The following is a 57,671-nucleotide window of genomic DNA, read 5'->3' as shown; positions in this document are numbered from 1 at the left end:
CCATATTTACCTTTACGGGCCCCCAGCAGAAGCACACCCGCTAAGGCTGCTGAAGCACCAGCCATATGTACGATACCTGAACCAGCAAAGTCACTGAAACCGGCTTCTGATAGAAAACCACCGCCCCAAGTCCAGTAACCTTCCATTGGGTAGATGAATGCTGTTAGCACGACAGAGAAGATAAGGAATGACCAAAGTTTCATTCGCTCAGCAACCGCGCCAGATACCACAGACATTGCTGTTGCAACGAAAACGACTTGGAAGAAGAAGTCTGATTCTAATGAGTGGTCTGCACCTTCGCCTTGAGTACCAATCAGAGTACCAAATGACGGTAACCAGCCACCTTCGCCGTTATCGACATACATAATGTTGTAACCAACGACTAAGAAAGTCGTACAAGCAATCGCGTACAAACAAATGTTCTTAGTTAAAATTTCGGTGGTGTTCTTCGAACGAACTAGACCAGCTTCAAGCATTGCGAAGCCTGCAGCCATCCACATGACCAACGCACCTGAGATGAGGAAGAAAAAAGTGTCTAGTGCGTAACGTAGTTCCGTTACTGTTGTTGTAAGTTCCATATTAAAGTCTCCAGTCCTTGTAATTCTTTAAAGTGCTTCAGCATCCATTTCACCAGTACGAATTCGTACGGCTTGGCTTAGGTCATACACAAAAATTTTGCCATCGCCGATTTTTCCGGTGTGCGCCGCTTGGCTAATCGCTTCAACAACTCGGTCAACATTTTCAGCTTGGGTTGCAATCTCTAGCTTTACCTTGGGTAGGAAGTCCACCTGGTACTCTGCACCACGATACAATTCAGTGTGCCCCTTCTGACGACCAAAGCCTTTCACTTCAGAAACCGTCATACCTTCAATACCCACATCAGAGAGCGCTTCGCGTACATCGTCTAATTTGAATGGCTTTACAATGGCATTTATTAATTTCATATTCTTTCCTTAAATTCTTCACTTAATCCGTTAATACTCTTATTACAATCCAAGTAGCGTGCCAGAAATTTAACTTGTTGATTTTAAATAAAATAGAAACAATACCGTTTTAGAAACGAAAAAGGCCGCACCAATGTGGTGCGGCCTTTTCATTATCTTAATGCGTTGCACTGTCGTTGCTCTAGTTTTGGGCAACGAAACTTTCACGATGCAAAATCATTAGCAACTAGTAACCTAAAAAATCAATCCAACGTTCGATGAGCAACTCGAAATCGTCAATTCCACAGCTTGCTTCGCTTTCACAATTATAGAAATCGAACTCACTGCCCTCTTCCATCTCTTGTTCGTGCCCTAGCACATTTTCTTGAATCGTTACGTCGTCTTCGTTGATCGCTAGGCTGATCTCTTTGCCTAGTAGCGTCACTTCATTGCTCAGATCTTGTCGAGATTGCTCAATCAACGCCATCACATGATCCAGTTTCTGCTTATCTTTCCCGATCTCTTCTTGAAGCCAGCGGCCAACAATTTCATGACCCATGCTGCACTTTACATAGTACTCGCCCATTAAAGTGTTTCGTGTAAATTCAAATTCCATAAAGGCTCCGCGCACTAATGACAGATAGGGTAAAAAATGAGGCGAGAGTATATAGCGAAGTCTATTGGAGATCGAGCTTGATTCATTCAACATCAAACGAACTATTAGAACGCAGAAACAAAAACGCCTTCTCACAAAGAGAAGGCGTTGTATTAGCAGCGAGTATTTTACTGCAACGCAGTAAGCACTTTATCGCACTCCATTAACCGCTTATGCTGGCTCTTGGAAGATAACCGTGTCTGCTTTGTCCGTGTACTGACCCATTTTATGGAAATTCAGGTAACGGTATGTATCAGCAGCGGTTGCATTGATCTTCTCAGCGTACGCTAAGTACTCTTCTTTAGTTGGGATACGACCAAGAATCGCACCAACAGCAGAAAGTTCAGCAGAAGCTAGATAAACGTTCGCACCATTACCTAAACGGTTCGGGAAGTTACGAGTAGACGTAGACATAACCGTCGAAGCATCAGCAACACGAGCTTGGTTACCCATACATAATGAACAACCCGGAGTTTCAATACGAACCCCAGCACGACCGAAGATGCCGTAGTAGCCTTCTTCTGTCAGTTGGTCTTTATCCATCTTAGTTGGCGGAGCAACCCATAGGCGAGTATTTAAAGAGCCATTAAACTCTTCTAGCATCTTACCTGCAGCACGGAAGTGACCGATGTTGGTCATACAAGAACCGATGAACACTTCTTGAATCTCAGTGCCTTGAACGTCAGAAAGAAGACGAGCATCATCTGGATCGTTTGGTGCACATAGGATTGGTTGATCGATGTCAGCAAGATCAATCTCGATAACGTGTGCGTATTCCGCATCTGAATCAGCAGATAGCAACTCAGGGTTCGCTAACCACTCTTCCATTGCGGTAATACGACGCTCAATCGTACGAACATCACCGTAACCTTCAGCGATCATCCACTTAAGCATAACGATATTCGAGTTCAGGTACTCATCGATAGACTCTTGAGATAGCTTAACCGTACAACCTGCCGCAGAACGCTCTGCTGATGCATCTGAAAGTTCAAATGCTTGCTCAACAGATAGGTGCTCAACACCTTCGATTTCTAGTACACGACCAGAGAACTCATTGATCTTTCCTGCTTTCTCTACCGTTAGTAGACCTTGCTTGATACCGTAAAGCGGAATTGCATGTACTAGGTCACGTAGCGTGATACCTGGCTGCATTTCACCTTTAAAGCGAACCAAGATTGATTCAGGCATATCAAGAGGCATAACACCTGTTGCTGCAGCAAATGCTACTAAGCCAGAACCCGCAGGGAATGAAATACCTAGAGGGAAACGAGTATGCGAGTCACCACCTGTACCTACAGTATCAGGAAGAAGCATACGGTTTAACCATGAGTGGATAACACCATCACCCGGACGAAGTGAAACACCTGCACGGTTCATGATGAAATCAGGCAGTGTATGGTGAGTGTTTACATCAACTGGTTTCGGGTATGCAGATGTGTGACAGAAAGACTGCATCACAAGATCCGCAGAGAAACCAAGGCAAGCCAGATCTTTCAGCTCATCACGCGTCATAGGACCCGTAGTATCTTGAGAACCCACTGTCGTCATTTTAGGTTCGCAGTACTGACCCGCACGCACACCTTCAACGCCACACGCTTTACCTACCATCTTCTGAGCTAATGTGTAGCCTTTATCAGAAGCAGAAGGATCGATTGGTTTAGCAAACAGATCGGTTTCAGCTAGGCCTAGAGCATCACGAGCACGACCCGTTAGGCCACGACCAATGATCAGTGGAATACGGCCACCAGCACGCACTTCATCAAGAAGTACTTTGCTTAGCTCAAAGTTTGAAATCACAGAACCGTTCTTCTGAACAACACCTTCGTACGGGTAGATATCAATGACATCGCCCATGTTCATGTCTTGTACGTTCAGTTCAATGGGTAGTGCGCCTGAATCTTCCATTGTGTTGTAGAAGATTGGTGCAATTTTACCACCCAGACAAACACCGCCAGTACGCTTGTTTGGTACGAATGGGATATCTTCACCCATGAACCAAAGTACAGAGTTTGTTGCCGATTTACGTGAAGAACCTGTACCAACAACATCACCAACGTAAGCCAGTGGAATGCCGTCTTTTTGCATTTCTTCAATTTGATTGATTGGACCAACGCTACCCTGTTCATCAGGAGTAATGCCATCACGTTCCATCTTCAGCATCGCTTTCGCGTGCACTGGGATATCAGGACGTGACCATGCATCAGGCGCTGGTGATAAGTCATCAGTGTTAGTTTCACCGGTAACTTTAAATACTTTAACGGTGATCTTTTCCGCTACTTTGTTTTTCGCTGTAAACCATTCAGCATCAGCCCAAGATTGAAGTACTTGTTGTGCTGAAGCATTACCTGCTTTCGCTTTATCTTCTACATCGTAAAACGCATCGAACATCAGTAGAGTATGAGACAGGGCTTTAACTGCGATTGGAGCAAGCTCAGCATCGTCTAACAGAGACACTAGAGACTCGATGTTGTAACCACCTTGCATAGTACCAAGCAGTTGTGCAGCTTTTGCTTTGCTTACTAGTGGAGAAGCTACTTCACCTTTGGTGATAGCCGTAAGGAAGCCAGCTTTTACGTAAGCAGCTTCATCTACACCCGGTGGAATGCGATTTTCTAGTAGGTCAAGAATGATTTCTTCTTCACCTTGAGGTGGATTCTTTAGAAGTTCAACTAGGCCAGCGACTTGCTCAGCATCTAGTGGTCTTGGGACAACTCCCTCGGCAGCACGTTCTTCGACGTGTTTACGGTAGGCTTCAAGCACGACTTTTTTCCTCTCATTGCGGTTCACTTCTTACCTTCATAATTATTAGTAAAATAAAGAAGCGAACATCCTTGGAAACTTGGCTCTCCATTGCCATTTTTGTCATTCAATTTGTATTGATGAGCGGCATCATAGAGGCCAAACTGTGGGCGGTAGAATAGCAAATTTAACGTTAAATTAAAATCTTATCATTTTGACCAACATAGCAAGTTAAGACGAAAGTCCCACTATTTTTGCCTATTTACACAGTTAAACGGTGACTCTACGCATGATTATTTGTAGGAAGTACCGACAATCAGATACACCGAATCAAAGTTATCTTCGGTTCGACCATAAGCTAATATGATCGGCCCGATGGGTGAGTCGACACCCGCAAAAACAGAGCCTGCTGTATACATTGGAGCTTCATCCAGTTTTAAGTCATTGTTCGACCAAACACCACCATGTTCAATAGAGGCACCCACGTAGAACAGTGATTCAAAGAGGCCGAAGTCATTTTCAAACCACTTATAACGGTAGATCAAACTGGTGTAAGCTAAGTTCTGACCGATCAAACTATTTCTTGGAATACCGGATAGATTGAGGAACCCTCCTAACTCTTTCGGATCAATCGGAAAGACTGAGTTTTTACTTTCTACGATGCCGTAATCAACCTTTGCGACTAAAGTATGCTTTTCAATGCTTTGTGCTGCCATAAAATTGGCCGAAAGTTCAAAGACTGTATCACTCTCAGAAGAGAAATCTGAACCACCATTAGAGCTCTCATTCTCAAAATCGTCATGAGAGATAAGGTATTCTAAATCGACAAAATAACCTTCGGTAGGAAGACTGAAGTTATCCAAAGTATCCAATCTATAACTGGCAAAGGCACCAATACGTTTATAGCCACCACTTCCTAGTGAAGGTAATGATGCCACCTCAATACTGCCATCGGTATAACGTGCACCAAATTTCAGCTCTTGCCACAATGTCGGTTGATAGCCCAATGCAAATTCACTCAGATACTCTTGATAAGACATTGGTAAGTAGTCTTTGGTTGCATCCAGTGTAGGTTCTCCAATCTCGCCGATTCCTGCTGGCAGGTTTCGATTCTGGTTGCTGTAAGCAATAGACACAGATGTGAACAACTTTTGACTCGAAAAGAATGGTGAGAAGAGTTCCGCCTCAATGCGTTTGTCCGTTCCCATCTCGATATTAGTTCTTAGCTCTGCACCATGCTTATTAATATCGGTAAAGTTGGCAGAGACACCGAGCGAGTACTGGCTGGTTGTAGAGAAATCATCTTCAAGAAAGAATCGAAAATTGAGGTAGTTTGGACCCCAAGATTTTTCGTTCACATCGACCAGCAGTTGATCCTCACCATCAACATTTTCAAATTCATAAGTAACCAACTCGAACCGATCTAAGGCATAAAGATCTTTCACTTTAGATTCGATTTCACTGGTTTTAATAACCTGACCAGAATCGAGGTTTAAACGATTTTCGATCAACTTATCTGAATAGTGGGTGTTGTTGTTAATAACAACTCTATCAACGACAGTCTGGTCGCCATGTTTTAGCTGCTTTCGAGCTTGCTGTTTCTGATCGATATACTTTTGATAGTCTGCGTTAGAGAGCGCCAACTTAGAAAGCTGATCCGTATACTGCCTTGTTGCTTCGTATCCAGCATGATAAGCCGTCGGCATTTTATCGAACTCGGTGGTCTCCATTTGCCCAACATCAGGACGTAGGAAAAAATCATCGTCTGTTAACGTCGCGGCTTGCTCTTGAGTGCTGCGTTGAACAAGGTAATTAGAGAGTTGGTCTGCTGCGGCTAAAAAGTTAGTGAAGTCTTCTTTGCTTTTGTAGTTAGTACTGATATCAATCGCAATAACTATGTCAGCACCCATCGCTCTAGCAACATCAACAGGCATGTTATTGGTGACACCACCATCGACCAACATTCGCCCATCAACTTCATAAGGAGGAAGTGCTCCAGGTACTGACATACTCGCCATCATCGCATCAACAAGGTGACCATGGTCGATCACGACTTCTTCAAGGTCGATAATATCGGTTGCGACAGAGCGATATGGAATAGCGAGGCTGTCGAAAGAATCGAGGGGAGATAAATTACCAGTGGTCTCGCGCAGAATACGCAACATATTCTGACCTTGAACCACACCTTTTCTGGCTTTGATTTCGCCCCAACCTAAACCGAGATCGGTATTCAGTTGATAACGGTCTTCATATTCTTTGTCTCGCACACGGCGATCACTACGGTTAACGCGATCGCGATAACCACGATTCCAATCAACCGTATAAATAAAGCTCTCGATCTCATCGGCGCTCATCCCTGTCGCATAAAGACCACCAACGTATGCGCCCATGCTGGTACCGGTAATGTAATCAACCGGAATTTGCATCTCTTCTAGGGCTTTAAGCACACCGATGTGAGCTGCACCTTTTGCCCCACCACCAGCAAGAACGACAGCAACGGTTGGCCTTTTATGAGCTTCTTTAAGTTCAACATGTTCTGATGAATCAACCTGTGCTGCAGTAGCGGAAAACAGTTGAAAACTGACCACAGTACCGACAATACCCAAGCTACTCACTAACCAACGAGAAATCATTATCTAAACTATCCTTGTCATTCTTTTCTGTTATGACTTTACCACTGAAAAAGCTTCTTTAGCCACTGTTTTGGTTGACTTTCACAGCCCTTTTTAATGCTGCCACTTTCATCCCAGACCGGCAATTTGACTGTACCACCACAGTCAAACTCTAACGCCCCTTCAGAAGTTCGAGTAAAGCTAGCGGTCGCAATTCCTGTTGGCCAAGGCAGTAATAGTTGTTCAGGCGTTCTTTGCTTCAGATAATCGGCATAGACACGCAACGCACCGCTAGAACCGGTTAGCTTAGTCGGTTTATTATCATCTCGGCCTAACCAAATCGTCGTGACTTCACGACCATCAACACCAACAAACCAACTGTCTCGACTGTCATTACTTGTGCCCGTTTTACCAGCTAACCCAGCCCATGCAAACTGACCTTGTAAGAAACGACCTGTACCTTCCGATACACCCCGCTTCATCGCATAGGTTGTTAACCAAGCTGCCTGCTGGTCAACGCTTTGCGATACACGAGGAATCGATTGATACAGAACTTCGCCATCATTATCAACAACAGAACGAAGTGCAGACAAAGGCGCAATGCGACCAGAGTTGGTAATGGTTTGGTACATCTGAGCAACTTGGAACGGAGTCAGTGAGAACGAACCCAAAAACATCGACGGTACTGGGCGAATCTCATTTTTATCGACACCCAGCTTTCCAATGGTATCCGAGACGCTATCAATGCCTAACTGCATCCCTAAACGAACGGTAGGTACGTTGTAAGACTTAGAAAGCGCAACATACAAGGGTACATCGCCACGGAACTTACGATCGAAGTTTCTTGGGCTCCATACGCTGCCCTTACTGCCTTTCAAGCTCAGTGGGGTGTCCTTCAATGTTGTCGCCAACGTATACTTCTGAGGTTGTTCCAATGCGGTTAAGTAGATGGCAGGCTTAACCAAAGAACCAATAGGGCGACTCGCATTCAAAGCACGGTTAAAACCATCGTAACCGGTACGTTTACCACCAACCATCGCTCGGATTTCACCAGTATTGCGATCCACGGCAATCGCTGCGGCTTCCAGTTTGTTACCTGCCGTTTTCGATAAATCAGGCACTTTACGAGCAATCGACTTTTCTAACTTGTCTTGGGAAACGGGATCCAGAGAGGTAAAGACTCGAATCCCTTTTTTCGCTTCAAATCGATCGCCTACATACTTCTTAAGCTCAATGTTTACTTGCTGGAAGTAAGCTGGCTGACGACTAGCAATACGTGGATTGTCTTGAATATCCAAATCACGACTCGCCGCTTCTTCGTATTGTCGCGGAGTTAATATGTCTTGCTGCATCAATAAGCGAAGAACCAGATCGCGTCGAGTCTTAGCACGCTCAGGGTAACGAACCGGATTGTAATACGACGGTCCTTTCACCATACCCACCAGCAATGCTAGTTGATCGATGCGGAGCTCTTGAATAGGTTGACCGAAATACAAACGAGACGCTAAACCGAAGCCATGAATCGCTTGCCCACCATTTTGCCCAAGGTAAACCTCGTTTAAGTAAGCCTCTAGAATACGGTCTTTGCTGTAACGATGGTCCAAGATAAGCGCAATGTAGGCTTCACGAACCTTACGCCACAATGTACGCTCACTGGACAGGAATAGGTTTTTTGCCAACTGTTGTGTCAGCGTGCTACCGCCCTGTACCGTTCGCCCAGCTTTGACGTTAACGACCATTGCACGAGCGATTGCTAATGGCGATACCCCATCGTGTTGATAGAAGCTTCGGTCTTCAGTTGCTAATAAGGCATCAACCATCACTTCTGGGAACTGATTACGTTTTAAGAACAGGCGTTGCTCATCGTTACTTTTTTCAAGCATACCCAACATTTTCGGCTCAACACGTAGATAGCCCATGTCGCCTTTCTTCTCTAGCGACTGTATACGAGTTAACTCGTTACCGTTGAAATGCAGCATTACATGACGATCCGCTTCCGGTCCATCGACAAACTCAAACGGACGACGAATCATTTCAATCTTGGTTGAAGAAGAAGAGTACTCACCTGGGTGACGAGGAGAGTTCACTTTACGGTAATTAAGTACATCCAGTTCATTCTTAACCTGTACCAAACTCACCGCAGTCCCCGGAGACAGATCCAACACACGAGCATAAACAACGGTTGGCAGATCAAAAAGCTGACCTTCAAAACGCTGCTTAACCACTGAATCCAGATAAATACCGACGAACAACAGCAATGCGGCAAGTGCTAAGCCAGCTTTCCAAGAAATGCCCCACAGAATCTTCAACCAACCTCTCTTACCAGACGGCTTAGCCTTAGGTTTAGTCTTTTTCGCTGCTGCTCTTGGCTTTCTAGGCTTACCTTTCGTCGCTGGTGACTTCTTTGCTGGCGCTTTTTTAGGTGGTGCCTTTTTTGGCGTTAACATTTTGGTCATCATCGGTTCAACTGTCGTTTAGTTTTAGTGGTTGCTACATGATTAGCAGGGTCATCCGGCCAAGGATGTTTTGGGTAACGGCCTTTCATCTCTTTTTGTACTTCTTTGTACGCGCCAGCCCAAAAGCCGGCTAAATCCTGAGTAATTTGCAGTGGTCGTTGCGCAGGAGAAAGCAACTCAAGCACCACCTTTTTACGCCCTTGGGCAATCAAGGGTGAATCTTGCTCACCAAAGACTTCCTGCATTCGAACAGAGATCATTGGCTCAGATTGATATTGGTATCGAATCGACTTCTTACTGCCCGTTGGCATCAGGTAATTAGTCGGTAGCCATTGATCTATTTCTTTATTCAGAGGCCAGCCAAGATAAGCCGACAGTGCTTGTTCAATCGATACATTCGACAGCCCTTTGGCTGACTTAATACCATTCAGATAGGGTGATAGCCACTCATCAAGATGCTCAATCAAACTCGCGTCATCCATCGCTGGCCAATCATGCTCTGGCATCCAAAGCTGTGCGCAGCGTACACGCTCAACGAGCTGTTTAGCTGAAGACGTCCAATGTAAACGCTCCAGTCCGCAGCGAGCGATATAATTCAGTAGCGCTTGGCTCGCCTGATTCGCATCGGGTTCTGGTAAAGCTTTGGTGCTGATAATCAACTTCCCCAAAGACACTCGCTGCTCTGCCACTAAGCGACCACGTTTCTCATCCCAATCGGCGTAATCGGAACACAAAAACAGTTTTGGAAATTCAACTTCTAGCTGCGCAATATCAACCGCGGTAGCTAAGAAAACTTGACTGGCTCGCCCTGTGCTGCGCATCAAATCAATCACGACGATATAGTCATTATTCGCCAATGGATCATCATCACGAACCTCGGCTCCATGGCCATTGGCAAGACGAAATGCACAGCCAGTCGCACTTCTCGATTGGGCAATTCGGTCTGGAAAGGCCAAGCAAAGCACTAATGGTAGCAATGATTCATCGAGTTGTGACAAATCCAGGTGATGATTGAGTTTGCTGGCGAGACTTTTCGCTCGCTGCATCACACCACTGTTTTTCGAGTGCTTTCTTTGCTTAAGTCGATGTAGCGAGTGTTGAATATCCGTCACGTTACGTTCAGGTTCTTCGAGTAAAGCGGCGGCGACAATTGCGACATTCAACAAGGCTTGGCTGTTTTGTTGCGCTTTGATCAGCATACTGGCGTTCCGTGGCTCAATACCTAAGCGCTGGGCTTGCTTTCCGACTGGAGTAAATTGCCCATTACTATCTAATAAATCAAGCTCTTGTAACAGTTCTGTCGCTTGCTCAATCGATGCCTGTGGCGGAACATCTAACCAATGAAGCTCATCGGCACTACTTGCTCCCCATTGCGTCAATTCAGCCACCAGCGAAGAGAGATCAGAATGAAGTATTTCAGGATCAGGAACGGATGGTTGTTGCATCAACTGTGTTTCACTGTACAAGCGAACACATAAGCCTTCTTCGATTCGCCCAGCACGACCCGCTCTTTGTTCTGCTGAGGATTGTGATATTTTTACTTGCTCAAGTTTGGTGATTCCAGTTTTCAAATCGAACTTTGCTACTCGCTCCAATCCCGAATCAACCACTAAACGAATCCCCTCAATCGTCAAAGAAGTTTCCGCAATGTTAGTGGCTAATACCACTTTTCGACGCCCTTTCACCGATGGCGCGATCGCTCTCTGCTGCTGTTCAAAACTCAATTGGCCATACAACGGACACACGTCAATATCACAGACAAGTTGCCCAAGTTGTGATTCCACTTGTTTTATCGCCGAGACACCCGGTAAGAAAGCCAAAAGTGAACCCGATTCTTTCTCCATCAGAGAACGAATCACGTTGGCCATCTTAGGTGCTAAATATTCATTCGAGCCTAATGGCTGATAGCGGAAGTCGACAGGGAAAGTTCGGCCTTGCGATTCAACATACTTGGCATCAGGTAACAAAGATTGCAGAGCGTGTTGATCTAAGGTTGCCGACATCACCACCACTTTTAGATCGTCACGCAGCGCATCTTGGATCTCCAAGCTAAACGCCAATGCAGTATCTGCGTGAATGCTGCGTTCATGAAATTCATCAAAGATCACCATATCAACCCCTGTCAATTCAGGGTCGGTTTGGATCATTCTCGTCATGATCCCTTCAGTCACGATTTCCAAGCGAGTCGCACTACTGGTTTTAGATTCACCACGAACCCTAAAACCTATGCTCTCTCCCACTTTCTCTCCTAGTTGTCTCGCTAAGTAAGTAGCAATATTCCTTGCAGCCAAACGCCTTGGTTCAAGCATAATGATTTTGCCTTGAACGGCATTAGTCTTAACCAACTGTAAAGGGAAGAATGTTGACTTACCGGCACCGGGAGCGGCCTTTAGAATAAGTTGAGTGTGTGTTTGTACGCCAGCGAGCAGATCTGGCATCACAGCTTCTATGGGCAGTTGTGGCAATGGGTGAACCTTGTGGTGTAATGTTGGCAACATTGTACATAAAAACCTACCTCTCTAAATAAGTAATATGCACTTCAATCCTCCATTAGAGCCAGCGACTCTTATTAAACGCTATAAACGCTTTCTCACTGACATCCAACTTCCAGACGGCAGCGAGCGTACGATCCACTGCGCTAACACCGGAGCGATGACAGGATGTGCGGCTCCTGGCAATACGGTGTGGTACTCAACGTCAGACAATGCAAAAAGAAAGTACCCAAACAGCTGGGAGATCTCAGAAACAGACAAAGGTCACCGTATTTGTGTAAATACTGCGCGGGCAAACCAGCTAGCGGTGGAAGCAATTGAAAATGGGACTATAGTTGAACTCTTAGGTTATAACGCGTTACGAACCGAAGTGAAATATGGCAGTGAGAATAGTCGCATTGATATTCTGCTTGAAGATAACGAAAAGCCGCCTTGCTATATCGAAGTAAAAAGCGTCACTTTGCTCGACGAAGAAGTGTCAACTAAGCAACAAATATCAACTAAACAACAAGTGTCGACCGAAGGGCAAGGTTTTTTCCCTGATGCAGTGACAACTAGAGGCCAAAAACATCTGCGAGAACTCACAGAAATGGTCGAATCTGGAAGTAGAGCCGTACTTTTATTCACTGTTTTACATTCAGGCATTGAAAAAGTGTCTGCGGCACACCATATAGACGCCAAATATTCGTTATTACTAAAACAAGCACAAGACGCTGGAGTTGAAGTGCTTTGCTATAAAGCAGAGCTCAGCAGTACTCAAATACAACTAAAACAAGCCGTTGAATTTATCAATAGCTAAGCAAAAATGCTGAACTATTCACATTGATTGCAAGTTTTAACAAGAGTATTTGCCACCATTCGTTCTTTCTGCTATAGATACCCGCCTTAAAATTAGCTGCTTTGCAGTTGACTAGGTGTAAATAGGAGATGCTGTATGCCAGAATCTAAGAAAAAAGCGCTAGGCATCCTAGCCATCGCAGGTGTTGAACCGTACCAAGCAAAGACAGGTGAAGAGTACATGTCACCTGAGCAAACGGAACATTTTACAAAAATTTTATCAGCTTGGCGCAACCAGCTCAGGGAAGAAGTTGATCGTACTGTGCACCACATGCAGGACGAAGCAGCGAATTTTCCAGATCCTGTTGACCGAGCTTCTCAAGAAGAAGAATTCAGCCTAGAGTTACGTAACCGTGACCGTGAGCGCCGTCTTATCAAGAAAATTGAGAAGACACTAGATAAGATCGAAGAAGACGATTTCGGCTTCTGCGACTCTTGCGGTGTCGAGATTGGTATTCGTCGTCTTGAAGCTCGTCCAACTGCTGACCTTTGTATTGACTGTAAAACACTTGCAGAGATCAAAGAGAAACAGATGCAAGGTTAATTCTTGCGGATGTAAAGAAAGGGAGCTTTGGCTCCCTTTTTTGTTTGTTCTAAAAAGCGGTTTATATCGTTGTTGATAGCGATAAACTAATCGCCAAACGTCTTAAGAATCGGCTACTGCGGTACCATCAAGATTAGGTTTTCACTTATGAATTATATCGGACGCTTTGCACCATCACCGTCAGGTCCTCTTCATTTTGGCTCACTGGTTGCTGCTCTTGGTAGCTACTTTCAAGCGAAATCTAACCAAGGACAATGGTTAGTTCGTATGGAAGACCTCGATCCACCAAGAGAAATGGCTGGCGCTGCAGACCTCATTCTTAAGACGCTTGAGGCTTACCACCTGTATTGGGACGGTGAAGTCGTTTATCAAAGCCAGCGTCATGACCTATATCAAGCTCAAATTGATCAATGGGTCACTGACAATCAGGCCTACTACTGTCAATGTACCCGTAAGCAGATAAAGTCCTTGGGTGGGTTTTATAGTGGCCACTGCCGAGACAAAGGTTTGGTTGATTCAGGCGAACAGGCGGTGCGCTTGTGTATGGACTTTCCCATCGAGTCCTTTGACGATGTTCGTCACGGCACGATTCAAATTCCCAAAGCATTGGCTGAAGAAGATTTTATTATCAAACGCAGAGATGGGTTGTTTGCCTATAACTTGGCAGTTGTCCTTGATGACATCGAACAAGGGGTAACAGAAGTCGTTAGAGGTGCAGATCTGATAGAACCAACAGGTCGACAAATCAGTTTGTATAAGACGCTCAAGCAAAAAAACGTGAGCTACTTGCACTTACCATTGGCAACCGATGGCTTGGGGAATAAACTGTCAAAACAAAATCATGCCACCGCGATAGATCTCGACAACCCAAAACCGACGTTAATCAATGCGATGCGATTCTTAGGTTTTGATATCCCGAATGCTCTTTGCGAGGCGTCAATGGATGAAGTTTTATTGTGGGGCTGCCAGCAATGGAACGTCAATCAGTTACCTGATAGTTTACAAAAAGAGCACTGCAATGAGTCCGAAACTAACGGCAAATCGCAATAACGATACATAAAAATACCGTAACAAATACCTGTGACTAAGCAGACGATGTTCTCAAATGGCTCGCGCTAAGCTATTATTAGCCGCAATTAAACTCTGCACTACCACTTTGGACTAAGAGAAAAACAAAGCTGGCGATACCTACTTTGTTATAAACTAATGAATACAAACGACAATACCCCAAGCGAACAACGCGGATTCCACGAATTAGCTCTGAATATTTATACTCGTCAAGAGCACAATATTTCACGCAAGCAGATCAGCGACAATGCACTTAAAGTGTTATATCGCCTGAATGGTGCGGGTTTTGACGCATTTCTAGTCGGTGGTGGTGTACGCGACATCTTATTGGGCTCTCAGCCAAAAGATTTTGATATCGCGACCAACGCAACGCCAGAGCAAATCAAGCACCTATTCAGAAACTGTCGCCTTATCGGTCGACGTTTTCGCTTGGCACATATCATGTTTGGTCGTGACATCATTGAAGTAGCAACTTTCCGTGGCCACCACCAAGAGCCATCGAAAAACGTTTCTGCGCAATCTGAAGAAGGTATGTTGCTACGCGATAACGTGTACGGCAATGTTGATGAAGATGCAGAACGTCGTGACTTCACAATCAATGCGATGTACTACAACATTGCAGACTATAGCATCCACGATTACGCGGGTGGTGTAGAAGATTTAGAAGATAAGCTGATCCGCCTGATTGGCGATCCAGAAACGCGTTACCGCGAAGACCCAGTACGCATGCTACGTGCAATGCGCTTCGCCGCTAAACTGGATTTTGATATTGAGGAAGATACAGCCGACCCAATTGAAGAGTTAGCACACCTTCTAAAAGATATCCCAGCAGCGCGCCTTTACGAAGAGTCTCTAAAATTACTGCAATCAGGTCACGGTTTAGAAACCTACCACTTGATGCGTGAGTACAACCTGTTCCAGCAGATGTTCCCTTCAGTAGCGGAACACTTCACAGAAGGCTACGACTCACATACCGAGCAGATGCTTGATTTGGTACTCGACTCGACTGACCTTCGCATCGAAGATGGCAAGCGAGTAAACCCCGCGTTTATGTTTGCTGCAATGCTTTGGTACCCAATGAACAAGTTGGCAGACAAGCTTGTCGCTGAACAGGGTATGGCGCACTACGATGCGATCATGGAAGCAAGTAACATCATTCTTGATCGACAAGTAAAATCAATTGCGATTCCTCGTCGCCATACCGCAACCATTCGCGAAGTTTGGCAACTGCAACTACGACTGCCTCGCCGCAACGGTAAACGTGCCGTTCGCCTGATGGAACTCAATAAGTTCCGTGCTGGCTACGATTTCCTAGAAATGCGTGGCGAAATTGAAGGTGGCGAAACCAAAGAACTAGCAAAATGGTGGGAGCGTTATCAGACAGCAGGACGCAATATGCGTCAAGCGATGGCTAATGACGTAGCAGCACCATCAAAGTCGGGTCATCGCCGCCGTAAGACTTACAGGAACAAAAAGAGTAAGCAATCAGAATGATAACGGCTTACATTGCGGTCGGCAGTAATCTTGCCGACCCTGTTAGCCAAGCAAACTTGGCTATCGAAACGCTAAAGAATCTTCCGCGAACAACGTTTGTTGCGACCTCACAGCTATATAGTAGCACTCCAATGGGGCCGCAAAACCAACCCGACTACATCAACGCGGTAGTAGCAATTAAAACAGAATTAACGCCAATTGAACTGCTTGATTGCACTCAAAAGATCGAGCAAGAGCAAGGGCGCGTCCGTAAAGACGAGCGTTGGGGTCCAAGAACCTTGGATCTCGATATCGTGTTATACGGCAATGAGGTGATCGATTCAGAGCGCTTAACCGTTCCTCATTACGGAATGAAAGAAAGAGAGTTTGTGCTCTACCCGCTTGCTGAAATCGCACCAAGTTTACAACTCCCTGATGGGACTGAGCTGACAGAACTACTAAAAATAGTAGATAAGAACGGGCTCAATGTTTGGCAGCAATAGCCAAGCGCATTAAGGAAAATCAATGAAAAAAGTAACCATTAACGACCTAATCAAGTGCAAACAAGAAGGCCGTAAATTCGCGACGTCGACAGCTTATGATGCGAGTTTTGCTCAATTATTCGAAAGCCAAGATATGCCAGTTCTACTTGTCGGTGACTCACTTGGCATGGTTCTACAAGGTCGTAACGATACATTACCAGTAACCGTTGAAGATATTGCTTACCATACTCGCTCAGTGCGTGCCGGTAGCCCAAACTGTCTTCTTATGGCTGACATGCCATTCATGAGTTACGCCACACCAGAGCAAGCCTGTGAGAACGCAGCAACCTTAATGCGCGCTGGTGCGAATATGGTGAAAATCGAAGGCGGAAGCTGGTTGATTGAAACTGTGAAGATGCTAACAGAACGTGCTGTACCAGTATGTGCACACTTAGGCTTAACGCCTCAATCGGTAAACATTTTTGGTGGTTACAAAGTTCAAGGTCGTGACAACGAGCAAGCCGATAAAATGGTTGCTGATGCGCTAGCACTACAAAATGCAGGTGCTCAAATCGTTCTTCTTGAATGTGTACCAGCTTCATTAGCAAAAAGAATTACAGAAGCTTGTGACGTACCGGTTATCGGCATCGGCGCAGGTAATGTTACCGATGGTCAGATCTTGGTTATGCATGACATGTTCGGTATTTCTGCGAACTACATGCCGAAATTCTCTAAGAATTTCCTAGCTGAAACAGGTGATATGCGTAAAGCCGTCGCTCTATACAAAGAAGAAGTAGAGAGCGCACGTTTCCCTGATGATGCTCATACAATCGCTTAGGAGTAACTATGCAAACTTTTGCTGAAATAGCGGCTCTTCGTGAGCAGATTAAACAGTTTAAGCGTGATGGACGTACGGTTGCTTTTGTCCCAACAATGGGAAACCTACATGAAGGTCACCTAACTCTGGTCAAGAAAGCTCGTGAACTGGCTGACATTGTTGTTGTAAGCATTTTTGTTAACCCAATGCAGTTTGATCGCGCCGACGACCTAAATAACTACCCTCGTACGTTAGAAGCCGATTTAAACAAACTAACAGGCGAAGGTGTTGAGTTAGTCTTTACGCCAACACCAGAGGTTATGTACCCAGATGGATTGGACAAACAGACGTTTGTTGAAGTCCCTGGTATATCTCATATGCTTGAAGGTGCCTCTCGCCCAGGTCATTTCCGCGGTGTATCAACAATTGTCACGAAACTGTTTAATATCGTTCAGCCAGACTTTGCATGCTTCGGTGAGAAAGATTTCCAACAACTTGCTGTGATTCGCCAGATGACAACTGACTTAGCGCTAGACATTGAAGTTGTGGGCGTAGCGACTGTTCGTGAAATGGATGGTTTAGCCATGAGCTCTCGCAATAGCAACCTAACGATTGATGAACGTCAGCGAGCTCCAGTTCTAGCGCGCACTATGCGTTGGATCAGCAGTGCTATTCGTGGTGGTCGTGATGATTACGCGTCTGTCATTGAAGATGCAACAGACCAACTGCGCGCAGCAGACCTACAACCGGATGAAATATTCATTTGTGATGTGAAAACGTTACAAGCAATCACTTCAGAATCGACTCAAGCAGTGATTCTAATGTCGGCTTTCCTAGGTAAGACTCGCCTTATCGACAACCAAGTTTTAGATTTGGTCTCGGAAACGAAAGAAGAAGTGAAAGAAGAAACTGCTGAGTAATCGCTTTCTTCTCTTTACGTAAACCAGGTTCTACCGCAAAGCACAAATGAAAAACATAAAAAAGGTCGATGTAATATCGACCTTTTTCTTTGCCTGCGATTCAGGATAATTAATAGCTCCTAGATAACTAATAGATCCTGGATAACTAATAGCTCTTGGATAACTAAAAGTTAGCTACGTAAGCCGATCCCCTTTGTAACTAAGTAATGTGCAATGCCATACAGCACGACAATAAACACACCTAGTACGCCAAACGACGTCACAATACCCACATCAGACACACCCAAAAAACCATATCTAAACGCGTTTACCATATACACGATAGGGTTCAACTTCGATACACCTTGCCAGAATTCAGGCAATAGACTGATCGAGTAGAACACACCACCGAGATACGTCAGCGGCGTTAAAATGAAGGTTGGGATAATAGAAATATCATCAAACGTGCGTGCGAATACCGCGTTGATCAAGCCACCCAGAGCAAACACAACCGACGTGAGAAATACCGTCGCAATGATCACGCCCCAGTGGTCGACTTGAAGGTCAACAAAGAACAGCGATACAAAGGTGACGATAGTGCCCACTAACAAGCCACGCACCACGCCGCCCATTACGAAGCCGGCGATAATCACGTAGTTAGGAACAGGTGCTACAAGCAGCTCTTCAATGTTCTTCTGGAATTTGGCACTAAAGAACGATGAAGCAACGTTGGAATATGAGTTGGTGATCACCGACATCATGATCAGACCGGGCACAATGTATTCCATGTAGCTAAAGCCATTCATTTCACCAATACGCGCACCAATCAGGTTACCGAAGATGATGAAGTAAAGCGTCATGGTAATCGCTGGCGGCACCAGAGTTTGCACCCAGATACGCGTGAAGCGATTGATCTCTTTGGTCAACAAGCTGCAGAAAGCGGTCCAATATAGGCTGTACATATTATTTATTCCCCTCACGGACGATACTCACAAATAGCTCTTCTAGGCGGTTTGCTTTGTTACGCATAGAGAGAACTTTTACCTGCTGCTCACTCAATTGATCAAAGATGGTATTCAAACCTCGATTCTTGTCGATTTCGATTTCTAGCGAGCCATTAACCATCACTTGGCTATTCACACCTTCAAGTTTAGGTTCAGTCGCACCCTCTTCAAGATCAAGAATAAAGGTCTCGGCACTCAACTTACCCAAAAGCGACTTCATTGTGGTGTTCTCAATCAACTCACCACGATTGATGATACCAATGTTACGACACAGCATTTCCGCTTCTTCTAGATAGTGCGTAGTTAAAATAATGGTGATGCCCTGCTTCTCGTTGATCTCCTTGAGGAATTCCCACATTGAACGACGCAATTCAATATCAACACCCGCCGTTGGTTCATCAAGAATTAACAAATGAGGCTCATGCATCAGTGCACGCGCGATCATCAAACGACGCTTCATACCACCAGATAAGTTACGCGCACGTTCGCCACGCTTTTCCCACAAATCGAGTTGAGATAAGTACTTTTTAGCGCGTTCTTTAGCAAAAGCTTTCGGTACACCGTAGTAACCTGCTTGTTGTAGCACGATCTGCTCAACCGTTTCGAACGGGTTAAAGTTAAACTCTTGCGGGACTAAACCTAAGTTCAACTTCGCTAGCTCCAGATCGGTATCAATGTCGTAGCCAAACACTTTCACCTTGCCTGACGTTTTATTAACCAGTGAAGAGATAACACCAATGGTGGTGGATTTACCCGCACCATTTGGGCCAAGTAGTGCGTAAAAGTCGCCTTTTTCTACTTGTAAACTCACGCCCTTAAGAGCCTCAAAGCCCCCTGCATAAGTTTTTCTTAGTTGCTCAATTTCTAATGCATACATAGAGATAGACTGCCATTTGCTATAGATAAGATGTTGATGACCGAGCTTGAGGAAGAGAGTAATGCTTAAAACGAGCTAGCAGAAAACTAACTCAAACTTGTTTACTCGGCCATTTTGCAAACAAGTTTATCGTTGATTAACGATTAATACAAATACCGAGTGAGGCTTTCTTTCGAAAGCGAACAAGAATATTAAGTACGTAAAGAGCAATTCAGTGTTCAGTAAACATAAAAATGCCGTTAAGTTATTAACTTAACGGCATTAATCACCAATACTATATTTGGCGTCTATAACTGACTCATGTGAAATTATTGCTGAAGATTAAACCGAGTCAAATTGATGTTCATCTCTATCAACATAGCTTGTTGCAGCTGTCAGGGCTTCATATCTGAATCGATAAGTATTGGATTCCGGCACAAGGTCAATCACATGGAATTTTTCTAATTGCTGACGAGTATTCTCATTAGGACACAATAAGTACACCTCACACTGCGCATCTAGGGCATCTTTAATCGCATTTTCTAGCGCTAAACCAACGGTAACATCAATCATAGGCACATCAGTTAGATCTAAGATCATCGCTTCATAATCAGAAATACTCGAGTGTTGACGTGAAATCGCTTTTGAAACACTAAATATCATCGGCCCAGAAAGGTAGAAGAACAGCACTTTACCATTGGCACTATCCAGTAACTGACGTTCACTGTCAGTTAATGGGATATCGTCTTCATCATCGCCATCACTGATCGCCTTAACTTGTCTAGCTTGCTCTCGACTCAGCCTTTCAATGATCAGAATGTTTGAGATAAAAACGCCCAGCCCGACCGCAATAATTAAATCAACGAATACGGTTAATAACATCACACCGTACATGACACCCATGCCGGCATAACTCACCTTGTGTGCGCGCTGAATAAAACTCCAATCAAGGATGTTGAAACCGACATACATCGCGATACCAGCCAACACCGCCATAGGGATCGGTTCTGTTAAGCCTCCCGCAACCAATACCACTAGCGCAAGCACCAAAGCACGAATAACACCAGAAAGCGGAGAACGAGCCCCTACCTGAATGTTGGTCACGGTGCCCATGGTTGCGCCCGCACCGGGTAGCGCACCAAACAGACCAGAAATCATATTCGCAATGCCTTGGCCACGAAGTTCTTTGTCTGAATCATGCTCTTTACGAGTCAATGAATCTCCGATAACCGCAGTCAAAAGCGTATCAATACAACCAAGAGTACCTAGCACCAAAGCATCGATAACCATTGTGGTGAATTGCTCAGAGCTGATAGTCGGAATAACAAGAGAAGGTAAGCCTGCGGGAATTTCACCAATACGGCGAATAGAATCGGTATCAAAGATAATAACGGATAAGAGCGTTACAGCCACTAAAGCGACCAATTGAGCGGGCACATACTTACGATATTTAGCTGGAAAACCGAAAAGGATACCAAGCGTTAATACCCCTAAAAACAGCTCGCTGACTTTCAGATTAGCTAGCGTATCAGGAAGTGCCGAAAGTGTGCCCATCACTCCGCCAGAAGGGGCTGCGTGCCCTAGCAAAGGAGAAAGTTGCAGAATGACAAGAATCACGCCGATACCGGACATAAAGCCAGATATCACGCTATATGGCATCAAAGTGACGTACTTTCCTAGCTTTAATGTACCGAGTAATATCTGAAAAGCACCCGCCATCATTACCACGGTAAAGGTCATTGCCATCCCGGTTTCAGGGTACTTGGCCACCATGCTGGTCATTACTGCCGTCATGATCACTGTCATCGGCCCGGTAGGCTCTGATATCAAGCTGCTTGAGCCACCAAACAATGCCGCAAATAGGCCCACCATGATGGCGCCCCAAAGGCCAGCTTCCGCGCCCGCACCAGAAGCGACACCAAATGCCAACGCTAAAGGCAATGAGATGATGGCTGTAGTTACACCGCCAAACATATCTCCTTTGAGATTGATATCCGTAAAACGACTTCCAAACAAAACACACCTTCCTGATGATGAAATGACAAACCTTATCACTTTAACAAATGTATCAACGGTTCAGAAAGTGTTAATTTAATCACACTATTCGTCTCTTATATTCGGATTATGCCTTTTACGCTAAGTTAATGATTTTAACGACGAGTACACGTCAGATGAGTACTATTTGACACAGTTTTTACAAGATTGAATTTGTAACATTGTGTATAGTTAGAGTTCTTAATTAAGGGATGTAAGACGCAAAATGCCAGAGATTAAACAGCTTTTTGAAAACAACTCTAAATGGTCAGAAGAAATTCGCTCTCAACGACCAGAGTATTTTACAACGCTTGAAGAGGGTCAAAGCCCTGGTTTTCTATGGATAGGCTGCTCAGATAGCCGCGTTCCAGCCGAGCGTCTCACTGGTTTGTATTCTGGCGAACTGTTTGTTCACCGAAATGTCGCTAATCAAGTAGTTCATACCGACCTAAACTGCTTATCAGTAGTGCAATACGCTGTCGATGTACTCAAAGTGAAACACGTTATTGTTTGTGGTCACTACGGCTGTGGCGGTGTTAACGCAGCGATTGATAACCCTAAACTGGGTCTTATCAACAACTGGCTACTCCACATACGCGATAACTATCTTAAGTACCGTAAGCAAATTGAATCTCTGCCTCGTGAACAATGGGGTGACAAGTTATGCGAAATTAACGTTGCAGAACAAGTCTACAATCTTGGTAACTCGACCATCATGCAAAGCGCATGGGAACGTGGACAAGATATTGAAATCCACGGTGTGGTTTATGGTATTGGTAATGGCAAGCTGCAAGATCTTGGTGTTCGTTGCTCAAGTAATGACACCTTAGAAAACAGCCACTTAGCGGCGCTTGATAAAATCCTATCGTCTCCAATCCTAGGTTAATTCTTAACGTCTAACCAATAGATATAAGAAAGAATAGATATAAGAAAGGCTCGCGTTTTGCGAGCCTTTTTTGTTTGTGTTCAACAGAGTCGTTATTACTCTTGAGGTACAACTTTACCGATGTACGGTAGGTGACGATATTTTTGTGCGTAGTCGATACCCACACCAACAACGAATTCATCTGGGATTTCAAAACCAATCCACTTTGTGTCTACAATGACTTCACGACGAGAAGGCTTGTCTAATAACGTACAAATTTCGATAGATTTAGGACCACGCAGGCTCAGAATTTCTTTTACTTTAGTCAGCGTGTTACCAGTATCGATAATATCTTCTACAAGTAGAACATCTTTACCTTGGATGTCATCATCAAGGTCTTTCAAAATACGAACATCACGTGTGCTTTCCATGCCGTTGCCGTAGCTAGACGCAGTCATGAAATCCACTTGGTGAGTTAAATTGATAGCACGAGCAAGATCCGCCATAAAGACAAAAGATCCGCGCAATAAGCCAACTAAAACTAGATCTTCGCTACCTTGGTAGTGCTCCGTGATCTGCTTGCCTAGTTCGTTCACTCGATCCTGAACTTCTTGCTCAGAGATCATGACTTCAACTGTATGCTTCATACTGCTCTCATTTTATTTGGTGATTACGACGAATGTTGACACTTTCGTCAGTTGTGTCGCTCAATTTTGTGCGTAAGTCTAGCACTGCTCAAATACCCACACCACCTTATGGTTCGAATTTACTGTTAGATTCTCAATGAAATGTGCATTGGTGCGTTATCCAATACTCGCATCCTTTCACATCAACACTGATCACGCTTTATGTATCAAGTTTGATGTAACTGTCTATAAAACAAGCACAAGGGATTGACCATTCACATATGCACCATTACACTCATCTTGGCTTAAATAATAATAAAATCATTAATATAAAAATTCGTTGGCAAGGAAAAACAAAATGGACTCAATAACGAAGAGACCTAGAACTAGGCTTTCACCCTTAAAAAGAAAACTTCAATTGATGGAAATCGCACTTGAAGTATTCTCTCGCCGTGGCATTGGCCGCGGTGGACACGCTGATATTGCCGACATCGCTCAGGTGTCAGTAGCAACAGTATTTAACTACTTCCCTACCCGTGAAGATCTGGTTGATGAAGTACTTAACCACGTTGTTCGTCAATTCTCGAACTTCCTTTCAGACAACATTGACCTAGATATTCACGCAAAAGAAAATCTACATAATATTGCGACTGAAATGGTGACGTTAGTGGCTCAAGATAGCAATTGGTTAAATGTATGGTTCGAATGGAGTGCATCAACTCGCGATGAAGTGTGGCCTCTGTTTGTAACCACTAACCGCACTAACCAGATGTTAGTACAAAACATGTTTAGCAAGGCGATTGAACGCGGCGAAGTCTGTGACGATCACGATCCTAAACATCTAGCAAATCTATTCCACGGCATTTGCTACTCGCTATTCATCCAAGCGAAACGTGTAGATACGCAAGAAGAACTTTCGACCTTGACGGATAGCTACTTGAACATGCTGTGCATTTATAAGTAGATTCGATCTTCGAACAAAACTAAAGGGTTGGCTTTTACGCTAACCCTTTTTTATTTCCTCTCACCTAATCAGATTCCCTATTCCTTCCTTCGTCACTCTAGAGAATGACGGATATAAAGAACTACTACGCTTAACTTCATCGTCATCGTAAACGACAGACGGAAAAATTAATTAGACACTAAAGCATGAGCTTCAACACTTTACTTCATCACCCTCAAGAGCGAGGGACGAGCGAGTTGGGGATCTCTTACAGGCAGGCAGGCAGCCATCTTTCTTCAGACATAAAAAAGCCACTGACGAATCAGCGGCTTTTATAATCTAGATATACTCAAAATAATTGGAGTTGCAGCTAGGCAACAAGTAAGTTCAGCCCTATGAGCATAGATTTACTATGTGATTAGGGTGAACTTACGCAGTTAACAACGCTGCGGCTTCAAGTATGAAGAGTATTTACTTTTTCTTTTTCACTGCTTTCTTATTTGGAAGGTCAGTGATTGAACCTTCGAATACTTCCGCAGCAAGACCAACAGACTCGTGTAGAGTTGGGTGAGCGTGGATAGTCAGTGCGATATCTTCTGCATCACAACCCATTTCGATTGCTAGGCCGATTTCGCCAAGAAGTTCACCACCGTTAGTACCAACAACAGCACCACCGATTACGCGATGAGTCTCTTTATCGAAGATCATCTTAGTCATACCGTCAGCACAGTCAGAAGCGATTGCACGACCAGAAGCAGCCCAAGGGAAAGTAGCAACTTCGTAGTTCAGGCCTTCCGCTTTCGCTTCTTTCTCAGTCTTACCTACCCAAGCTACTTCTGGCTCAGTGTACGCAATTGATGGGATTACTTTAGGATCGAAGTAGTGCTTCTTACCAGAGATAACTTCAGCAGCTACGTGACCTTCATGCACACCTTTGTGAGCAAGCATTGGTTGACCAACAACATCACCGATCGCGTGGATGTGAGGAACGTTAGTACGCATTTGCTTATCAACATTGATGAAACCGCGCTCATCAACTTCGATACCTGCTTTTTCAGCGTCGATAAGTGCACCGTTTGGAACACGACCGATAGCAACAAGAACTGCATCGTAGCGCTCAGCTTCTGCTGGTGCTTTCTTGCCTTCCATTGAAACGTAGATACCGTCTTCTTTCGCTTCAACCGCTGTCACTTTAGTTTCAAGCATTAGCTTGAACTTATCTTTAATGCGCTTAGTGAAGACTTTAACGATGTCTTTATCCGCAGCAGGGATAACTTGATCGAACATCTCAACAACTTCAACTTTAGAACCTAGAGAGTGGTAAACCGTACCCATCTCAAGACCGATGATACCACCGCCCATGATAAGCAGTTTTTCTGGTACTTCGTTTAATTCTAGTGCATCCGTAGAATCCCAAATACGTGGGTCTTCATGTGGGATGAAAGGAAGTTTGATTGGGCGAGAACCCGCAGCAATGATTGCGTTGTCGAAGTTAACAGTTGTTGCTTCGCCTTCGCCTTCAACAAGAATGCTGTTAGGACCAGTGAACTTACCGAAACCGTTAACAACAGTAACGTTACGCATCTTAGCCATACCGCCAAGACCGCCAGTTAGTTGATCAACTACTTTTTCTTTCCAGATACGGATCTTGTTGATGTCCGTTTGTGGCTCGCCGAATACAACGCCGTGCTCTGCCATCGCTTTAGCTTCTTCGATTACTTTAGAAACGTGAAGAAGTGCTTTTGATGGAATACAACCAACGTTTAGACATACACCACCAAGAGTGCTGTAACGTTCAACTAGTACTGTTTCTAGACCTAAATCCGCACAACGGAATGCCGCTGAGTAACCAGCAGGACCTGAACCAAGTACAACAACTTGGGCTTTAATTTCTTTGCTCATTGTGACCTCTTGTAGTCATTATCCCTAACAGGCTGAGTAGATGTTCTTAAAATTATTGGGCTTTCAAACAGGAAACATTTTACAGAGATGTTAACAGTGTGAAAGTAGCTTTAAGTTAGCCTGTGAGCTAGACAACAATTCCCCATCAGATTATGAGAAATGCAGGAAACTGTTCTCTAAAAATAGTCTTTATATAAAGAATTAAGGTGACCCGAAAGTCACCTTAATAATTACTTTCTCAATTACAGTACTAGACGACGAATGTCAGATAGTGCGCTGTTTAGGAAAGTAATGAAGCGTGCACCTTCAGCACCATCGATCACACGGTGGTCGTATGATAGAGACAGTGGAAGCTGTAGACGTGGTTGGAACTCTTTACCATTCCAAACTGGCTTAATTTCAGACTTAGATACACCTAGGATACCTACTTCTGGAGCATTTACGATTGGAGTAAATGCAGTACCGCCAATACCACCAAGGCTAGAGATTGTGAAACAACCGCCTTGCATGTCTGCCGCTGTTAGCTTACCAGAACGTGCTTTCTTAGAAACAGCCATTAGCTCTTCAGATAGCTCGTAAATGCCTTTCTTGTTCACGTCTTTGAAAACAGGAACAACTAGACCGTTTGGTGTATCAACAGCGATACCCACGTTTACGTACTTCTTAAGAATGATGCTTTCGCCATCTTCAGAAAGAGAAGAGTTAAACGCCGGGAATGCTTCTAGCGCTTTAGCAACAGCTTTCATGATGAACACAAGTGGAGTGATCTTCATGCCAGTGTCTTTCTTCGCTTCGATTGCGTTCTGTTCTTTACGGAATGCTTCTAGCTCAGTGATGTCTGCGTTGTCCCACTGTGTAACGTGAGGGATCATTACCCAGTTACGGTGCAGGTTAGCGCCAGAGATCTTCTTAATCTTAGAAAGCTTCTGAACTTCAGTTTCGCCGAACTTGCTGAAGTCAACTTTTGGCCATGGTAGTAGACCAAGAGCAGAACCGTCGCCGCCTTTGCCAGATGCAGCTGCACCAGACTCAAGACGCTTAAGTGCATCTTTAACGTAAGACTGAACGTCTTCTTTAAGGATACGGCTCTTACGACCAGTACCTTTAACCTTAGAAAGGTTAACGCCAAATTCACGAGCTAGACGACGAACTACTGGAGAAGCGTGAGCGTAGTCACCGTTCTCTTGGAAGTCGCCAGCTGCTGCTGGAGCCGCTGCAGGTGCTTCTGCTTTAGGAGCAGGTGCCGCCGCTGGAGCTGCTGCTTGTGCAGGTGCTGCAACAGGAGCAGGCGCTGCGCCTTCAACTACGAAAGTCATGATTAGAGAGCCAGTTGACACTTTGTCGCCAGCTGCAATCTTGATTTCTTTTACTGTACCAGCGAATGGTGCAGGAACTTCCATTGAAGCTTTGTCGCCTTCAACAGTAATTAGAGATTGCTCTTCTTCTACTGTATCGCCAACCGCTACCATGATTTCAGTAACTTCTACTTCGTCACCACCGATATCAGGAACGTTTACTTCTTTCTCAGCAGATGCTGCTGGAGCCGCTGCAACTGGTGCTGCCGCCGCAGGAGCCGGAGCTGCTGCAGGTGCTGAACCAGCCACTTCGAATACCATTACTAGAGAACCAGTAGAAACTGAATCACCAGAAGCGATCTTGATTTCTTTAACGATACCAGCGAATGGTGCAGGAACTTCCATTGAAGCCTTGTCACCTTCAACAGTAAGAAGAGATTGCTCTTCTTCTACTGCGTCACCGATAGCAACCATGATTTCAGTTACTTCAACTTCATCACCGCCGATGTCAGGAACGTGAACTTCTTTAAGCTCAGCTGCCGCTGCAGGAGCAGCTGCAACTGGTGCCGCCGCTTCAACTGCTGGAGCAGCCGGTGCTGCTGCAGCACCTTCCGCTTCGAAGATCATGATAAGAGAACCAGTAGAAACAGAATCGCCTTCTGCTACTTTGATTTCTTTAACGATACCCGCTTGAGACGCAGGAACTTCCATTGAAGCTTTATCGCCTTCAACAGTGATCAATGACTGCTCTTCTTCAACCTTGTCGCCAACGTTTACAAGAATCTCAGTTACTTCAACCTCGTCAGCACCGATGTCTGGTACATTAATTTCGATTGTCATTGTATTTACCTACCTTAATGCCAGTCTTATGCGTATTGCGGGTTAGTTTTTTCAGTGTCGATATCGAATTTAGCAATTGCTTCAACAACTACAGATTTCTCGATGTCACCACGTTTAGCCAGTTCAGTTAGAGCTGCAACTACGATGTAGCCAGCGTTAACTTCGAAGTGACGACGTAGGTTTGCACGGCTGTCAGAACGGCCGAAACCATCTGTACCAAGTACTTTGTAAGACTCAGTTGGCATGTACGCACGTACTTGCTCAGCGTAGTTCTTCATGTAGTCAGTCACTGCGATTGCAGGTTCTTTACCAAGAACAGTCGTGATGTACGGTACTTTCTCTTCAGCTTCTGGGTGAAGCATGTTGTCACGCTCTACCGCTTGGCCGTCACGAGTTAGTTCGTTGAACGACGTTACAGAGAATACGTCAGATGCTACGCCGTACTCTTCGCTTAGAATTTCAGCTGCTTTACGCGCTTCGTTCATGATTGTACCAGAGCTCATTAGTTGAACTTTGCCCTTAGCACCAGCGTGAGATTCAAGCTTGTAGATACCTTTACGGATACCTTCTTCAGCGCCTTCAGGCATTGCTGGCATTGCGTAGTTCTCGTTCATTACTGTTAGGTAGTAGTAAACGTTCTCTTGCTCAGGACCGTACATGCGACGGATACCGTCTTGCATAATTACCGCTAGCTCGTAAGCAAACGTTGGGTCGTAAGAGATACAGTTCGGGATAGTGTTCGCTTGGATGTGCGAGTGACCATCTTCGTGTTGTAGGCCTTCACCGTTCAGTGTTGTACGACCTGCAGTAGCACCTAGTAGGAAGCCACGAGCTTGTTGGTCGCCTGCTAGCCATGCCATGTCACCAATACGTTGGAAACCGAACATTGAGTAGTAGATGTAGAACGGGATCATCGGTAGATCGTTTGTGCTGTATGAAGTTGCAGCAGCAACCCATGAAGCCATAGAACCTAGTTCGTTGATACCTTCTTGAAGAACTTGACCAGACGTTGCTTCTTTGTAGTAAGAAACGATGCCTTTATCTTCAGGTGTGTATTCTTGACCGTGTGGGTTGTAGATACCAACCTGACGGAATAGACCTTCCATACCGAATGTACGAGCTTCATCACAGATGATAGGAACGATGTTCTTACCAATGTTCTTATCTTTAAGAAGGATGTTTAGCGTACGTACATAAGCCATAGTTGTAGAGATATCACGCTTCTGTTCACCTAGTAGAGGTGCGAATGCGTCTAGCTCAGGAACCTTGAACTCTTGAGTAAACTTAGGAAGACGTGCTGGTGTGTAACCGTGTAGAGCGTTACGACGAGCGTGCATGTATTCGTACTCAGGCGTACCTTCTTCCAGTTTCAGGTAAGGAAGTTCAGCGATCTTCTCATCTGAAAGGATGTCTTCTAGGCCTAGGCGATCACGTAGGTGTTGAACATGAGTCATGTCCATTTTCTTAACACCGTGTGCAATGTTCTTACCTTCAGCTGCATCACCCATGCCGTAACCTTTAACAGTCTTAGCTAGGATTACAGTTGGCTTGCCGTTTGTCTCTTTTGCATTGTTGAATGCAGCAAACAGTTTAGAAGAATCGTGACCACCACGCTTAAGAGCGAAGATTTCGTCATCAGTCATGTCTGCAACTAGTGCAGCTGTTTCTGGGTACTTACCAAAGAAGTGCTCACGTACGTATGCGCCATCTTTAGATTTGAATGTTTGGTAGTCACCATCGATAGTTTCATTCATTAGTTGAAGAAGCTTACCAGTCGTGTCTTTAGCTAGTAGAGAATCCCAGTTGCTACCCCAGATAACTTTAACAACGTTCCAACCTGCGCCTTTAAATAGGCCTTCAAGTTCTTGGATGATGCTACCGTTACCCATTACAGGGCCGTCTAGACGCTGTAGGTTACAGTTGATTAGGAAACATAGGTTGTCTAGCTTCTCACGCGCAGCGAAAGAGATAGCACCACGTGATTCTGGCTCATCCATCTCACCGTCACCTAGGAACGCGTATACACGCTGACCTGAAGTATCTTTCATGCCACGACCTTCAAGGTACTTAAGGAAGCGCGCTTGGTAGATAGCAGAGATAGGGCCTAGACCCATAGATACTGTTGGGAACTGCCAGAATTCAGGCATTAGTTTAGGGTGCGGGTATGAAGGGATACCTTTACCATCAACTTCTTGACGGAAGTTATCTAGCTGTTCTTCAGTTAGACGACCTTCAACGAATGCACGAGAGTAGATACCAGGAGAGATGTGACCTTGGTAGTAAACTAGATCGCCACCGTCGGTCTCGTTTGGAGCACGGAAGAAGTGGTTAAAACATACTTCGTAGAACGCAGCAGCTGACTGGTAAGAAGCCATGTGACCACCAAGGTCTAGGTCTTTCTTAGAAGCACGCAATACAATCATGATTGCGTTCCAGCGAATAATCGAACGAATACGACGCTCAAGAGTTACGTCACCAGGGTAAGCTGGCTCTTGTGCTGCTGGAATTGTGTTGATGTAGTTCGTGTTGATGCCTGTAGCCATATCAACACCATCTAAACGCGCTTTATCTAGAACTTGTTCTAGTAAAAACTGTGCACGTTCTACACCTTCTTCACGTACTACTGACTCAAGAGCTTCTAACCAATCTTGAGTTTCCAGAGCATCAACGTCATGCTTCATGTCAGACATGGCGATCTATCCTTTTTGTTAGTTGGATTCTACTAAACACGTAAAAAGCCGAAGTATTACGACTATTTACCCTGTTGGATTCGACGTAAAGAACGTTCGCGGCGCGACTCTTCTTTGGTCAAATCCATCAATGTTTCTTCGATGTAAGCTAAATGAGAGTGTGACATTTCACGCGCCTGTTCTGGCTGTCCTGAAACGATCGCATCTACAATATTAGCTCGATGTATACTCACTTTCTCCACAACGTCTTTACGACGATGCAACAGTTTTAAATTTTCTAAGACGTTTTGTTCGAGTAACGGAGCCAAACTACGAACAATGTGCAATAACACCACATTGTGCGCTGCCTCTGTTAAAGCAATAAGAAAAGCCATCACAGCTGCAGACTCGGCTTCAATATCACCCTTATCTTGCGCACCGCGAATTTTTTCTTGGCATGCTTGAATTCGAGCAAAGTCTTCATCAGTACCACGTAATGCCGCGAAGTAAGCCGAAATCCCTTCCATCGCATGACGCGATTCCAACAAGTCTAGTTGGGTTTCAGAATGGGAGGACAACAAATTAAGCAAAGGATCTGAAAAGCTTTTCCAGATATTTTCGCTAACAAACGTACCTCCACCTTGACGGCGAGTAAGCAAGCGTTTTGCTTCTAAACGTTGTATCGCTTCTCGGATTGAAGGACGAGACACATCGAACTGTTTCGCCAGTTCACGCTCAGGCGGCAGCTGCTGCCCTGGAGCCAGTGTTCCTTCCACTATCAACCTTTCTAACTCTTGTTCGATAACGTCCGAGAGTTTTGGCTGACGAATCCTTTGATAAGCCATAGTTTGTTGTTCTTCTTTTTCTTCGCTGACAATTGGTATTACCAATTTTAAGTTGGGCAGAAATTAACATAATTAAAACGCCACTGTCCAGACTAAAATTGACCTGAATCATAGAACACAGCACGAATTAACCATGATTTAACAAATGAAACTTAAAACAGCAACCAATTTGGTCTTACCATTTACAGGGGTAATACTTTTGGGGAGTATCCGTGCTAGAAAGTTTCAGGATAAAAATGGATTGTTTCAGAAAGATGAGTGCCACTTGATTAAAAATCCAACCAAGCGCACATTAGAGGTAGAAATCCTGTTCATAAGTTTTAATATTAGATCGTTTGATAAGCTCGTCACACTCTCGATTTATTGACGCCCTCCCCCTAACCACTTTATTTACATCGCAACAACAAAAATTCACAAGTCATTATGCTAGGCGTTGACTATTCAACCACCAGCAACAATAAGAGCATCTTCGATAATGAGGCTTAAACCTTGAGCTCGCCTTTAAACTTCTGCCAATCGAAAACCAAACCAGGGTCAGTTTTGCGTAGCGGGGCTATATATTGATGACCAGTGATACGCTCGGTGGTTATTTGAGGGAAAGTCGACACGATCGTTTCTGTTAATCGAGAAAGCGCTTGGTACTGCCGCTCTGTATAAGCGATAAAGTCGCTTCCTTCGAGTTCAATACCAATCGAGTAATCATTACACCTTTTACGCCCCGCAAAGCTCGACTGGCCTGCGTGCCAAGCTCGGTCAAGAAATGACACAAACTGTACCACCTCACCATCACGGCGAATCAAGCAATGTGCCGAAACGCCCATTTGGTGAATCACTTTAAAAAATGGATGATCTGCTGGATCAAGTTTGCCCGTGAAAAACTGTTCAATGTAAGGGCCGCCAAATTGGCCTGGTGGTAAACTAATGTTATGAACCACCAGCAGAGAGATATCGTCGGTGCTGGGTCTAGCATCAAAATACGGAGAAGGAACATGCCGAGCATTGTCGTACCATCCGTTGGAGCTCATCGTCATCTTAGTCTCGCTTTCTTTTCTACTAGCGCAATAAGATTGTGACTTTGCCCATAGAGCAGTCGCGCTAGCCTCTTTAATTTGAAGTTAAGCAAGAGTATCATTCCATTCCCACTCCCTTTCAAGATTAGATTTGCAATGAAAAACACACATAACAGCCACCAACGCCTTGATTACTTAAAAGAGCAACTGCCGCTAGAGATCACTCGCGCAGTCGCTGAGACCATCAAAGAAGATCTAGGTGGAACGTTAGATCCAGCGGCTGATATTACGGCAAGTCTAATCCCTGCAGACGCAATCAACAGCGCAACTATCATTACCCGTGAGCACGGTGTGTTCTGTGGTAAAGCTTGGGCTGATGAAGTGTTTAAGCAATTGGGCGGTGAAGTCACTATCGAGTGGAACGTAGAAGACGGTGACAAGGTTGAACCAAACCAAACACTTTGCACGCTAGCAGGCCCTGCTCGCGCACTTTTAACCGGTGAGCGTAACGCAATGAACTTCATTCAAACACTATCGGGTTGTGCGACGGCGACAGCAATCTACGCTGACAAAATCAAACACACAGAATGCCGCTTATTAGACACTCGAAAAACGATTCCTGGCCTTCGCAGCGCACTAAAATACGCTGTTGCTTGTGGTGGTGGCTTCAACCACCGTATTGGCGTTTTCGATGCGTACCTAATCAAAGAAAACCATATCATCGCATGTGGTGGCATTGAGAAAGCGATCTCGACAGCAAAAGAGCTGAACCCGGGTAAGCCAGTGGAAGTGGAAACAGAAAGCCTAGCAGAGCTTGAGCAAGCGATCAGCGCCGGTGCAGACATCATCATGCTAGATAACTTCACCACTGACATGATGCGTGAAGCCGTTAAAATTAACGCAGGTCGTGCAGCACTAGAAAACTCAGGTAACGTGACTTTAGATACGATTGCAGAGTTCGCTGAAACGGGTGTCGATTACATCTCAGTGGGTGCACTGACTAAGCATCTAAAAGCAATGGACCTTTCAATGCGATTCAAAGCTTAATCTCATAGTTCTATCAATCACTTAACTTCTAGGCATGGCAATCAGCCATGCCTTTTTATTGCTTTTATTATCAGTATATCAATCAGTTAACTAAGCTGATCGCATAATTTTGCGCTCCATATGAAACAACACACCAATAAATACAAAACCACTCGCGCCTGCATCTGAACACCATTCCACTTCTAAATCTCAACTTCTATTCTCTCCATCAACCGGTGCTTGCACTGAAACAAACTAAACGAATGGAATAGAACAATGAAAAACAAAAGAAAAAACCAGAAAGGCTTTACGCTGATTGAATTGATGATTGTGGTTGCGATTATTGGGGTTTTATCAGCGTTTGCCATTCCTGCATACTCAGACTACACACAAAGAACACGAGTTGCAGGTGCCGCCGCAGGGGTTTCAGGAATGAAAACAGCAGTAGCTCTGTGTGCTCAAGATCTTGGGCAATTGAATGGCTGTAATAATACTGTTGGTGATATTCCGGCAGCTATTGCTGCTGATAACGGCGCTACAATTGCTTATGTCGATGAATTAGCGATTGCTAATGGTGTAATTTCATTAACAACAACCGCCGTAACAGATGCTGGTGTTGCAATGACTCTTATCCTGACTCCAGTAATTGGCAATGGGGTAGTTCAATGGGGCCTAACAGGTACTGGTTGTACGACAGCTGGCAGAAGTATAGATTGTACAGGTAACTAATGTACGCTAACCTCCCAACCGTTCTGCTTCAGGCTAACTTGCTTAGCCTGACTCAAGAACAAGCTGTTGCAGAGCAGGTTCAAGCTTCTGGCGGGTCAACGCCAGAAGCTTTGCTCACTCTGGGCTTATTCACCGGCGAGAGTCTCGCGCATAGCATTCAAACCATCTTCGGTTTGCCGTTAGTGCAACTGGCCAATACTGACTATGAAGTCTTGTGTGAGCAATTGGGGCTTCGTGAGTTGATCACCAAATATCGAGCAATCCCGATTTCAGTTTCTAGTTCTACTCTTACGCTCGCCTCTGCCGATCCAACCGACTTGCAAGCTGAAGACGATTTTAGATTCGCGACTGGATTGCAGATAGAACTCGTTGTCGCTAACTATTCAGAATTAGAAGGCGCCATACGAAAGCTGTATGGTCGCTCTATTTCCGGGCAAGACTCCAAGCGCAAAGAGATCACCCAAGATGAGCTCGCCAATCTTGTTGAAGTGTCTGACGATGAAATAGCTTCCATTGAAGATCTCAGTCAAGACGACTCCCCTGTCAGTCGATTTATCAATCAGATACTGGTTGATGCGGTGCGTAAAGGCGCATCAGACATCCACTTCGAACCTTATGAAGAAAACTACCGAGTGCGTCTGCGTTGCGATGGCATTCTTGTTGAGGTCCAACAGCCCGCGTCTCATTTAAGCCGTCGGTTATCCGCTCGTTTAAAGATTCTCGCCAAACTTGATATCGCTGAACGTCGCTTACCTCAAGACGGCCGTATTAAGCTGCGTTTGAACGACGAGCTGGCGATCGATATGCGTGTGTCGACTCTACCGACATTGTGGGGAGAAAAGATCGTACTGCGTCTTCTAGACAGCAGCGCAGCCAATTTAGATATCGATAAATTAGGTTACAGCGAGGATCAAAAAGCGCTCTATCTCAATGCCCTAAAACGCCCCCAAGGGATGATCTTAATGACTGGGCCCACAGGCAGTGGCAAAACGGTCTCTCTTTACACTGGACTTCGCATGCTTAACACCTCTGAGCGTAATATCTCAACTGCTGAAGATCCGGTGGAGATCAACCTGTGTGGTATCAATCAGGTACAGGTGACGCCAAAGATCGGTTTTGGGTTTGCCGAAGCACTACGATCGTTCTTGCGACAAGATCCTGACGTAGTGATGGTCGGTGAGATCCGTGATTTAGAAACCGCAGAGATCGCGATCAAAGCGTCGCAAACGGGTCACTTAGTCCTCTCGACACTCCATACTAACTCAGCTTCGGAAACCGTGACTCGGCTCGCCCATATGGGGATAGAACCATTTAACCTCGCCTCGTCATTAAGCCTGATTATCGCGCAGCGACTGGCAAGGCGACTTTGCAACCACTGTAAAGCAGCTGACAACTCGCCGGACATATTTCTGCGTCACTCTATTCCTAACAGCCAAAACATCTACCAAGCCAATCCTCAAGGATGCAATGAGTGTAATCAGGGTTACTCCGGTCGAGTGGGTATCTACGAAGTGATGCCGTTTACCGACAAACTAAAAAATAGTCTGATTAATAAACCTAACGCGTTAGAGATTGAAGATCTCGCGCGTAGAGAAGGAATGAGAACACTGCAAGAATCCGGTATCGATAAGTTGCTTGAAGGCACCACTAGCTATCAAGAACTGCAACGTGTTCTGTATCTATAATCCATCGGAGCACTCATGAGCACTAAACTGCAGTCACAATTAAAAAACTACCACTGGAAAGGCATAAATAGCTCAGGCAAAAAGGTGTCAGGGCAAACCTTGGCTCTAGCCGAATTAGAAGTACGAGAAAAGCTCAAAGAGCAGCATATTCAGATTAAGAAAATCAAAAAGAAAAGTATCTCAGCAGTCACTCGTTTAACACATCGAGTCAAAGCCAAAGACATCACCATTTTGACTCGACAACTTGCGACCATGCTTGCCACTGGCGTGCCTATCGTTCAGGCCATTAAGCTAGTGTCAGACAATCACCGTAAAGCTGAAATGAAATCAATTCTATTGCACATCTGTCGAGGTGTCGAAGCGGGAACCCCTATATCAAAAGCGATGCGGACGGCAAGCTCTCACTTTGACGACCTGTACACCGACTTGGTCGCTACTGGCGAGCTTTCCGGAAACCTAGCGCAAGTCTTTGAGCGCTTAGCAACCTATAGAGAAAAGAGTGAGCAGCTAAAGTCTAAGGTCATAAAAGCACTGATTTACCCCACAATGGTGGTCGCTGTCGCTTTGACTGTCTCTTACTTAATGCTCACCATGGTCATTCCTGAATTTGAATCGATGTTTTCAGGCTTCGGGGCAGATCTCCCTTGGTTTACTCAACAAGTACTCTCCCTTTCGCATTGGGTACAGGCTTACAGTCTTTATGCTGCCGTTGGCATAGGGTTAGTCACATTATTTACCTACCAACTGCGTCAACGGTCTTATTCCATTCGTTTATCATTCAGCCGTCTAGGTTTGCGATTCCCTATTCTTGGCGGAGTATTGGCCAAAGCCTCAATCGCCAAATTCAGCCGAACCTTATCAACCAGTTTTAGTTCAGGGATTCCTATTTTAACCAGCCTGAAGACCACAGCCAAAACCGCAGGTAACCTGCATTATGAATCGGCCATCATCGAGGTTCACCGTGAAACTGCCGCTGGCATGCCGATGTATATCGCGATGCGCAATACCGATGCTTTTCCTGAGATGGTTTTACAGATGGTCATGATAGGAGAAGAGTCCGGTAACCTTGATGACATGCTCAATAAAATCGCATCTATTTATGAATTTGAAGTCGACAACACCGTCGATAATTTAGGTAAGATTCTAGAGCCACTGATCATCGTATTTTTAGGCACCGCTATTGGTGGGCTTGTTGTCGCGATGTACTTACCGATCTTTAATCTTATGAGTGTGTTAGGATAGCTCAAAGCAACCAAACACCCCTCAAGCAGAGAACCACTGCTTGTATTGATTAAGTGGTAAAGGACACTATGGAAGTATTTCACTACTATCCTTGGCTATTCCCCGTATTAGCTTTCATTTTTAGCCTTCTTATTGGCAGTTTCCTCAACGTAGTCATACACCGTTTACCGATTATGATGGAACGAGAGTGGCAACAAGAGTGCTCGGAGTATTTCTCTCAGTATAAAATTCCTGCGCCAGAGGGGAAGTTCAATCTCAGTATCCCTCGTTCGGCTTGCCCTAAATGTAAAACCCAATTAAGAATCGTCGACAATGTTCCAGTATTAAGCTGGTTGTTCTTAAAAGGGAAGTGTCATAGCTGTGCTAACCCAATCAGTGCTCGCTATCCATTGGTCGAACTGCTGACTGCAATACTATGCACCGTAGTGGCTAGCCACTTTGGTTTCAGTTACTACGCCATTGCTTTGATTTTTTTCACCTTTGCATTGATTGCCGCAACCTTTATCGACCTAGATACCATGCTGTTACCTGATCAAATCACCTTACCTTTGGTTTGGTCTGGTATCGCGTTAGCACTGTTTAACATCAGCCCAGTATCGCTTCAAGATTCCGTAGTTGGCGCAATGGCCGGCTACCTAGCTTTGTGGTCTGTTTATTGGTTGTTCAAGCTACTAACAGGCAAAGAAGGCATGGGATATGGAGACTTCAAACTCCTAGCCGCATTAGGTGCATGGCTTGGCTGGCAACACCTACCAATGATCATTCTTTTGTCGTCGCTGGTTGGTTTGGTTTTCGGCTTGATTCAACTTCGCTTGAAACAGCAAGGCATAGATAAAGCGTTCCCATTTGGACCTTACCTGGCGATTGCGGGTTGGGTAAGTTTGATGTGGGGCAATGACATCATGGGTTGGTATTTCACTTCTGTACTAGGGATTTAATCATGGCAATCATTATCGGATTAAGCGGTGGGATCGCCAGTGGTAAAACGACGGTAGCTAATCTCTTCAGCGAACATTTTCACATTGATATTGTCGATGCTGATATCGTGGCACGTGAAGTGGTGGCGTTGGGCAGTGAAGGTCTAAAACAGATTGCGACTCATTTTGGTGAAGAGGTATTGCTCGAAGATGGGGCGCTAAACCGAGCTAAACTGCGCGAAGTGATCTTTTCTGATCCCACAGAGAAACAATGGCTCAATGAACTGCTTCACCCTATGATCCGCGACAAAATTGACAGTGACCTGTCTAAAATCACATCCCCATATGGTTTATTAGTCGCACCGCTATTGGTTGAAAACCAAATGCAAGGCATGACCGATCGCGTATTAATCGTTGATGTGCCGGTAGAAGTGCAAATAGAACGTACGATGAGTCGCGATAATGTTTCTAGGGAACAAGTTAAATCAATTTTAAAATCACAGGCATCAAGAGAACAGCGCTTAGCAGTTGCAGATGACGTGATTAAAAACCATACTAAAAACCAAGAACTTTTGCCTCAAATCACAGATTTACATCAAAAGTATCTGGCAATCAGTGCAGTAGATGGGTCAGAATAGAACAATGTTGAATGAAGGTTTGCTCGATGATCACCCATAAATTTGAACATCCTCTAAATGAGAAAACACGCATCTACTTAAGAGTTGAATCACTCTTGAGGCAGTTACACTTATCTTCTGCATTTTCCGATGCTCAACAGTATCAACTCTTTTTCCGTTCTATCTTTGATCTGATTGAAATATTCGAACAGATACAACTTAAGAGCGAACTCGCAAAAGATATTGAGAAACAGCGTGTAACCTATAAAAGTTGGTTAGATGTTGAAGGTGTCGATCAAGAGATGCTGACATCATTGCTCAATGATATTAGTCATATCTATCGTGAACTGATGCAGGCGGAACGTTTTGGGCAATCATTAAAAGAGGACCGCTTCCTTAGCGCCATTCGTCAACGCTTTAACTTGCCAGGTGGCTCATGTTGCTTTGATTTACCGGCTCTACATTATTGGCTTCATCTTCCTCTTGATAAGAGAGTTAGAGATGCTGAGACATGGATGGATAGCCTACAGCCTCTGTATGAAGCACTAACACTATGGTTGAAGCTCACCAGAGAGACTGGTCACTTTAAGGATCAGATCGCTCGTACAGGTTTCTTCCAAAGCGATGCTGATGAAGCGAATATCCTTCGCCTTTCAATTCCAATGCAGTACGGTGCCTACCCGATGATCTCGGGACATAAAAACCGTTTCGCTATTAAATTTATGAGCTTTGAAACTGGGCAAGCCTGTACTCAAGATATTGAATTTGAGTTGGCTATCTGCAGCTAATTCATTTCCTTTATTGTTTGGCTTGAGTCCTCACTCGAGCCTAAACTCACTATTATTACACCTTCAAATTAAGAATCACTATGTCGAAGAAAATCACCATCGTTAAATGCCCTCAATGTAACACTGACGTTGAATGGGGCGAACAAAGCCCGCACCGCCCGTTTTGCAGCAAGCAATGTCAGATGATTGATTTCGGGGAATGGGCTGACGAAGAGAACAGCATCGCTGGTGCTCCAGACATGTCGGATAGCGATGGTTGGTCGGAAGACCCACACTAGGCGCGAGTAGCGAGTAGCGAGTAGCGAGTAGCGAGTAGCGAGTAGCGAGTAAATTTTGAAGGGTTGGCGTTTTACGGCAATCCTTTTTTATTGCCTATAACACGGCACTAATGGGGATTCCCTACTCCTTCGTCAGTCTAGGGAATGACAGCTCTGGTTGATTCAAAAACTCCCTCAGCGGTTCGACAGCCTATCACGGTATCAAGGCTTGTCATTCGTCATCCTCAGAGTGAGGAACGAGCAAGTTGGGGATCTCTTACCTGTGAGACTCTAAATAGCAGACACAAAAAAGCGGAGCCAAATGGCTCCGCTTTTATCGATAGAATGCAAAAAGAATTACTTCTTAGTAAGCTTCTCTTTAATACGAGCTGACTTACCAGAACGCTCACGTAGGTAGTACAACTTGGCACGACGTACTGCACCACGGCGTTTAACTTCGATGCTATCAACCATTGGAGAGTGAGTTTGGAACGCACGCTCTACGCCTTCACCGTTCGAGATCTTACGAACTGTGAATGCAGAGTGTAGACCACGGTTACGAATAGCGATTACAACGCCTTCGAAAGCCTGTAGACGCTCACGGTCACCTTCTTTTACCTTAACCTTAACTACAACAGTGTCACCTGGTGCGAATTTAGGAAGGTCTGATTTTAGTTGCTCTTCTTCAAGAGCCTTGATGATGTTGCTCATTTGTATAAATTCCTAGAATAAACTGATACTAAATTTAATAGGTTACTGCTTGCTTTTCGTTAAGAGCGTTGCTCTTTAATGAATTCAGCCAGTAATTGTTCCTGTTCGTCAGTCAGAGCTAGGTTTTCCAGGAGTTCTGGTCTTCTTAGCCAAGTTCGGCCCAACGATTGTTTCAATCGCCAGCGACGAATGTCCTTATGGTTTCCAGACTTGAGTACCGATGGCACATCTTTATCGTCTAGCACCTCAGGGCGCGTATAATGGGGACAATCTAGCAAACCATTTGCAAAAGAATCTTCTTCTGCTGATGCGAAATCTCCAAGTACACCCGGAACAAACCGAGAGACTGAATCAATCAACGTCATGGCTGGCAGTTCGCCACCCGTCATCACAAAATCGCCAATCGACCATTCTTCGTCGACTTCAGATTGAATAATGCGCTCATCTACCCCTTCATAGCGGCCACAAATAAGAAGCAAGTTCTCGTTTGTTGCCAACTCTTCAACACCTTTCTGGTCGAGTTTACGACCTTGAGGTGAAAGATAGATTACTTTCGTCTTTCCCGGTGCTGCTTGCTTGGCTGTTTGGATAGCATCGCGCAAAGGCTGAACCATCATTAACATGCCAGGACCACCACCGTAAGGTCTGTCATCAACAGTGCGATGTTTATCATGAGTGAAATCGCGAGGATTCCATGTCTCAATAGATAAAAGACCTTTTTTAACCGCTTGACCTGTTACTCCAAAATCAGTAACAGAACGGAACATTTCAGGAAAAAGGCTAATAATGCCAACCCACATGTGTTCTCTCGCTCTGTAATTTGGAGTTAGAATCCAGGATCCCAGTCAACTTCGATCCGGCGAGCTTCGCGATCAACTTTCTTGATCACTTGCTCTTCAAGGTACGGGATTAACCGTTCCTTTTGGCCAAAAGCATCTTTAAGATTTGCTTTGATTACTAGAACATCGTTCGAGCCAGTTTCTAATAGGTCAGTGACCTCACCAAGGTTGTAACCTTTAGTGGTAAAAACTTGCATACCGAACAATTCGCGCCAGTAGAATTCATCTTCTGACAATTCAGGTAATGAAGCAGGGTCAATAGCAATTTCAAAATTGGTCATCAGTTGCGCGTCTTCACGTACATCTAATCCCGCTAGCTTACATACATAGCCTTGACCATGACGTTTCCAGCTTTCAACTTTATACTCAACCCACTCGCCCTTTAGCTTTAAATACCAAGGACTGTAATCAAATATGCTTTCAGCATTGTCTGTGTAGGAGAACACTTTAAGCCAGCCACGAATACCATAGGTAGACCCAAGTTTACCCATAACAATTCTTTCGTTTTGCTCGCTCATCGTTTCTTTACCCTTCATCGACATAAGCTATTTCTCTTTTTAAAAAAGAATTAAGCCGCTTTTTGAGCGTCTTTAACTAGCTTAGCTACGCGGTCAGATAGAGATGCGCCTTGACCAACCCAGTGGTTAACACGATCTAGGTCTAGACGTAGACCTTCTTCTTGACCTTGAGCAGTAGGGTTAAAGAAACCTACTTTCTCGATGAAACGGCCAGTTACAGAGTTACGGCTATCCGCAACTACGATTTGATAAAATGGGCGCTTCTTTGCACCGTGACGTGCCAAACGAATGGTTACCATGTCGTCCTCTTTGCTTTCTTAATAAAATAATTAACCCCAAGTATAAGTAAATAGCTTGGGGTCTCGTGCCAAATTAAAGCCCCGGAATTTTACTCTTATTCCGGGGCAATGCAAGGGCTTTAGCTATTTTTTCACCAACATAGCCACCGTTCACTTTCTGTGACACGGCTAACACTATGAAAAGTAACGTAGCTAAAGCTTACATTTGTAGATTATCGGCCAAACGGGTTAAAACCACCACCCATTCCGCCCATACCTCCACCGCCGCCCATCATGCCTTGCATGTTGCGCATCATGCCTTTCATTCCACCTTTCTGCATTTTCTTCATCATCTTCTGCATTTGAGTGAACTGTTTAAGCATACGGTTTACATCTTGTACTTGCGTACCAGAACCTGCAGCAATACGCTTTTTGCGTGAGCCTTTGATTAGGTCTGGGCGCTGACGCTCTTTCATTGTCATAGAGTTGATGATCGCTTCCATTTGCTTGAACATCTTGTCATCAACTTTATCTTTAACGTTGTCTGGTAGCTGAGACATGCCTGGAAGCTTATCCATCATGCCCATCATGCCGCCCATGTTTTTCATCTGACCAAGTTGCTCACGGAAGTCTTCAAGGTCAAAGCCTTTCTTCTCTTTGAACTTCTTAGCCAGTTTCTCTGCTTTCTCGGTATCAACGTTTTTCTGTAGGTCTTCAATAAGAGACAGTACGTCGCCCATACCAAGGATACGAGAAGCAACACGATCTGGGTGGAATGGTTCTAATGCGTCAGTCTTTTCACCAACACCTAAGAATTTAATCGGCTTACCTGTGATGTGACGAACAGACAGTGCAGCACCACCACGCGCGTCACCATCCACTTTCGTTAAGATAACACCAGTTAGTGGTAGCGTATCGCCAAAGGCTTTTGCAGTATTCGCAGCATCTTGACCTGTCATAGCATCAACAACGAACAGCGTCTCTACTGGTTTAATGGCAGTATGAAGCTCTTTGATTTCACCCATCATCTCTTCATCGATAGCCAAACGACCGGCAGTATCGACAATTAGCACGTCGTAGAATTTCTTCTTCGCGTGGTCGATTGCAGCGTTTGCAATATCAAGAGGCTTTTGGTCAGCTGAAGATGGGAAGAAGTCGACACCAACATCGCTTGCTAAGGTTTCGAGCTGTTTGATCGCGGCTGGACGGTAAACGTCGGCAGACACAACCAAAACTTTCTTCTTATCACGCTCAGTCAGGAGCTTAGATAGCTTACCTACCGATGTGGTTTTACCCGCACCTTGTAGACCCGCCATTAAGATAACGGCTGGCGGTTGTGCTGCCAGGTCAAGAGCCTCGTTAGACTCCCCCATCACAGCTTCAAGTTCAGCTTGAACGATCTTAATGAATTCTTGACCCGGGGTGAGAGATTTAGAAACCTCAACACCTACAGCGCCTTCTTTTACGCGCTTAACAAAATCGCGGACAACTGGCAGTGCAACGTCGGCTTCAAGTAGCGCCATACGTACTTCACGCAGCGTCTCTTTAATATTGTCTTCGGTCAGGCGACCTTTACCGCTGATGTTTTTCAGCGTTTTGGATAGACGATCCGTTAAATTATCAAACATAGTTTTCTCTTCGCTCAAAACTGCGACTATTACTGTGAGTATACATTAGCGCGGATTAGAGTCATACCCGTTGTGGAGCGTTAATCATCCACGCATGTGATGTGAGACATTATTCACTTGGAATTGAATGAGGTTCACCATAGCCCCAAAGAGCGATGCGAGGTATAATTCGCCAATTAGTAATCATTTAAATGGATACCATGGACAGTCTTATTGCGATCGCAGCAGCCTTTCTTTATACAATGGCGATTTTCACGATCATTCCAGGTCTCGTGCACCAAACAGGAATCCGTGTAAAAACGGTGTTTATCAGCGCATTACTTGCTTTAGTTTTCCATGCTTGGTTGCTTGGCGATTTAATCTTTAATGCCAGTGGTCAAAACCTCAGTATCTTAAACGTTGCTTCTTTAATCAGTTTAATCATATCTGTGGTCATGAGCGGTGCTATGCTCAAAACCCGTTTGTGGTTCATCTTGCCGGTTGTTTATAGCTTCGCTGCTCTAAATCTAATGGCTGCCACTTTTCTTCCTAGTACCTTCATCAAACACTTAGAGAATGACCCGAAGCTGTTGCTACACATATCTTTAGCTCTGTTCTCATACGCGACACTTACCATCGGTGCGCTATACGCTATGCAACTCGCGTGGCTAGATCACAAACTTAAAAAGAAAAAAGCCTTAGTGATAAACCCTAACCTACCTCCTTTAATGATGGTGGAAAGACAGCTTTTCAAGATCATTTTAATCGGTAATGGTTTGTTAACAGGTACTTTATTAACTGGACTTATCTTCGTACAAGATATGTTTGCTCAAGGTAAAGCACATAAAGCGGTATTGTCTTTTATAGCTTGGGTTATCTATTCCATCCTTCTTTGGGGTCACTATCAGAAAGGTTGGCGTGGGCAAAAAGTCACATGGTTTGCCCTTGCGGGTGCCACCATGCTCACATTAGCTTACTTCGGTAGCCGCTTCGTTCAGGAAATAATCCTGAATTAGTCAGTATAATGAAGGCAAGGTCTCACACACCTTGCCTTTAAAATATTGAGTACGATACATTCAATTGACATCTCGACCATGTTCGGTCATAAATTAATCAAGATACAAAAAAAAGGAAAAGAATAGTTTTGGACGACATATCAACGGGTATCTTATTTGCGCTACTCGCGTGTCTCATTGTAATTTCTGGTTATTTCTCTGGTTCCGAAACGGGCATGATGTCCTTGAACCGCTACCGTTTAAAGCACTTGGCCAATACGGGTCATAAAGGTGCCAAACGCGTAGAAAAACTTCTAAGTCGCCCAGACAGATTGATTGGCCTTATTCTCATCGGCAACAATCTCGTCAATATTCTTGCATCCGCGATCGCGACTATTCTTGGTATGCGTATCTACGGAGATATCGGTGTTGCAATCGCAACCGGAGCCCTGACCCTGGTGATCCTCGTGTTTGCTGAGGTTACACCAAAAACCATTGCTTCTCTTTTCCCTGAACGAGTTTCTTACGCCAGCAGCATTCTATTAATAATACTGATGAAGGTGCTATCTCCATTGGTTATCTTGGTCAACTTTATTACCAATGGCTTCATTCGTATCTTAGGCGTTAAAGCTAACCATGATGCAACCGATCATCTAAGCTCAGAAGAACTCAGAACCGTAGTAAATGAAGCGGGTAGCCTAATACCACAGCGTCACCAAGATATGTTGGTGTCTATTCTCGATTTAGAACACGTCACCGTGAATGACATAATGGTGCCACGTAACGAGATCACCGGCATCGACATCACTGATGATTGGAAATCGATCGTGCGTCAGCTCACTCATTCACCTCATGGTCGCATCGTGTTGTACCGTGATCAGATAGATGAAGTGGTTGGCATGCTGAGGCTACGTGAAGCTTATCGCTTGATGCTCGAAAAGAACGAATTCAATAAAGAGACCCTGCTGCGTGCTGCAGATGAGATCTACTTTATTCCGGAAGCGACACCGCTTAACACCCAACTGCTTAAATTCCAACGCAACAAACAGCGTATCGGTTTGATTGTTGATGAGTATGGCGATATTAACGGTTTGGTTACCCTCGAAGATATTCTCGAAGAGATCGTGGGCGAATTTACGACTTCAATCGCACCAAGTTTATCTGAAGAGATCACACCACAAAGCGATGGTAGCTTCTTGATTGAAGGCAGCGCTAATATCCGAGATATCAACAAAGGTTTGCAGTGGGCACTGCCTACCGATGGACCAAGAACACTTAATGGTTTGATACTGGAGCATCTTGAAGATATTCCAGAGAGTCACCTGAGTGTTCAGGTTGCCAGCCATCCAATGGAAATTGTTGAGCTCGAAGAGAATCGCATCAAGCTGGTGCGTGTGTTTCCGCAGATCGTAAACGGATAGAGGCGACTCATTATATGAGAGTAACCCACTGAGTTACCAACTAAGTCCCTCTACAACAAAAGGCCCGGTTCATTGAACCGGGCCTTTTAGTATCTAGCTCTTTTTGTATCTAGCTCGCTCACTCTCTAGTGCAAAATGTATCTAGAGTGAAGCGCATTCAATGTGAACCAAAAATGATTAGTCGATTTTAAGCTCTTGAAGCATCGACTCTGGCAATGCCAGTTCATCATTTTTGTTTACTGAAATACCGGTAGCGATGATTGCATTCGCAATCTCTTTAGCTTCATCTAAGGAATGCATTGCCGCAGTACCACACTGGTATTCGTTCAACTCAGGGATCTTATTCTGGTTCTCAACTTTCAGTACGTCTTGCATAGCCGCTAACCAAGCTTCAGCCACTTGCTGCTCTGAAGGCGTACCAATCAAGCTCATATAGAAACCGGTACGACACCCCATAGGCGATATATCAATGATTTCAACCGCAGAGCCATTGAGGTGAGCACGCATGAACCCAGCGTATAGGTGCTCGAGAGTATGAATACCTCTCTCAGATAGGATATCTTTGTTTGGCGCAGTAAAACGCAGGTCAAATACCGTAATGGTATCCCCTTTTGGGGTTTGCATTGTTTTAGCAACACGAACTGCAGGTGCGTTCATGCGCGTGTGATCAACAGTAAAACTATCTAATAAAGGCATTGCTATTCTCCATGACGATTGGCTTTAAAAAAACCAACTTCGATTGTCTTCTAGTTCTTTTCGGCACTGTTTAAGTTGCCATCCATAATCTTTTGCTTGCTGTTCGACTTTGCGAGCCACCTTAATCAACGATGGTTTGCTGTTGTATGATTTGCGCTTATAGCCACCACGGCCTTCATGATAAGCCAGATATTGGTTATACGGGTCCCATAATGAGATTCCTAACTGACGGCGCGTCTCGCTGGTGTACCAACCAATGAACATTAATGCATCATCAAAATTGGTTCTCGAACCACCATTATTGGTCGCTTTTTGAAAGTCTTCCCAAGCAGGGTCTTGAGCTTGTGCATAGCCATAGGCACTACTGACTCTTCCCCACGGTATAAAGCCAAGAATATAATCTTTTGGTGGACGCGCATCATGTCGAAAGCTGCTCTCTTGTTTAACAAAAGCCATCGCGACGTTAATCGGTGTGCCCCACTCATCTTGCATATCGACCGCATCTTCATACCAAGAAGGGTGCTCTCTGAAGATGCTGCATATATTATTTTGCTGCTTAGGAGGAGGCGTCGCACATCCAACCAATAGGCTAGAGACAATACCAACAGTCACGACTGGTAACCATTTTCCACCCACATGAGTAGACTGACCTAATAAGGCTTGCTTCCTTTCCACCAAAGTCTCGCTATGCTTTTAAATATGAAAAATAGTCCGTTAAGAAACTATCAAAATCTTGAGTGCTCGCTTCTTCACTTTGCTGTTGAGCAATGACAGAGCGTTGAACTTCCGCTTCCATTAACTCAGCAGAATAAACTTTATATTGGTGTGCCTTGTGTTGTTGAGCATACGTTTTTCCTAACGCACAACCCACTTTACCCAAACCACCCAATTTCTTGGTCTCTTCTAATAACTGGCCAGAAATGGTCAACTCAGGGTTATCAATCCAGGCTTCAAGCGTATCGCACGTTTCTTGGTATGCACGACCACCTTGCTCAGCATCCATCAACTCAGCGATAACTCGAAGATCTTTGAATACATTTTTAGCCCAGTCTTGCAGAGACAGTCTTTCTCCATCACAACCAATCTTGAGCTCTAAACCAACCTGACGACCTTCTAAGATCACCTTGTTCCAGTTATCGCGCCAGCATTCAAGTTCGCAGTTATCCATCTCAGCAGAGTCTGATAACACGCTCCACGTTAGGAATAAATCTAAGAAGCGAACTTGCTGTTCATTGATGCCAATTGAACTGAATGGGTTTACGTCTAAAGAGCGAACCTCGATGTACTCAACGCCAGCACGAGCCAGTGCTTCAGATGGTTTCTCGCCACTTTTCGCCACACGCTTAGGACGGATTGGAGCATAAAGCTCATTCTCAATTTGCAGTACGTTGCTATTTAGTTGACGGTATTCCCCATCAACCTTAGTGCCAATCTCAGCGAATTCTTCTGATGGTGTGCGAATCGCTTGATTCAAACCTTCAAGGTATTGGTCTAGGCTGTTGAAGCCAATCTTCAGTACACTTTGCGCACTGTTGGTGTAACCAAGGTCACTTAAGCGCAATGCCGTTGCTTTGGGTAGATACAGTGTTTCTCCAACCTTTTCAAAAGGTAGGTTGGTTTCTCTTCCTTTGATAAAAGAAGAACATAGCGCAGGTGAAGCACCGAAGAAGTATGGGATTAACCAACCAAAGCGGTAGTAATTACGAATCAAACCGAAGTACGCATCTGATTTAGCTTCGCAACGCGCTTCTTCGGTTTGCTCTCCAAACAGACTGTCCCAAAAGCTTTCTGGGAAAGAGAAGTTGAAGTGAACACCCGAAATAATCTGCATCAGACTACCGTAGCGACGCTTTAGGCCTTCACGATATAGCGTCTTCATCTTACCGTTGTTAGAAGTACCGTATTGCGCAAGCTGAATGTAATCTTCACTCCCCACATAACAAGGCATAGAGAGTGGCCACAGCTTTTCGCCGTCTAACTTGGTTTGAGTGAAGTGATGGATATCAGACAACTGATTCAAAAGCGTCGGAACGTCGTTAGAAACAGGCGTGATAAACTCCAGTAGCGACTCAGAGAAATCGGTCGTTACCCATTCGTTCATCAACGCAGATCCTAAAGCCTTAGGGTGCGGCCCAGTAGCAAGATGCCCATCTTCCGTGTAGCGCAATGTTTCCCTTTCAACACCACGACCAAATTGAGAGAAGGTCTTAGGGTTGGTTGCAACTTGCTTTAGTCGCGCAGCAAAATCAGTCAAAATTCTGTTCACTTATCTTATATTGTTCTTATTAGAACTATCATAAATTAGGTTGGAGGAGAAAAGTAGAATCTCTTCCCTCCCCCTTTAATGTGTACTCTAACGAATGATTTCAAGCTCTTCTATTGGAATATCTAACTTTTCTAATTGAGGGCGCAGCGAAGTCGCGTCACCAACAACAATTATTTGATAATCATTCGGGTCAAACCATTTCTTCGAGAGCTCATTTAAAGTCTCTTTTGAAACCGTTTCTACTATCTGGTTGCGCTGCTGTAGGTAGTCTTCATCAAGGCTCAGCGTAACAATATTACTCAACAATCCAGCCTTTTGACTTGGTGTTTCGTATTTAAGCGCATCTTGTTGACCGACGGCAAGGCGCATAAATTTCACCTCTTCGTCAGTTAATCCACTCTGACTAAATTCATTTAGCTCAGCAATAAACTCTTGAATTGATGGAACCGTCGCATTGGCTCTAACTTGAGCACTAAACACTACCGCACCAGTTTCACGCGTACTCGCAAAGTAACCGCTTGCACCGTAAGTGTAGGCTTTGTCTTCACGCAGGTTCTGGTTGATGCGGCTATTGAAGTTACCGGCTAAATTAAAGTTAGCCAATTGACTTAAATACAATTCACCGGTCGCATCAAACGGTAACCCTTTACGAACTAAGCGTACAATACTTTGTGGTGCTCCCGGCTTATCCACTAAGTACAAGTTCTGGCCCGAAAGCTCCTTGATGATCTGTGGACGAGTGAGTGGTGCAGCGTCACCTTGCCATTCTTCAAAGAACTGAAGCTGCTTTCCAACCTCCTCCTTCGTGATGTCCCCTACAATAACAATATTAGCTCCCTCAGGAGTATAGTGCTGACTGTAAAACAGTTTTACATCGTCTAGAGTTAACGATTCTAGAGAATCCTTGGTGCCATCACTCGCTCGACCAAAAATACTGCTACCGAACAACACCTCTCGGGTTGCTTGAGAAGCCATCCAGCTCGGTTGTTGATGCTGATACACTACGCCTTCTAACATCTGACTCTTAACGCGTTCGAAATCTTGAACATCAAACTTAGGCTCAAATAGAACTTCTTGCACGATCGCTAAGGTTTGAGGCAGGTTTTTCTCTAACGTCGAGACCGAAATATCTGTGGTATAGCTGCCAGCACTAATGCTAACGCTACTACCAAGCTTATCTAAGGTGGCCTGTAACTCTTCAACCGTTCGTTTAGTCGAACCTTCTTCCATCATCGATGCAGTTAGGTTCGCCAAACCCTCTTGACCTTTACCAACATAGCGCTCACCCGCAGGGAGTTGAATTTGTAGCTGCACTGTCGGCGTTTCGCTAGTCACAGTACCAATCAAGTCAGTACCATTAGCAAAATGCATGCGATACAGCTCAGGCATGGTCGCTTCAACACCAAAGTTCACTTCAGGCATCACGCTGCGATCAAATGTGTTCGGTGCCTTTCTGAAATCCAATTGTTCTTCTGTCACTTTGCTGTATTCAGGAAGGGTACGAGCAGGAGTGCTAAATGTAGCCTCGCGAACCGCTAAGTCGAGTTTTTTCTTAGGAACCACACTCAAGGTAACCTTGTGCTTACCTTCGATAAAATCTCGGTACGCCTTGCTTACGCTTTCAGGGGTAACAGATCGGATTTGATCGAGTTTTGATTCAATACGATCAGGCTGGCCATAGAAGGTTTGATTTGACGCGAGCTGTGAAACCTTGCCTCTAACACTTTGCAGTGCAAACACCGCATTCGCTTCAGCCATGCCGGTAATTTGATCTAGACGATCTTGTTCCACACCGCCTTTCGAAAATTGTTCTAGGGTTTCCATCAGTTCTTTATTAAGAACCGTCAAATCCCCCTTTTCACCTGAGTCACCCATCGCATAGACATACATAGTACAAGCGAGCTCAGCACAATCGTGGAAAGAGCCTGCACTCACCGCTTTTTGCGTTTTTACGAGGTTTTGGTACAGATAACTGTTGGTCCCTGAACCTAACACGTTAGACAGCGCATTCAGTGAAGCTTGCGTATCTTCACCGCGGTAGGTTGTTGGCCAACCAACAAGCACCATCGGCTGACGAACGTTGTCTTCTAACGTGATGTACTTATCTTCTGTTAGAACAGCTGGTTGCTTCTCAGCAGCCTTAACTTCCGGACCTTGAGGGATTGGTCCAAAGTACTGATTAACCCACTCTAGCGTGTCATCAACGTCGATATCACCACCGATAGTCAGTACCGCATTATTTGGGCCGTACCAACGTAGGAAGAACGCCTTAAGGTCATTCACATCAACACGGTCTAGATCTTCCACATAACCGATTGGTTGCCATGAGTAAGGATGACCTTCAGGGTAAAGCGCTTCACCCATGCGTTCCCACATCAAGCCATAAGGACGGTTTTCATAACTTTGAGCACGTTCGTTTTTAACCGTGCCTCTTTGAACTTCGAATTTCTTCTGAGAAACCGCATCCAATAAAAAACCCATTCGGTCTGATTCTAACCACAACATTTTCTCAAGTTGGTTAGATGGAACGGTTTCAAAATAGTTAGTACGATCACGGTTAGTCGTGCCGTTTAACGAGCCACCCGCCTCGGTAATGATCTTAAAGTGCTGCTGGTCACCGACGTTCTCAGAGCCTTGGAACATCATGTGTTCGAAGAAATGAGCAAAGCCCGATTTGCCTATTTCTTCACGAGCTGAGCCGACATGATAGGTAACATCCACATGTACAAGAGGATCAGAATCATCAGGGGAAAGAATAACTGTCAGGCCGTTTTCAAGCTGATATTTGGTGTAAGGGATCACCACTTTATCTTTAGAAGGCTTAACCTCTTCTAACAGAGTGACACCTTCAGGTAACGAGGAAAAGAAGGGTGTAGAGCTAGGTACATTGTAAGAACAGCCTGCAATGGCGATAAGGGAAAATGTACCAAGTAAAACCTTTTTCATAGGTTCTCCTTAGAAAAAACCGAAGTAGATAGCAGCAAGTAAGCTGTAGCGAGCGGCTTTGCCAATCGCTATCAAAATAACGCTAGGAATAAATTTCATCCTTAACCAACCCGCGGCTAAGCACAAAGGGTCACCAATGATCGGCAACCAACTGAATAACAGTGTCCAATAGCCATAGCGGCTCAGCCAAGCCATAGCCTTATGACCATGCTTTTCAGATTGAGTTCGATTAGGCAGCCACAAACCAATCCAATAGTTGGTCAGCCCGCCTAAAGTATTACCGAGTGTCGCCAGAAGAATGATTGATGATGTTGAGAACTGTTCTAAGCTCAATGCTGCCACAAGGCTTGCTTCTGAGCCCCCTGGTAACAATGTGGCACTCAAGAAGCCACTAATGAAGAGCACCCACAGCGCCGAGTCAGAAAACCACAACGCTATGTTTTCAAAAAGAGAATTAAAGAACTCTAGCACTGCATATTAACCTTCTTGCATTTTAAGTAGTACCTTGCCTCTGGTGTGTCCGGTTTCTACTTGTAGATGCGCCGACTGTGCTTCATCTAACGGGTAGATAGTTTGAATTTCTGTTTTGAGCAATCCTACGCTAACCATGTAAAGCATAGTGTCCATTTGCTCTGGATTTGGCTCAACGAGCATACCTGAAGCAGTGAAACCCAATAATGTCGCTTTCTCGCAAATTAATTCAGCAGACAGCGTAGGCACCGTTACCACTCTCGCACCATCTTTCAAACACTTCAACGCATCAAGCGCGGTATCACCCCCCACTAAATCAATCAGTACATCAACATCAGAGACTCTTTCCGATGCTGGCGCAAATTTATAGTTAATCGCATGAGCGCCTAACGTAGCAAGGTAATCAAGGTTGGCCTCGCTGCAGGTCGTGTAAACCTCAGCTTTTGCAGCCACTGCGATTTGAACCGCAAGATGACCAACGCCGCCAGCACCCGCTAAGATGAGTACGCGATCGCCCTCTTTCACTTCCGCTTTGTTAAGCGCTTGTGCTGCGGTCTGGCTAGCGAGTGGTAAAGCTGCAGCCGCTTCTAACGCAACCGAATCTGGGACCATACTTAATGCGACCTCTGGAACACACACATACTGGCTATAACCGCCACCTTGCAGTGGAAAACCAATAAAGCCGGCTACGTTATCACCAACAGTAAAACGCTCTGCCTGTTCGCCTAGCGTGACAATTTGCCCTGAAATATCGTAACCAGGAACCCAAGGAAGGTTGTCTTTGTTTTGTGCTGCCGCCCAACCAAGGCCAGCACGGGTTTTCACATCAATAGGATTAACGCCTGAAAAGGAAACTTTAACCACCACTTCTCCGGCCTTAGGCTCAGGAATAGTACTGGTTTGAATACTGAGGTTTTCGACGCCGCCGAATTGAGTAATCGCAATCTGTTTATTTTCCATTTCCACATTTCCTTGATTGATAGAAGCCCTGATGAGTAAGCACCCTAATTAATAAAAAGAAAGGGATGCGAAAGCATCCCTTTGACTATAAACCATTTAATAAGGCGAAGTTAACCGCTCATGCGTAAATTGACGACCAATTAACGTAACGAGCAGCATAGCCAAGTAACTCATTAACCTACGAGAGCTAATAGGATACCCGCAGCAACGGCACTACCAAGTACACCCGCTACGTTCGGACCCATCGCATGCATCAACAGGAAGTTCTGAGGGTTTGCCTCAAGTCCAACCTTATTCACAACACGAGCCGCCATCGGAACCGCTGATACACCAGCGGCGCCAATCAGTGGGTTAATGTCTTCTTTCGAGAAGCGGTTCAGCAGCTTCGCCATCAATACACCACCAGCCGTACCAATACTAAACGCCACCGCGCCTAAACCTAGAATACCCAGTGTCTCTAAGTTCAAGAACGTATCCGCTTGAAGCTTAGAGCCAACACCTAGGCCAAGGAAAATAGTCACAACGTTAATCAGTTCGTTTTGGGCTGTTTTTGAAAGACGATCAACCACACCCGCTTCACGCATTAAATTACCCAAACAGAACATACCTACTAGAGGGGTTGCTGAAGGTAGGAACAAAATCGTCATCAGCAGTACAGCTAGCGGGAAAAGGATCTTCTCAGCTTTGCTTACATGACGAAGTTGAGCCATCTTAATTTGGCGCTCTTCAGGAGACGTTAACGCTTTCATGATTGGTGGCTGAATAATAGGAACTAAAGCCATGTAGCTATACGCCGCTACCGCAATCGCACCTAATAGATCAGGAGATAGCTTGCTAGCCAAAAAGATCGCGGTTGGGCCATCGGCACCACCAATGATCGCAATTGACGAAGCATCTGCCATTGAGAACTCCATTCCTGGTACATAGTTCAGCAAGATCGCGCCAAATAGTGTTGCGAATATACCAAACTGAGCAGCAGCCCCGAGCCACAGTGTTTTAGGGTTAGCAATCAACGCACCAAAGTCCGTCATAGCTCCAACACCCATAAAGATCAGCAGTGGAAAAATGCCAGTTTCAATACCAATGTAGTAAACGTAGTAAAGCAAACCTCCGGGATCCGTGAATCCAGCATTTGGAATATTGGCTAATACAGCACCAAAACCAATAGGTAACAGCAGTAAAGGTTCAAACCCTTTGCGAATTGCCAAAAACAACAGTGAGCAACCAACCAACATCATACAGATCTGGCCGAACTCAAAGTTAGCAATCCCTGTTTCAGACCATAAGGTCATCAATCCTTCCATGGTACTCCCTTACGCTAAGCTTAGTAGTGGAGCGCCTACAGTAACTGCATCGCCTTCTTTAACATTCAATTCTTGAACGATACCACTTCGAGCAGCTCGAACTTCCGTTTCCATTTTCATCGCTTCTAGGATCAGCAGAACATCACCTTCGGCCACTTCAGTACCCGCCTGAACGATGACTTTAAAGATGTTGCCCGCTAACGGAGCTGGAACCGCTTCTGCATCAGAAGCCGCAGCAGGTGCTGCTTGAGCCGCTTGTGCTGGTTTCGCTGATGGAGATACCGATGTCAGTTCACCTTGAGGGCCAACCTCAACATCATAAACTTGACCATCAACCTTCACGCTGTAGCTCTCAATGCCGCCAGCAGCAGGTTGTGGTGCAACCGCAACAGAAGTTGCAGCTTCAGCCGTTGGTGCAGGTTCAAACGCTTCAGGGTTGTGACGGTTTTTAAGGAACTTAAGACCCACTTGTGGGAATAGTGCGTACGTCAGTACATCATCAACGGTATCTTCAGCGAGTGAAATACCATCTGATTTCGCTTTTTCTAAAAGGTCAGTCGTTAACGTATCCATTTCAGACTTAAGTAAATCAGCAGGACGACACGTGATTGGCTCAGCACCATCTAACACTTTCGCTTGCAGTTCAGCATCAACCTCAGCAGGAGCTTGACCGTATTCGCCTTTCAGTAGACCCGCAGTCTCTTTAGTGATGCTCTTGTAGCGCTCACCCGTTAGAACGTTGATAACCGCTTGAGTACCGACAATCTGAGAAGTAGGTGTTACCAAAGGAATGTAACCCAACTCTTTACGTACGCGTGGGATCTCTTCTAGAACTTCATCCATGCGATCGGCAGCGCCTTGCTCTTTAAGCTGGCCTTCCATGTTGGTTAACATGCCGCCAGGAACTTGAGCGATCAAGATTCGAGAATCGACACCTTTTAGCTGGCCTTCCCATTTCGCATACTTTTTACGTACATCACGGAAGTAAGCCGCGATTGGTTCGATTTGGTCTAGTTTGAGATTCGTGTCGCGCTCTGTGCCTTCTAGCATAGCAACAACCGTTTCGGTTGGTGTATGGCCGTAAGTACAGCTCATAGAAGAGATTGCGGTGTCTAGAATATCAATACCCGCTTCAACAGCTTTAACGGCTGTAGCGGTTGATAGACCCGTTGTCGCGTGGCTATGCAGCGCTAGAGGCACATCACAAGACGCTTTGATGCGAGTGATTAGCTCTTCCGCTTCATAAGGCTTTAATAAACCTGACATATCTTTGATGCATAGTGAATGACAACCTAGATCCTCTAGGCGCTTAGCCAAATCAACCCACGTATCTGAGTTGTGAACCGGACTGGTTGTGTAAGACAACGTACCTTGAGCGTGGCCGCCAACATCAATCGTTGCTTTCACTGCGGTTTCAAAGTTACGTACGTCATTCATCGCATCAAAAATACGGAATACGTCCATGCCGTTACTATGGGCACGTTCAACAAACTTTTCTACTACATCATCCGCGTAGTGACGGTAACCCAATAAATTTTGACCACGCAGTAGCATCTGCATTGGTGTGTTGGGCATCGCTTTTTTCAGCTCTCGTAAACGTTCCCACGGATCTTCTCCAAGAAAACGGATGCACGAATCAAACGTTGCGCCGCCCCAAGTCTCAAGTGACCAGTAACCGACTTTATCCAGTTCTGCCGCAATTGGCAGCATATCTTCGATACGCATACGAGTAGCAAATAGTGACTGGTGCGCGTCACGAAGTACCACATCTGTGATAGCTAGTGGTTTAGACATGCTCATAAACTCCTTTTTAATCCTTTAAATGCTACTTAGCAGTAGACGCACGGTATTGATGAACCGCGGCCGAAATTGCTGCCACTACCTGTGGACTAACAGCTGAAGGGTTTGATTGTGATTTTTGAATTTTTTTAGGTGCTGCGATCGGCTCCGGTACTTCTTCTGGTACCAGTTTTGACATCAACCGAACGAGGTAAACTAGAATAGTTAAGAAAATAAAGACAACGGACATCCCCGTTATCATTAGAGTCGCCGCATCTCCTAGCAGGCTTCCAATATTAGTCATGTTGCTTCCTTTCTTCGTCATCCTGACATACGTACAGGATTTCAGCGAATAGTGATCCCGACCCATGGATTATCTCGATTGGTAAAAGTTTGTCAATTTTGTTTAAGGTTCTGTTACGGATAACGCACACATAAGGTTAATTATTCGCCTATCAGATCACATAAATCTGTCAAATGAGTCATTTTTAGATATTTAAACTGTGACTTAAACGGGGCTTTTCTGAGAATTGATATGAGAAAGGTGGAATAACAAAGAAGCAATCAAGAATTACTTTAAATACAACAAGTTAAAAACACCACAAATTTAACATTGTTGCAACAAATTTATAGCGGACATAAAAAAAGCCTCGTAAAAACGAGGCTTTCTCTAATAATGTGGTGCGCCCTGGAGGATTCGAACCTCCGACCGCCTGGTTCGTAGCCAGGTACT

Annotated in this window: 49 protein-coding genes and 1 pseudogene (1 of these 50 running past the window's edge); 20 read left to right on the top strand and 30 right to left on the bottom strand. The window is 44.8% G+C overall.

Going from position 1 to position 57,671, the window contains the following annotated elements; genetic code table 11:
- The 3 genes from ACED42_RS05460 to ACED42_RS05450 all read right to left on the bottom strand — a co-directional run.
- A protein-coding gene (locus tag ACED42_RS05460; protein ID WP_017097325.1) for an ammonium transporter crosses the window boundary here: on the bottom strand, positions 1-578 show its start. 652 nt of this gene lie to the left of the window's left edge; only the first 578 of its 1,230 coding nucleotides appear in the window; the start codon lies at positions 576-578; its stop codon lies off the left edge, out of view.
- A 27-nt stretch (positions 579-605) separates the two neighbouring features.
- Complete coding sequence (gene glnK, locus ACED42_RS05455; RefSeq protein WP_004738200.1) at positions 606-944, bottom strand: P-II family nitrogen regulator; 339 nt, start codon at positions 942-944, stop codon at positions 606-608.
- A gap of 226 nt (positions 945-1,170) precedes the next feature.
- Entirely contained in the window at positions 1,171-1,539 is a 369-nt protein-coding gene (locus ACED42_RS05450) for a YacL family protein (RefSeq protein ID WP_029223087.1), read from the bottom strand.
- Between the two features lie 77 nt (positions 1,540-1,616).
- Between ACED42_RS05450 and ACED42_RS05445 the strand changes: the two genes are divergently transcribed.
- Positions 1,617-1,745 carry a hypothetical protein gene (locus ACED42_RS05445; RefSeq protein WP_280136700.1) on the top strand — a complete coding sequence of 43 codons (129 nt, stop codon included), beginning with the start codon at positions 1,617-1,619 and terminating at the stop codon, positions 1,743-1,745.
- Between the two features lie 4 nt (positions 1,746-1,749).
- Here ACED42_RS05445 and acnB read toward each other — a convergent pair whose 3' ends face one another.
- The 4 genes from acnB to hrpB form a co-directional block, all read right to left on the bottom strand.
- On the bottom strand, positions 1,750-4,338 hold the full coding sequence (gene acnB, locus ACED42_RS05440) for a bifunctional aconitate hydratase 2/2-methylisocitrate dehydratase (protein ID WP_135384174.1): 2,589 nt from the start codon (positions 4,336-4,338) through the stop codon (positions 1,750-1,752).
- 272 nt (positions 4,339-4,610) lie between these two features.
- Complete coding sequence (locus ACED42_RS05435; RefSeq protein ID WP_371701746.1) at positions 4,611-6,950, bottom strand: patatin-like phospholipase family protein; 2,340 nt, start codon at positions 6,948-6,950, stop codon at positions 4,611-4,613.
- 38 nt (positions 6,951-6,988) lie between these two features.
- Complete coding sequence (gene mrcB, locus ACED42_RS05430) at positions 6,989-9,388, bottom strand: penicillin-binding protein 1B (protein ID WP_017103851.1); 2,400 nt, start codon at positions 9,386-9,388, stop codon at positions 6,989-6,991.
- Positions 9,385-11,823 (bottom strand): ATP-dependent helicase HrpB, encoded by a 2,439-nt coding sequence (gene hrpB, locus ACED42_RS05425; RefSeq protein WP_371701767.1) that lies wholly within the window; start codon positions 11,821-11,823, stop codon positions 9,385-9,387. Before hrpB ends, mrcB begins: the two co-directional genes overlap by 4 nt.
- A gap of 94 nt (positions 11,824-11,917) precedes the next feature.
- Between hrpB and sfsA the strand changes: the two genes are divergently transcribed.
- The 7 genes from sfsA (at position 11,918) to panC (ending at position 18,018) form a co-directional block, all read left to right on the top strand.
- A complete protein-coding gene (gene sfsA / locus ACED42_RS05420; RefSeq protein ID WP_371701744.1) occupies positions 11,918-12,676 on the top strand; it encodes a DNA/RNA nuclease SfsA in 759 nt (252 codons plus the stop codon).
- A gap of 135 nt (positions 12,677-12,811) precedes the next feature.
- A complete protein-coding gene (dksA, locus tag ACED42_RS05415) occupies positions 12,812-13,258 on the top strand; it encodes an RNA polymerase-binding protein DksA (RefSeq protein WP_009847581.1) in 447 nt (148 codons plus the stop codon).
- 147 nt (positions 13,259-13,405) lie between these two features.
- Positions 13,406-14,308, top strand: a complete 903-nt coding sequence (gene gluQRS, locus ACED42_RS05410; protein WP_371701742.1) for a tRNA glutamyl-Q(34) synthetase GluQRS — start codon at positions 13,406-13,408, stop codon at positions 14,306-14,308.
- A 156-nt stretch (positions 14,309-14,464) separates the two neighbouring features.
- Positions 14,465-15,820, top strand: coding sequence for a polynucleotide adenylyltransferase PcnB (pcnB, locus tag ACED42_RS05405; RefSeq protein WP_009847583.1), 1,356 nt, complete (start codon positions 14,465-14,467; stop codon positions 15,818-15,820).
- A complete protein-coding gene (folK, locus tag ACED42_RS05400) occupies positions 15,817-16,302 on the top strand; it encodes a 2-amino-4-hydroxy-6-hydroxymethyldihydropteridine diphosphokinase (RefSeq protein ID WP_009847584.1) in 486 nt (161 codons plus the stop codon). The genes pcnB and folK overlap by 4 nt, the downstream gene beginning before the upstream one ends.
- A gap of 22 nt (positions 16,303-16,324) precedes the next feature.
- Positions 16,325-17,119: a 3-methyl-2-oxobutanoate hydroxymethyltransferase gene (panB, locus tag ACED42_RS05395; RefSeq protein ID WP_009847585.1), complete on the top strand. Its 795-nt coding sequence runs from the start codon at positions 16,325-16,327 to the stop codon at positions 17,117-17,119.
- A gap of 8 nt (positions 17,120-17,127) precedes the next feature.
- Entirely contained in the window at positions 17,128-18,018 is an 891-nt protein-coding gene (gene panC / locus ACED42_RS05390) for a pantoate--beta-alanine ligase (protein WP_012604734.1), read from the top strand.
- A gap of 170 nt (positions 18,019-18,188) precedes the next feature.
- On the opposite strand, the gene ACED42_RS05385 is transcribed toward panC, so the two are convergent.
- The 3 genes from ACED42_RS05385 to ACED42_RS05375 all read right to left on the bottom strand — a co-directional run bounded on the left by ACED42_RS05385 (position 18,189) and on the right by ACED42_RS05375 (position 21,831).
- On the bottom strand, positions 18,189-18,959 hold the full coding sequence (locus tag ACED42_RS05385; protein WP_009847587.1) for an ABC transporter permease: 771 nt from the start codon (positions 18,957-18,959) through the stop codon (positions 18,189-18,191).
- 1 nt (position 18,960) lies between these two features.
- Positions 18,961-19,878: an ABC transporter ATP-binding protein gene (locus ACED42_RS05380; protein WP_371701740.1), complete on the bottom strand. Its 918-nt coding sequence runs from the start codon at positions 19,876-19,878 to the stop codon at positions 18,961-18,963.
- Positions 19,879-20,199: 321 nt separating this feature from the next.
- Positions 20,200-21,831, bottom strand: a complete 1,632-nt coding sequence (locus ACED42_RS05375; RefSeq protein WP_029223085.1) for a SulP family inorganic anion transporter — start codon at positions 21,829-21,831, stop codon at positions 20,200-20,202.
- A 286-nt stretch (positions 21,832-22,117) separates the two neighbouring features.
- Here ACED42_RS05375 and can point away from each other — a divergent pair, with 286 nt between their 5' ends.
- A complete protein-coding gene (can, locus tag ACED42_RS05370; protein ID WP_009847590.1) occupies positions 22,118-22,777 on the top strand; it encodes a carbonate dehydratase in 660 nt (219 codons plus the stop codon).
- Positions 22,778-22,872: 95 nt separating this feature from the next.
- On the opposite strand, the gene hpt is transcribed toward can, so the two are convergent.
- Positions 22,873-23,403 (bottom strand): hypoxanthine phosphoribosyltransferase, encoded by a 531-nt coding sequence (gene hpt / locus ACED42_RS05365; protein WP_135382731.1) that lies wholly within the window; start codon positions 23,401-23,403, stop codon positions 22,873-22,875.
- Positions 23,404-23,740: 337 nt separating this feature from the next.
- Between hpt and ACED42_RS05360 the strand changes: the two genes are divergently transcribed.
- On the top strand, positions 23,741-24,346 hold the full coding sequence (locus ACED42_RS05360; RefSeq protein ID WP_012604737.1) for a LuxR/HapR/OpaR family quorum-sensing transcriptional regulator: 606 nt from the start codon (positions 23,741-23,743) through the stop codon (positions 24,344-24,346).
- 450 nt (positions 24,347-24,796) lie between these two features.
- Here the strand turns inward: ACED42_RS05360 and lpdA are convergent, their stop codons facing one another.
- The 5 genes and pseudogenes from lpdA to ampD form a co-directional block, all read right to left on the bottom strand.
- Complete coding sequence (gene lpdA / locus ACED42_RS05355; RefSeq protein ID WP_012604738.1) at positions 24,797-26,227, bottom strand: dihydrolipoyl dehydrogenase; 1,431 nt, start codon at positions 26,225-26,227, stop codon at positions 24,797-24,799.
- 242 nt (positions 26,228-26,469) lie between these two features.
- Positions 26,470-28,362 carry a pyruvate dehydrogenase complex dihydrolipoyllysine-residue acetyltransferase gene (aceF, locus tag ACED42_RS05350; RefSeq protein ID WP_102433045.1) on the bottom strand — a complete coding sequence of 631 codons (1,893 nt, stop codon included), beginning with the start codon at positions 28,360-28,362 and terminating at the stop codon, positions 26,470-26,472.
- Between the two features lie 26 nt (positions 28,363-28,388).
- On the bottom strand, positions 28,389-31,052 hold the full coding sequence (aceE, locus tag ACED42_RS05345) for a pyruvate dehydrogenase (acetyl-transferring), homodimeric type (protein WP_371701738.1): 2,664 nt from the start codon (positions 31,050-31,052) through the stop codon (positions 28,389-28,391).
- Positions 31,053-31,114: 62 nt separating this feature from the next.
- On the bottom strand, positions 31,115-31,876 hold the full coding sequence (gene pdhR / locus ACED42_RS05340; RefSeq protein ID WP_009847596.1) for a pyruvate dehydrogenase complex transcriptional repressor PdhR: 762 nt from the start codon (positions 31,874-31,876) through the stop codon (positions 31,115-31,117).
- A gap of 482 nt (positions 31,877-32,358) precedes the next feature.
- Positions 32,359-32,959 (bottom strand): annotated as a pseudogene (ampD, locus tag ACED42_RS05335) (1,6-anhydro-N-acetylmuramyl-L-alanine amidase AmpD).
- An 83-nt stretch (positions 32,960-33,042) separates the two neighbouring features.
- Between ampD and nadC the strand changes: the two are divergent.
- The 8 genes from nadC (at position 33,043) to yacG (ending at position 40,168) form a co-directional block, all read left to right on the top strand.
- Entirely contained in the window at positions 33,043-33,933 is an 891-nt protein-coding gene (nadC, locus tag ACED42_RS05330; RefSeq protein ID WP_102249157.1) for a carboxylating nicotinate-nucleotide diphosphorylase, read from the top strand.
- A gap of 255 nt (positions 33,934-34,188) precedes the next feature.
- A complete protein-coding gene (locus tag ACED42_RS05325; protein WP_371701736.1) occupies positions 34,189-34,641 on the top strand; it encodes a prepilin-type N-terminal cleavage/methylation domain-containing protein in 453 nt (150 codons plus the stop codon).
- Positions 34,641-36,326 (top strand): type IV-A pilus assembly ATPase PilB, encoded by a 1,686-nt coding sequence (pilB, locus tag ACED42_RS05320; RefSeq protein WP_371701734.1) that lies wholly within the window; start codon positions 34,641-34,643, stop codon positions 36,324-36,326. Before ACED42_RS05325 ends, pilB begins: the two co-directional genes overlap by 1 nt.
- A gap of 15 nt (positions 36,327-36,341) precedes the next feature.
- The gene (locus ACED42_RS05315) at positions 36,342-37,568 is read left to right on the top strand and encodes a type II secretion system F family protein (protein WP_371701732.1); all 1,227 of its coding nucleotides are present in this window, start codon (positions 36,342-36,344) and stop codon (positions 37,566-37,568) included.
- 68 nt (positions 37,569-37,636) lie between these two features.
- On the top strand, positions 37,637-38,506 hold the full coding sequence (locus ACED42_RS05310; protein ID WP_086048774.1) for an A24 family peptidase: 870 nt from the start codon (positions 37,637-37,639) through the stop codon (positions 38,504-38,506).
- Between the two features lie 2 nt (positions 38,507-38,508).
- The gene (gene coaE, locus ACED42_RS05305) at positions 38,509-39,123 is read left to right on the top strand and encodes a dephospho-CoA kinase (protein WP_017097339.1); all 615 of its coding nucleotides are present in this window, start codon (positions 38,509-38,511) and stop codon (positions 39,121-39,123) included.
- A 26-nt stretch (positions 39,124-39,149) separates the two neighbouring features.
- A complete protein-coding gene (gene zapD / locus ACED42_RS05300; protein ID WP_012604748.1) occupies positions 39,150-39,890 on the top strand; it encodes a cell division protein ZapD in 741 nt (246 codons plus the stop codon).
- Between the two features lie 80 nt (positions 39,891-39,970).
- A complete protein-coding gene (gene yacG, locus ACED42_RS05295) occupies positions 39,971-40,168 on the top strand; it encodes a DNA gyrase inhibitor YacG (protein WP_017056605.1) in 198 nt (65 codons plus the stop codon).
- Positions 40,169-40,504: 336 nt separating this feature from the next.
- Here yacG and rplS read toward each other — a convergent pair whose 3' ends face one another.
- The 5 genes from rplS to ffh all read right to left on the bottom strand — a co-directional run bounded on the left by rplS (position 40,505) and on the right by ffh (position 44,121).
- A complete protein-coding gene (gene rplS, locus ACED42_RS05290) occupies positions 40,505-40,858 on the bottom strand; it encodes a 50S ribosomal protein L19 (RefSeq protein WP_009847607.1) in 354 nt (117 codons plus the stop codon).
- Positions 40,859-40,917: 59 nt separating this feature from the next.
- Positions 40,918-41,658, bottom strand: a complete 741-nt coding sequence (gene trmD, locus ACED42_RS05285) for a tRNA (guanosine(37)-N1)-methyltransferase TrmD (RefSeq protein WP_004735512.1) — start codon at positions 41,656-41,658, stop codon at positions 40,918-40,920.
- Positions 41,659-41,684: 26 nt separating this feature from the next.
- Complete coding sequence (gene rimM / locus ACED42_RS05280; protein WP_009847609.1) at positions 41,685-42,239, bottom strand: ribosome maturation factor RimM; 555 nt, start codon at positions 42,237-42,239, stop codon at positions 41,685-41,687.
- 26 nt (positions 42,240-42,265) lie between these two features.
- Positions 42,266-42,514: a 30S ribosomal protein S16 gene (rpsP, locus tag ACED42_RS05275; RefSeq protein WP_004735508.1), complete on the bottom strand. Its 249-nt coding sequence runs from the start codon at positions 42,512-42,514 to the stop codon at positions 42,266-42,268.
- A gap of 212 nt (positions 42,515-42,726) precedes the next feature.
- Positions 42,727-44,121, bottom strand: coding sequence for a signal recognition particle protein (gene ffh, locus ACED42_RS05270; protein ID WP_004735506.1), 1,395 nt, complete (start codon positions 44,119-44,121; stop codon positions 42,727-42,729).
- Positions 44,122-44,321: 200 nt separating this feature from the next.
- On the opposite strand from ffh, the gene ACED42_RS05265 reads away from it, so the two are divergent.
- Both ACED42_RS05265 and ACED42_RS05260 read left to right on the top strand, forming a co-directional pair.
- On the top strand, positions 44,322-45,116 hold the full coding sequence (locus ACED42_RS05265) for an inner membrane protein YpjD (RefSeq protein WP_102249163.1): 795 nt from the start codon (positions 44,322-44,324) through the stop codon (positions 45,114-45,116).
- A 128-nt stretch (positions 45,117-45,244) separates the two neighbouring features.
- The gene (locus tag ACED42_RS05260; RefSeq protein ID WP_102249164.1) at positions 45,245-46,516 is read left to right on the top strand and encodes an HlyC/CorC family transporter; all 1,272 of its coding nucleotides are present in this window, start codon (positions 45,245-45,247) and stop codon (positions 46,514-46,516) included.
- A gap of 177 nt (positions 46,517-46,693) precedes the next feature.
- Here ACED42_RS05260 and luxS read toward each other — a convergent pair whose 3' ends face one another.
- The 9 genes from luxS to ACED42_RS05215 form a co-directional block, all read right to left on the bottom strand.
- Positions 46,694-47,212 carry an S-ribosylhomocysteine lyase gene (gene luxS / locus ACED42_RS05255; protein ID WP_009847612.1) on the bottom strand — a complete coding sequence of 173 codons (519 nt, stop codon included), beginning with the start codon at positions 47,210-47,212 and terminating at the stop codon, positions 46,694-46,696.
- 24 nt (positions 47,213-47,236) lie between these two features.
- Positions 47,237-47,887 carry a hypothetical protein gene (locus tag ACED42_RS05250; RefSeq protein ID WP_009847613.1) on the bottom strand — a complete coding sequence of 217 codons (651 nt, stop codon included), beginning with the start codon at positions 47,885-47,887 and terminating at the stop codon, positions 47,237-47,239.
- A gap of 10 nt (positions 47,888-47,897) precedes the next feature.
- Positions 47,898-49,466, bottom strand: coding sequence for a glutamate--cysteine ligase (gene gshA / locus ACED42_RS05245; protein WP_009847614.1), 1,569 nt, complete (start codon positions 49,464-49,466; stop codon positions 47,898-47,900).
- A 99-nt stretch (positions 49,467-49,565) separates the two neighbouring features.
- Positions 49,566-52,424 carry a pitrilysin family protein gene (locus tag ACED42_RS05240; RefSeq protein ID WP_009847615.1) on the bottom strand — a complete coding sequence of 953 codons (2,859 nt, stop codon included), beginning with the start codon at positions 52,422-52,424 and terminating at the stop codon, positions 49,566-49,568.
- A gap of 9 nt (positions 52,425-52,433) precedes the next feature.
- The gene (locus ACED42_RS05235) at positions 52,434-52,895 is read right to left on the bottom strand and encodes a YqaA family protein (protein WP_017097357.1); all 462 of its coding nucleotides are present in this window, start codon (positions 52,893-52,895) and stop codon (positions 52,434-52,436) included.
- A 6-nt stretch (positions 52,896-52,901) separates the two neighbouring features.
- Positions 52,902-53,855: an NADP-dependent oxidoreductase gene (locus ACED42_RS05230; RefSeq protein WP_009847616.1), complete on the bottom strand. Its 954-nt coding sequence runs from the start codon at positions 53,853-53,855 to the stop codon at positions 52,902-52,904.
- Positions 53,856-54,028: 173 nt separating this feature from the next.
- The gene (locus tag ACED42_RS05225; protein WP_009847617.1) at positions 54,029-55,159 is read right to left on the bottom strand and encodes a sodium ion-translocating decarboxylase subunit beta; all 1,131 of its coding nucleotides are present in this window, start codon (positions 55,157-55,159) and stop codon (positions 54,029-54,031) included.
- A 9-nt stretch (positions 55,160-55,168) separates the two neighbouring features.
- The gene (oadA, locus tag ACED42_RS05220) at positions 55,169-56,953 is read right to left on the bottom strand and encodes a sodium-extruding oxaloacetate decarboxylase subunit alpha (protein ID WP_029225520.1); all 1,785 of its coding nucleotides are present in this window, start codon (positions 56,951-56,953) and stop codon (positions 55,169-55,171) included.
- Positions 56,954-56,984: 31 nt separating this feature from the next.
- Positions 56,985-57,242, bottom strand: coding sequence for an oxaloacetate decarboxylase subunit gamma (locus tag ACED42_RS05215; protein WP_004741884.1), 258 nt, complete (start codon positions 57,240-57,242; stop codon positions 56,985-56,987).
- Positions 57,243-57,671: the final 429 nt, after the last annotated feature.

Origin of the sequence: Vibrio sp. FF145, from assembly GCF_041439075.1 — a bacterium.
In the GTDB taxonomy this organism is placed as follows: Bacteria; Pseudomonadota; Gammaproteobacteria; order Enterobacterales; family Vibrionaceae; genus Vibrio; species Vibrio tasmaniensis_A.
This window is presented reverse-complemented; position numbering and strand designations above follow the sequence as displayed.

Excerpts from the sequence above, each read along its gene's own strand:
- trmD (WP_004735512.1), bottom strand. The coding sequence starts at position 41,658 with ATGTGGGTTGGCATTATTAGCCTTTTTCCTGAAATGTTCCGTTCTGTT.
- ACED42_RS05450 (WP_029223087.1), bottom strand. The coding sequence starts at position 1,539 with ATGGAATTTGAATTTACACGAAACACTTTAATGGGCGAGTACTATGTA.
- ACED42_RS05310 (WP_086048774.1), top strand. The coding sequence starts at position 37,637 with ATGGAAGTATTTCACTACTATCCTTGGCTATTCCCCGTATTAGCTTTC.
- nadC (WP_102249157.1), top strand. The coding sequence starts at position 33,043 with ATGAAAAACACACATAACAGCCACCAACGCCTTGATTACTTAAAAGAG.
- sfsA (WP_371701744.1), top strand. The coding sequence starts at position 11,918 with ATGCACTTCAATCCTCCATTAGAGCCAGCGACTCTTATTAAACGCTAT.
- ACED42_RS05385 (WP_009847587.1), bottom strand. The coding sequence starts at position 18,959 with ATGTACAGCCTATATTGGACCGCTTTCTGCAGCTTGTTGACCAAAGAG.
- zapD (WP_012604748.1), top strand. The coding sequence starts at position 39,150 with ATGATCACCCATAAATTTGAACATCCTCTAAATGAGAAAACACGCATC.
- ACED42_RS05215 (WP_004741884.1), bottom strand. The coding sequence starts at position 57,242 with ATGACTAATATTGGAAGCCTGCTAGGAGATGCGGCGACTCTAATGATA.
- pcnB (WP_009847583.1), top strand. The coding sequence starts at position 14,465 with ATGAATACAAACGACAATACCCCAAGCGAACAACGCGGATTCCACGAA.
- rpsP (WP_004735508.1), bottom strand. The coding sequence starts at position 42,514 with ATGGTAACCATTCGTTTGGCACGTCACGGTGCAAAGAAGCGCCCATTT.
- coaE (WP_017097339.1), top strand. The coding sequence starts at position 38,509 with ATGGCAATCATTATCGGATTAAGCGGTGGGATCGCCAGTGGTAAAACG.
- gluQRS (WP_371701742.1), top strand. The coding sequence starts at position 13,406 with ATGAATTATATCGGACGCTTTGCACCATCACCGTCAGGTCCTCTTCAT.
- dksA (WP_009847581.1), top strand. The coding sequence starts at position 12,812 with ATGCCAGAATCTAAGAAAAAAGCGCTAGGCATCCTAGCCATCGCAGGT.
- ACED42_RS05380 (WP_371701740.1), bottom strand. The coding sequence starts at position 19,878 with ATGTATGCATTAGAAATTGAGCAACTAAGAAAAACTTATGCAGGGGGC.
- panC (WP_012604734.1), top strand. The coding sequence starts at position 17,128 with ATGCAAACTTTTGCTGAAATAGCGGCTCTTCGTGAGCAGATTAAACAG.
- rplS (WP_009847607.1), bottom strand. The coding sequence starts at position 40,858 with ATGAGCAACATCATCAAGGCTCTTGAAGAAGAGCAACTAAAATCAGAC.
- pilB (WP_371701734.1), top strand. The coding sequence starts at position 34,641 with ATGTACGCTAACCTCCCAACCGTTCTGCTTCAGGCTAACTTGCTTAGC.
- aceF (WP_102433045.1), bottom strand. The coding sequence starts at position 28,362 with ATGACAATCGAAATTAATGTACCAGACATCGGTGCTGACGAGGTTGAA.
- ACED42_RS05230 (WP_009847616.1), bottom strand. The coding sequence starts at position 53,855 with ATGGAAAATAAACAGATTGCGATTACTCAATTCGGCGGCGTCGAAAAC.
- pdhR (WP_009847596.1), bottom strand. The coding sequence starts at position 31,876 with ATGGCTTATCAAAGGATTCGTCAGCCAAAACTCTCGGACGTTATCGAA.
- oadA (WP_029225520.1), bottom strand. The coding sequence starts at position 56,953 with ATGTCTAAACCACTAGCTATCACAGATGTGGTACTTCGTGACGCGCAC.
- ACED42_RS05240 (WP_009847615.1), bottom strand. The coding sequence starts at position 52,424 with ATGAAAAAGGTTTTACTTGGTACATTTTCCCTTATCGCCATTGCAGGC.
- ACED42_RS05265 (WP_102249163.1), top strand. The coding sequence starts at position 44,322 with ATGGACAGTCTTATTGCGATCGCAGCAGCCTTTCTTTATACAATGGCG.
- ACED42_RS05325 (WP_371701736.1), top strand. The coding sequence starts at position 34,189 with ATGAAAAACAAAAGAAAAAACCAGAAAGGCTTTACGCTGATTGAATTG.
- ACED42_RS05435 (WP_371701746.1), bottom strand. The coding sequence starts at position 6,950 with ATGATTTCTCGTTGGTTAGTGAGTAGCTTGGGTATTGTCGGTACTGTG.
- folK (WP_009847584.1), top strand. The coding sequence starts at position 15,817 with ATGATAACGGCTTACATTGCGGTCGGCAGTAATCTTGCCGACCCTGTT.
- aceE (WP_371701738.1), bottom strand. The coding sequence starts at position 31,052 with ATGTCTGACATGAAGCATGACGTTGATGCTCTGGAAACTCAAGATTGG.
- ACED42_RS05315 (WP_371701732.1), top strand. The coding sequence starts at position 36,342 with ATGAGCACTAAACTGCAGTCACAATTAAAAAACTACCACTGGAAAGGC.
- glnK (WP_004738200.1), bottom strand. The coding sequence starts at position 944 with ATGAAATTAATAAATGCCATTGTAAAGCCATTCAAATTAGACGATGTA.
- rimM (WP_009847609.1), bottom strand. The coding sequence starts at position 42,239 with ATGTCGATGAAGGGTAAAGAAACGATGAGCGAGCAAAACGAAAGAATT.
- hpt (WP_135382731.1), bottom strand. The coding sequence starts at position 23,403 with ATGAAGCATACAGTTGAAGTCATGATCTCTGAGCAAGAAGTTCAGGAT.
- lpdA (WP_012604738.1), bottom strand. The coding sequence starts at position 26,227 with ATGAGCAAAGAAATTAAAGCCCAAGTTGTTGTACTTGGTTCAGGTCCT.
- panB (WP_009847585.1), top strand. The coding sequence starts at position 16,325 with ATGAAAAAAGTAACCATTAACGACCTAATCAAGTGCAAACAAGAAGGC.
- yacG (WP_017056605.1), top strand. The coding sequence starts at position 39,971 with ATGTCGAAGAAAATCACCATCGTTAAATGCCCTCAATGTAACACTGAC.
- ACED42_RS05225 (WP_009847617.1), bottom strand. The coding sequence starts at position 55,159 with ATGGAAGGATTGATGACCTTATGGTCTGAAACAGGGATTGCTAACTTT.
- can (WP_009847590.1), top strand. The coding sequence starts at position 22,118 with ATGCCAGAGATTAAACAGCTTTTTGAAAACAACTCTAAATGGTCAGAA.
- mrcB (WP_017103851.1), bottom strand. The coding sequence starts at position 9,388 with ATGATGACCAAAATGTTAACGCCAAAAAAGGCACCACCTAAAAAAGCG.
- hrpB (WP_371701767.1), bottom strand. The coding sequence starts at position 11,823 with ATGCCAGATCTGCTCGCTGGCGTACAAACACACACTCAACTTATTCTA.
- luxS (WP_009847612.1), bottom strand. The coding sequence starts at position 47,212 with ATGCCTTTATTAGATAGTTTTACTGTTGATCACACGCGCATGAACGCA.
- ffh (WP_004735506.1), bottom strand. The coding sequence starts at position 44,121 with ATGTTTGATAATTTAACGGATCGTCTATCCAAAACGCTGAAAAACATC.
- ACED42_RS05360 (WP_012604737.1), top strand. The coding sequence starts at position 23,741 with ATGGACTCAATAACGAAGAGACCTAGAACTAGGCTTTCACCCTTAAAA.
- ACED42_RS05375 (WP_029223085.1), bottom strand. The coding sequence starts at position 21,831 with ATGTTTGGCGGTGTAACTACAGCCATCATCTCATTGCCTTTAGCGTTG.